This is a genomic window from Pseudomonas sp. WT-JTC (assembly GCF_056711565.1).
The window spans coordinates 3552011-3609681 of the sequence record NZ_CM160042.1 but is presented as its reverse complement, the minus strand read 5'-3'; the positions used below and the strand labels follow the sequence as shown (position 1 = coordinate 3609681).

The 57671-nt window shown below is 58.5% G+C and carries 52 protein-coding genes (1 of these 52 cut by a window edge); 35 read left to right on the top strand and 17 right to left on the bottom strand.

The window, feature by feature from the left end; all coding sequences use genetic code 11:
- Positions 1–477, bottom strand: partial view of a shikimate dehydrogenase family protein gene (locus tag AC06G5_RS16480; protein WP_480457608.1) — the 5' portion only. The gene continues 342 nt to the left of window position 1, outside the view; 477 of the gene's 819 nt are visible here — the first part of the coding sequence; the start codon lies at positions 475–477; its stop codon lies off the left edge, out of view.
- 146 nt (positions 478–623) lie between these two features.
- Between AC06G5_RS16480 and AC06G5_RS16475 the strand changes: the two genes are divergently transcribed.
- A complete protein-coding gene (locus AC06G5_RS16475; protein WP_480457606.1) occupies positions 624–1397 on the top strand; it encodes an IclR family transcriptional regulator domain-containing protein in 774 nt (257 codons plus the stop codon).
- A 257-nt stretch (positions 1398–1654) separates the two neighbouring features.
- Here AC06G5_RS16475 and AC06G5_RS16470 read toward each other — a convergent pair whose 3' ends face one another.
- The 3 genes from AC06G5_RS16470 to AC06G5_RS16460 all read right to left on the bottom strand — a co-directional run bounded on the left by AC06G5_RS16470 (position 1655) and on the right by AC06G5_RS16460 (position 5291).
- Positions 1655–3028 (bottom strand): transposase, encoded by a 1374-nt coding sequence (locus AC06G5_RS16470; RefSeq protein WP_480459901.1) that lies wholly within the window; start codon positions 3026–3028, stop codon positions 1655–1657.
- A 203-nt stretch (positions 3029–3231) separates the two neighbouring features.
- Positions 3232–4284: an AraC family transcriptional regulator gene (locus AC06G5_RS16465; protein WP_480457604.1), complete on the bottom strand. Its 1053-nt coding sequence runs from the start codon at positions 4282–4284 to the stop codon at positions 3232–3234.
- 5 nt (positions 4285–4289) lie between these two features.
- Positions 4290–5291 carry an AraC family transcriptional regulator gene (locus AC06G5_RS16460; RefSeq protein ID WP_480457602.1) on the bottom strand — a complete coding sequence of 334 codons (1002 nt, stop codon included), beginning with the start codon at positions 5289–5291 and terminating at the stop codon, positions 4290–4292.
- A 167-nt stretch (positions 5292–5458) separates the two neighbouring features.
- Between AC06G5_RS16460 and AC06G5_RS16455 the strand changes: the two genes are divergently transcribed.
- Positions 5459–5605 (top strand): hypothetical protein, encoded by a 147-nt coding sequence (locus AC06G5_RS16455; protein ID WP_457265862.1) that lies wholly within the window; start codon positions 5459–5461, stop codon positions 5603–5605.
- 3 nt (positions 5606–5608) lie between these two features.
- On the opposite strand, the gene AC06G5_RS16450 is transcribed toward AC06G5_RS16455, so the two are convergent.
- On the bottom strand, positions 5609–6205 hold the full coding sequence (locus tag AC06G5_RS16450) for a TetR/AcrR family transcriptional regulator (RefSeq protein ID WP_480459900.1): 597 nt from the start codon (positions 6203–6205) through the stop codon (positions 5609–5611).
- A 119-nt stretch (positions 6206–6324) separates the two neighbouring features.
- Here AC06G5_RS16450 and AC06G5_RS16445 point away from each other — a divergent pair, with 119 nt between their 5' ends.
- From AC06G5_RS16445 to AC06G5_RS16435, 3 genes are read left to right on the top strand one after another with little or no spacing between them, the layout of a single operon-like run.
- Positions 6325–7488, top strand: coding sequence for a MexC family multidrug efflux RND transporter periplasmic adaptor subunit (locus AC06G5_RS16445; protein WP_480457600.1), 1164 nt, complete (start codon positions 6325–6327; stop codon positions 7486–7488).
- A gap of 27 nt (positions 7489–7515) precedes the next feature.
- The gene (locus tag AC06G5_RS16440; RefSeq protein WP_480457598.1) at positions 7516–10647 is read left to right on the top strand and encodes a multidrug efflux RND transporter permease subunit; all 3132 of its coding nucleotides are present in this window, start codon (positions 7516–7518) and stop codon (positions 10645–10647) included.
- 3 nt (positions 10648–10650) lie between these two features.
- Positions 10651–12060 (top strand): efflux transporter outer membrane subunit, encoded by a 1410-nt coding sequence (locus AC06G5_RS16435; protein WP_480457596.1) that lies wholly within the window; start codon positions 10651–10653, stop codon positions 12058–12060.
- Between the two features lie 99 nt (positions 12061–12159).
- On the opposite strand, the gene AC06G5_RS16430 is transcribed toward AC06G5_RS16435, so the two are convergent.
- A complete protein-coding gene (locus AC06G5_RS16430; protein ID WP_480457593.1) occupies positions 12160–12726 on the bottom strand; it encodes a TetR/AcrR family transcriptional regulator in 567 nt (188 codons plus the stop codon).
- Positions 12727–13238: 512 nt separating this feature from the next.
- On the opposite strand from AC06G5_RS16430, the gene AC06G5_RS16425 reads away from it, so the two are divergent.
- The 3 genes from AC06G5_RS16425 to AC06G5_RS16415 all read left to right on the top strand — a co-directional run bounded on the left by AC06G5_RS16425 (position 13239) and on the right by AC06G5_RS16415 (position 16385).
- Positions 13239–15350, top strand: a complete 2112-nt coding sequence (locus AC06G5_RS16425) for a 3-hydroxyacyl-CoA dehydrogenase NAD-binding domain-containing protein (RefSeq protein ID WP_480457591.1) — start codon at positions 13239–13241, stop codon at positions 15348–15350.
- 112 nt (positions 15351–15462) lie between these two features.
- A complete protein-coding gene (locus AC06G5_RS16420) occupies positions 15463–15603 on the top strand; it encodes a hypothetical protein (RefSeq protein ID WP_480457589.1) in 141 nt (46 codons plus the stop codon).
- Positions 15603–16385 (top strand): SDR family NAD(P)-dependent oxidoreductase, encoded by a 783-nt coding sequence (locus tag AC06G5_RS16415; RefSeq protein ID WP_480457587.1) that lies wholly within the window; start codon positions 15603–15605, stop codon positions 16383–16385. The genes AC06G5_RS16420 and AC06G5_RS16415 overlap by 1 nt, the downstream gene beginning before the upstream one ends.
- Before the next feature lie 194 nt (positions 16386–16579).
- On the opposite strand, the gene AC06G5_RS16410 is transcribed toward AC06G5_RS16415, so the two are convergent.
- Complete coding sequence (locus tag AC06G5_RS16410) at positions 16580–17161, bottom strand: TetR/AcrR family transcriptional regulator (RefSeq protein ID WP_414873012.1); 582 nt, start codon at positions 17159–17161, stop codon at positions 16580–16582.
- Between the two features lie 449 nt (positions 17162–17610).
- On the opposite strand from AC06G5_RS16410, the gene AC06G5_RS16405 reads away from it, so the two are divergent.
- The 14 genes from AC06G5_RS16405 (at position 17611) to AC06G5_RS16340 (ending at position 35351) form a co-directional block, all read left to right on the top strand.
- The gene (locus AC06G5_RS16405) at positions 17611–19035 is read left to right on the top strand and encodes a DUF1329 domain-containing protein (RefSeq protein ID WP_480457585.1); all 1425 of its coding nucleotides are present in this window, start codon (positions 17611–17613) and stop codon (positions 19033–19035) included.
- Between the two features lie 23 nt (positions 19036–19058).
- A complete protein-coding gene (locus tag AC06G5_RS16400) occupies positions 19059–20705 on the top strand; it encodes a DUF1302 domain-containing protein (RefSeq protein WP_480457584.1) in 1647 nt (548 codons plus the stop codon).
- An 8-nt stretch (positions 20706–20713) separates the two neighbouring features.
- Positions 20714–23128: an efflux RND transporter permease subunit gene (locus tag AC06G5_RS16395; RefSeq protein ID WP_480457581.1), complete on the top strand. Its 2415-nt coding sequence runs from the start codon at positions 20714–20716 to the stop codon at positions 23126–23128.
- A 13-nt stretch (positions 23129–23141) separates the two neighbouring features.
- Positions 23142–24107, top strand: coding sequence for a WD40/YVTN/BNR-like repeat-containing protein (locus AC06G5_RS16390; protein ID WP_480457579.1), 966 nt, complete (start codon positions 23142–23144; stop codon positions 24105–24107).
- A 165-nt stretch (positions 24108–24272) separates the two neighbouring features.
- A complete protein-coding gene (locus AC06G5_RS16385) occupies positions 24273–25256 on the top strand; it encodes a methyl-accepting chemotaxis protein (RefSeq protein ID WP_480457577.1) in 984 nt (327 codons plus the stop codon).
- A 307-nt stretch (positions 25257–25563) separates the two neighbouring features.
- Complete coding sequence (locus tag AC06G5_RS16380; RefSeq protein WP_480457575.1) at positions 25564–25722, top strand: hypothetical protein; 159 nt, start codon at positions 25564–25566, stop codon at positions 25720–25722.
- Entirely contained in the window at positions 25722–27005 is a 1284-nt protein-coding gene (locus AC06G5_RS16375; RefSeq protein ID WP_480457573.1) for an acyl-CoA dehydrogenase family protein, read from the top strand. Before AC06G5_RS16380 ends, AC06G5_RS16375 begins: the two co-directional genes overlap by 1 nt.
- Before the next feature lie 53 nt (positions 27006–27058).
- On the top strand, positions 27059–28192 hold the full coding sequence (locus AC06G5_RS16370) for a saccharopine dehydrogenase family protein (RefSeq protein ID WP_480457571.1): 1134 nt from the start codon (positions 27059–27061) through the stop codon (positions 28190–28192).
- Between the two features lie 10 nt (positions 28193–28202).
- On the top strand, positions 28203–29762 hold the full coding sequence (locus AC06G5_RS16365; protein ID WP_480457569.1) for a class I adenylate-forming enzyme family protein: 1560 nt from the start codon (positions 28203–28205) through the stop codon (positions 29760–29762).
- Positions 29763–29779: 17 nt separating this feature from the next.
- Positions 29780–31018, top strand: a complete 1239-nt coding sequence (locus tag AC06G5_RS16360) for a thiolase family protein (RefSeq protein ID WP_480457567.1) — start codon at positions 29780–29782, stop codon at positions 31016–31018.
- Positions 31019–31029: 11 nt separating this feature from the next.
- Positions 31030–32394, top strand: a complete 1365-nt coding sequence (locus AC06G5_RS16355) for an NAD(P)/FAD-dependent oxidoreductase (protein ID WP_480457565.1) — start codon at positions 31030–31032, stop codon at positions 32392–32394.
- A gap of 114 nt (positions 32395–32508) precedes the next feature.
- Positions 32509–33987 (top strand): flavin monoamine oxidase family protein, encoded by a 1479-nt coding sequence (locus AC06G5_RS16350; RefSeq protein WP_480457563.1) that lies wholly within the window; start codon positions 32509–32511, stop codon positions 33985–33987.
- A 9-nt stretch (positions 33988–33996) separates the two neighbouring features.
- Positions 33997–34653: a c-type cytochrome gene (locus tag AC06G5_RS16345; RefSeq protein ID WP_480457561.1), complete on the top strand. Its 657-nt coding sequence runs from the start codon at positions 33997–33999 to the stop codon at positions 34651–34653.
- 35 nt (positions 34654–34688) lie between these two features.
- Complete coding sequence (locus AC06G5_RS16340; RefSeq protein WP_480457559.1) at positions 34689–35351, top strand: hypothetical protein; 663 nt, start codon at positions 34689–34691, stop codon at positions 35349–35351.
- A gap of 147 nt (positions 35352–35498) precedes the next feature.
- Here AC06G5_RS16340 and AC06G5_RS16335 read toward each other — a convergent pair whose 3' ends face one another.
- The 9 genes from AC06G5_RS16335 to AC06G5_RS16295 all read right to left on the bottom strand — a co-directional run bounded on the left by AC06G5_RS16335 (position 35499) and on the right by AC06G5_RS16295 (position 43239).
- Complete coding sequence (locus tag AC06G5_RS16335; RefSeq protein ID WP_480457557.1) at positions 35499–36176, bottom strand: c-type cytochrome; 678 nt, start codon at positions 36174–36176, stop codon at positions 35499–35501.
- Positions 36176–37663 (bottom strand): flavin monoamine oxidase family protein, encoded by a 1488-nt coding sequence (locus AC06G5_RS16330; protein ID WP_480457555.1) that lies wholly within the window; start codon positions 37661–37663, stop codon positions 36176–36178. Before AC06G5_RS16330 ends, AC06G5_RS16335 begins: the two co-directional genes overlap by 1 nt.
- A gap of 315 nt (positions 37664–37978) precedes the next feature.
- The gene (locus tag AC06G5_RS16325) at positions 37979–38659 is read right to left on the bottom strand and encodes a TetR/AcrR family transcriptional regulator (RefSeq protein WP_480457553.1); all 681 of its coding nucleotides are present in this window, start codon (positions 38657–38659) and stop codon (positions 37979–37981) included.
- A gap of 226 nt (positions 38660–38885) precedes the next feature.
- Positions 38886–39182: an EthD family reductase gene (locus tag AC06G5_RS16320; protein ID WP_457265887.1), complete on the bottom strand. Its 297-nt coding sequence runs from the start codon at positions 39180–39182 to the stop codon at positions 38886–38888.
- Positions 39183–39265: 83 nt separating this feature from the next.
- Positions 39266–39682 carry a RidA family protein gene (locus tag AC06G5_RS16315; RefSeq protein WP_457265888.1) on the bottom strand — a complete coding sequence of 139 codons (417 nt, stop codon included), beginning with the start codon at positions 39680–39682 and terminating at the stop codon, positions 39266–39268.
- A gap of 14 nt (positions 39683–39696) precedes the next feature.
- Positions 39697–40530, bottom strand: a complete 834-nt coding sequence (locus AC06G5_RS16310; RefSeq protein WP_480457550.1) for a phytanoyl-CoA dioxygenase family protein — start codon at positions 40528–40530, stop codon at positions 39697–39699.
- A gap of 376 nt (positions 40531–40906) precedes the next feature.
- Positions 40907–41974: a maleylacetate reductase gene (locus AC06G5_RS16305; protein ID WP_480457548.1), complete on the bottom strand. Its 1068-nt coding sequence runs from the start codon at positions 41972–41974 to the stop codon at positions 40907–40909.
- Between the two features lie 21 nt (positions 41975–41995).
- The gene (locus AC06G5_RS16300; protein WP_480457546.1) at positions 41996–42391 is read right to left on the bottom strand and encodes a nuclear transport factor 2 family protein; all 396 of its coding nucleotides are present in this window, start codon (positions 42389–42391) and stop codon (positions 41996–41998) included.
- Between the two features lie 14 nt (positions 42392–42405).
- On the bottom strand, positions 42406–43239 hold the full coding sequence (locus AC06G5_RS16295; protein WP_480457544.1) for a dioxygenase: 834 nt from the start codon (positions 43237–43239) through the stop codon (positions 42406–42408).
- A gap of 172 nt (positions 43240–43411) precedes the next feature.
- On the opposite strand from AC06G5_RS16295, the gene AC06G5_RS16290 reads away from it, so the two are divergent.
- From AC06G5_RS16290 to AC06G5_RS16230, 13 genes are all read left to right on the top strand, one after another.
- Positions 43412–44326 carry a LysR family transcriptional regulator gene (locus AC06G5_RS16290; RefSeq protein ID WP_480457542.1) on the top strand — a complete coding sequence of 305 codons (915 nt, stop codon included), beginning with the start codon at positions 43412–43414 and terminating at the stop codon, positions 44324–44326.
- Between the two features lie 138 nt (positions 44327–44464).
- Entirely contained in the window at positions 44465–45931 is a 1467-nt protein-coding gene (locus AC06G5_RS16285; protein WP_480459898.1) for a sugar porter family MFS transporter, read from the top strand.
- A 79-nt stretch (positions 45932–46010) separates the two neighbouring features.
- Positions 46011–46907, top strand: coding sequence for an intradiol ring-cleavage dioxygenase (locus tag AC06G5_RS16280; RefSeq protein WP_480457540.1), 897 nt, complete (start codon positions 46011–46013; stop codon positions 46905–46907).
- A gap of 55 nt (positions 46908–46962) precedes the next feature.
- Positions 46963–47835, top strand: a complete 873-nt coding sequence (locus tag AC06G5_RS16275; RefSeq protein ID WP_480457538.1) for a sugar phosphate isomerase/epimerase family protein — start codon at positions 46963–46965, stop codon at positions 47833–47835.
- 70 nt (positions 47836–47905) lie between these two features.
- Complete coding sequence (gene iolG / locus AC06G5_RS16270; protein ID WP_160385840.1) at positions 47906–48901, top strand: inositol 2-dehydrogenase; 996 nt, start codon at positions 47906–47908, stop codon at positions 48899–48901.
- Positions 48902–48949: 48 nt separating this feature from the next.
- Positions 48950–50041, top strand: a complete 1092-nt coding sequence (locus AC06G5_RS16265) for a Gfo/Idh/MocA family protein (RefSeq protein ID WP_160385839.1) — start codon at positions 48950–48952, stop codon at positions 50039–50041.
- Between the two features lie 107 nt (positions 50042–50148).
- Positions 50149–51219 carry a multiple monosaccharide ABC transporter substrate-binding protein gene (gene chvE, locus AC06G5_RS16260; protein WP_160385838.1) on the top strand — a complete coding sequence of 357 codons (1071 nt, stop codon included), beginning with the start codon at positions 50149–50151 and terminating at the stop codon, positions 51217–51219.
- A gap of 36 nt (positions 51220–51255) precedes the next feature.
- A complete protein-coding gene (gene mmsA / locus AC06G5_RS16255) occupies positions 51256–52791 on the top strand; it encodes a multiple monosaccharide ABC transporter ATP-binding protein (protein WP_480457534.1) in 1536 nt (511 codons plus the stop codon).
- A complete protein-coding gene (gene mmsB, locus AC06G5_RS16250) occupies positions 52788–53978 on the top strand; it encodes a multiple monosaccharide ABC transporter permease (protein WP_480457532.1) in 1191 nt (396 codons plus the stop codon). The genes mmsA and mmsB overlap by 4 nt, the downstream gene beginning before the upstream one ends.
- A 37-nt stretch (positions 53979–54015) precedes the next feature.
- A complete protein-coding gene (locus AC06G5_RS16245; RefSeq protein WP_109788124.1) occupies positions 54016–54318 on the top strand; it encodes a Dabb family protein in 303 nt (100 codons plus the stop codon).
- A gap of 250 nt (positions 54319–54568) precedes the next feature.
- Positions 54569–54787, top strand: a complete 219-nt coding sequence (locus AC06G5_RS16240; protein ID WP_160109237.1) for a hypothetical protein — start codon at positions 54569–54571, stop codon at positions 54785–54787.
- 115 nt (positions 54788–54902) lie between these two features.
- The gene (locus tag AC06G5_RS16235; protein ID WP_480457529.1) at positions 54903–55523 is read left to right on the top strand and encodes a tyrosine-type recombinase/integrase; all 621 of its coding nucleotides are present in this window, start codon (positions 54903–54905) and stop codon (positions 55521–55523) included.
- Between the two features lie 434 nt (positions 55524–55957).
- Entirely contained in the window at positions 55958–56413 is a 456-nt protein-coding gene (locus AC06G5_RS16230; protein ID WP_008020769.1) for an Hsp20 family protein, read from the top strand.
- Positions 56414–56721: 308 nt separating this feature from the next.
- Here AC06G5_RS16230 and AC06G5_RS16225 read toward each other — a convergent pair whose 3' ends face one another.
- Complete coding sequence (locus tag AC06G5_RS16225) at positions 56722–57399, bottom strand: DUF3313 domain-containing protein (RefSeq protein WP_480457526.1); 678 nt, start codon at positions 57397–57399, stop codon at positions 56722–56724.
- Positions 57400–57671: the final 272 nt, after the last annotated feature.

The following is a 57671-nucleotide window of genomic DNA, read 5'->3' as shown; positions in this document are numbered from 1 at the left end:
CGCGCTCAAATCACTGATGACCAGATGGCTGATCCCGGCCTGGCACAGCGAATAAGCAATCGCACTGCCGACACCACCGGTACCGATGACCAGCGCCTGTTTGTCTTGCGGGTTGAAACCCTGCTGACGCGCAGCACTGAGAAAGCCTTCGCCATCGACGATATCGCCCACCAGTCGACCATCGGTTTCGCGTCGAATGACGTTGACCGAGCCCAGCACCGCCGAGCGCTCACTGACGCTGTCGAGGCGGCCGGCCAGCAGCTGTTTGTAGGGGACGGTGACCACACAGCCGCGCAGGTTTTGCCAGCCACGCAGGGTCTCGATGAAGTTCTGCAGAGCGGCCGGCGCAAGGTCGATGGCCAGCATGGCCACGTTTTTCTGGTGCTCGGCGAACCAGCGGTTAAAGTTTTCTGGCGATTTCACCTGGGTAACAGGTGAACCGACGATGGCGACCAGTTCAGTCGAACCCTGAATCATGTGATGCTCCCGCTTATTGGCTGTGTTGTAGAGCCGATACTGCTGGCGGGTCGGGTCCTTAACAATCAGGTGCCAAGGCAAATACGTTGATAAACGCATCGCGACTGCGATAATCGCACTATACGTACAACAAAGAATTCCAACCGATGAAGCAGCCCACCATCCATCAACGGGATTTGATTGTCGGCCTGCAAAAGGGCCTGGCGCTGTTGCAGCTGTTTTCCCAGGAGCATCCACGTCTGAGCGTGCCCGATGCGGCGCGCATGACTGGTATGACCCAGAGCGCCGCCCGACGGTTCTTGCTGACGCTGGTGCATGACGATTTCGCGCAGACCGATGGTCGCGAATATTGGCTGACCGCCAAGACCTTGCGTATCGGCCAGGCCTATGTCGATTCGGCAGTATTGCCACGCATGCTGCGGCCGATCGTCGAGCAGGTGGCTCGAACAACTCAAGAGCACGTATCGGTAGGCGTTCGCGATGGTGATGACATCGTGCATATAGTGCGCAGCCGCTACAGCCATATAACGTCGATGTCGATCCGCCCCGGCTCCCGGGTCCCAATGTATTGCACGGGCAGCGGCCGCCTCTGGCTGGCGAGCCTCTCGGCGGATGCGCTCGACACCTATTTCGCCCGCAACCCACCACGGTCCATTACGCCTTACACGCTCACCGATGAAACACAGATCCGCAGCGAAATCGCCTTGACGGCGCAGCGTGGCTACGTGCTGGTGGATCAGGAATACGAAGTGGGTATGCGAGTCTTGAGTGTGCCGCTGATTGATCGGGCAGGGCAGTTGCAGGCGGCCTTGACGCTGACGACGCATGCATCGCGCATGACCATCGAGCAAATGCGCGAGCGTTATCTGTCCGCATTGTACGAAGGTCAGGCATTGCTACGGCCAATCATGACACTCTAAGCACTGGGTCTCAGCATTACCTGCCGACGTTTGTTTGACATTTCCAGAGAGCAATTTTGCGTTGGATTTCTACCATTCATGAAGGGCCGCAATTGGCCGATTCTGTTGAAAAAGTCGGATTTTCAGTTGGCCTGAACTCAGGCACGACCAGCACTGGAGAACCTACTCACCACATTGAGTGGTTTTTCGGCCCTTCGTTGAGCTTTGCCGCTCGGTTATTGGGTTGGTTTTAGGGTTTTTGTTTCGTGCAGACGCACCTATCCCGTGACCGGTGGCCCTTGAGAGGTAAATTTGGCCAGCCGTCGCAGGTTCTGCACCGCAGCGGCCAGAGTGAACTCATCGGTTGCGCCACTCATGCCACGTAGGCGCAGGCGATCCAATTTCAGGATGCGCTTGAGGTGGGCAAACAACATTTCGACCTTTTTACGTTCGTGGCGAGAGCGCACATACGCAGGTGTCGTTGCGATTTGCCGAGCCACATCACGCGCGGCTTCATGGACGCTGCGAGCGATCTTGCGGAACGCAGTGTTCGGGCAGCATTGGGCTTTCATCAGACATTCAACGCAGTCGGCCTGCCGGGATCGGAAGATGATGGTGTTGGCCTTGGTGACGTGTGAACGCTTATTCTTGAAGGCTCGCCATTCGCTGCGCAATGCGTTGCCGGCCGGACAGCGGTATTCCTCAGTCTCTTCATTCCAGTGGAAATCGTTGTTCGAGAAACTGTCGTTCTTGCGCTCGGTTTTGTCCCACACCGGCACATGCGGCTCGATGTCTTTCTCCTCCACCATCCAGGCCAGCATCGGCGCAGTGCCGTACGCGGTATCGCCAATAAGGCGTTCCGGCTTGATGTCGAACTGCGCCTCGACCCGGTCAATCATGATCTTGGTGCTCTCTACCTCGGCCGTGCGATGAGCCGGTGTAGGTTCCACATCCACGATGACACCGTGCTCGGTATCGATCAGATAATTCGTCGAGTAAGCGTAGAACGCTGGGCCGCCTGGAGCAGCGGTCCAGCGAGCCTGAGGATCAGTCAGTGATAAACGCTTCGGTAGCGTTTCGGCCAAAGCCTCTTCATCGAGGGCTTCAAGGTACTCACGCAGGGCGCGGGTGCACAGGGCCGGATCGCTCCAGTTGACCTGTTCATCACCCGGTACGCCGCGCTGCCGACTGGCATCCGCTTTGATGATGCTGGCGTCCACGGCGAAGCCTTCGCCCTTGACCAACCCCGCCTCCATGCAGCGGCGCAGCACCTCATTGAACAACCAGCGAAACAGATCACTGCCCCGAAAGCGGCCGTGTCGGTTCTTGGAAAAGGTCGAGTGATTAGGGACTTCATCTTCAAGGCTCAACCGGCAGAACCAGCGATACGCCAGGTTCAAATGGGCCTCTTCGCACAACCGCCGCTCGGAGCGAATGCCATAGCAATAGCCCACGATCAGCATGCGAATCATCAGTTCAGGATCAATCGACGGACCTCCAATCGGACTATAGAAATCGGCAAGATAATGGCGAAGGTCGCTCAGATCGAGGCACTGATCAATGCTGCGCAGAAGATGATTGGCGGGGATGTGATCTTCAAGGTTGAACGAGTAAAACAGCCGTTCCTGCCCACTTGATAACTGTCCCATCATGCTGCGTGCTTCCCTGCTGGCCGATGCAGTAATTTTGCCGCAGGCCAAATAGGGGAGCTACTTTTTCAACAGAATCGGCCGATAGCTGCCTTTCGCACAAGGCGGCTACACAACTGAAGGCAGGCGCTCGCTGCAAATCCGATTGATGCAAAAAAGCTACTTTCACCACAGGTTGCTCAATCGCAGGGTTTTACGTTTACGATTCACAATCGACCTTTCATTCGATTCTGAAGCAATAAAGGCTGCCTGCTTAACCCCGACTGCTTACACCACTCCAGCGCAGACAGACCAAACCAGCGATGAAACGCACGCGAGAACGTGCTGACATCGGCGTAACCCAGCAGCTGTGCCACTTGAGTCAGGCTAATCGTCGGGACTTGCAGGTAATTGCGTACCAATTGCTGGCGTGTGTCATCCAGCAACCGCTGAAAAGACGTACCTTCTTGAGCCAAGTGGCGTTGCAAGGTCCGCGGGTTGACGGCCATACAGTCGGCCACTCTTTCGATCGTCGCACGACCGCTAGGCAATAGATTGCGCAGCAATTGCCTGACATAGCCAGGCGTCTCGTCAGCTGACAAGCGTTCCATGCCCGACAGATGTTGAGCGATGAGTTGATGCAGGGTTTCGCTGGCGCAATCCAGCGGCTGCGCCAGCACGCAAGCGTCAAACAGTAGTCCGGTGTGCGCTGCAGAGAAGGTCGGCGTGATACCCAACACCTGCCGATAGACGAACTCGTCTGCAAGGGGTGCATGACGGAGCATTACTGCATCGGGCTGCCATTGATCCCCGGCCAAGGTTCGCATCAGTTGCATACCGACACCACACGCCAGTTCTTCTGCTTGAGGCAATCCGTCAATCACCACCCCATCGGTCCGGTAACCAAGCAACGCGACGCCGTCGACCACGTCCAGGTCGATATGCGCCGCGCCGTTGTAGTACGCGAAATTGGCGCGCAGCTCGAGCAAGGCATCACCGATGGTTCGGGTGTTGTGAATCAGGAAAAAAATATCACCGAAGACGTCGATCCCTTGATAGAGCCCAAATTCCAGGCCGAACAACGGGTTATTCGAACGCTGTTGGCACAGCTCCAGCAAGCCGCAATAGTGCTGGAAGGACAGGATATCTTCCGGGCGCTGCAGCGAAGACACAGGCAGAGAAGCCCTACGTAGCATCTGGCTCGGGTCCAGGCCCTGATGGCGGGCGAATTGATCGAATCTCGCCAGGCTGAGTGCACGAATGAACGGATTGGGAGCCATGTCATTTACCGAAGAGTTAGCTGCATTCGCCGTTTCCACTTTTGCGGGCTGATGCCATTCCAGCGAGTGAAAGCCCGGGAAAATGTGCTCAGGTCGGCGTAACCCAACAGGCTTGCCAGTTGCGTCAGGCTGATCGACGAATCGCAGAGGTAACGCGCAGCCATTGCCTGGCGGGTGTCGTCCAGCAGTTCCTGAAATCTTGTGCCTTGTGCCCGAAGATAGCGTTGCAAGGAGCGCGGGCTGATCATCATGTGCTCGGCCATCTGGCTAAGCGTGACCGGGCCATTGGCAAGCTGGTTGCGCAGCAGTTTTTGTACGTAAGACGGCAATTCCTGCAACGTCACGCGGGCCAGCTCATTGATGTGTTGCTGGGCCAATTGCTGACACCTGACGTCAATCGCTCCCAGAGGTATCGCCAGCAGTGACTCATCAAATACCCATGCGTTGACGGGGCAGTCAAAGCGCGGAGGTACACCCAACAGCGCGCGATAGGTACGGCGGTTTTCCGGGGCACAATGGCGCAACATCAGACCTCGCGGCTTCCAGGCCTGCCCCAACAGTTCCCGGAGCAGACAAGCAGCAATTGCCATCGCCAACTCCACCGTCTGGCGTACCGAGATCACCGCTCCCTCGGTGATTTCATACAGGAGCAGGGCGTTGCCAGCCTGACGTTCAAGGCGCACTTGCGCGCCGTCGCTATGAACATGGAAATAGCGAGTTAGTAGATTCAGCGCTTCGCCCACGTTGCCGGAACAGCGCATGGCGTAGAGCAGGGTGTCGAGACTTTGCGTGCCCTGGCGTAAGCCGAACTGCAAGCCGAACAAGGGATTGTTCGAACGCATCGCACACAACTCGATCAAGGCATTGAACTGGGCGCCGGAAAGTTGCGCATCCAGCAGGTCTACAGGCAGATGAACCTCAGCCAGCGCCGAATCCGGATCGATGCCCTGACTGACAGCGAACTCCTTGAACCCTAACAGAGCAGTACCACGGACAGTGGACATCATCTCGATCCCCCGAATGAAGCACAGCCTGTGGCCAAGGGAGCACTGGCACGATTTGCAAAATCTCTGGCGCGATCTGCAAAGCTTTCACCCTGGTCCCGAGACCAGACTTGAACCACCAATAACAAAAGACCTGCGTTCGGCTCAAGGCTGGACGATGGAGGTATTCGATGCGTCGGTTCCTGTTCGCTTTCCTGGTGGTCGCGCTGATTTCGGGTGCGCTTTATTTTCAGACTCGGCCCGCTAACCACACTGTTGTTTATCATTCCAATCACCCACCGGTTGCCAGCATCAGCGATGCCTTCACGCATTTCTGAGGACTAAAGCGTTCTTTCCTGTACAGACGTGTGCTTGCGGAGCTCGCCGCCAGACAGGGCTCCATACAGGAACATCTGCTCAAGCGTTCGTGCCGAATCAGCATTGGCGGCACGCCCGCGCTGTTCGGCATCCACCAGGCCGTAGACCAGAGTGATGAACAGCTCGGTAAAAATGGCCGCGGTGATGTCGATGCGAAACAACCCTTTTTGCTGGCCTCGCAGGAAGAATCCATCCAGCGCCTCCAGGTAAAACTGCCAGCGTGTGTCACCCCGCTCGAAGTCAAGGAAATCAGGGCGGTATTGCGCCATCAGAAAGGCCAGCAACTCGCGATGGGCGAGGTGTTCCCGGATCAGTCGACGCAGTGCGTCCAGTGGTTCCAGATGCTGTAGGCCGGCGCTCTTGATAATCAAATTGAGCGTGCCCTCGGCGTATTCCTCCAGTCGTTGCCCCAGGTTTTCCCGTGTTCCGCAGTAGCGGTGCAGGGTCGCCTTGCTCACGCCTGCCAATTGCGCCAGCTCCTTCATCGTCGCTCGCGGCCGGCTGACGACGGCCACGGTAAGCGTCTTGAGCAGGTGTTCATCATGGGAAATCGGGTTCATCACCAAGCCTCAAGCGACGTTCATAGAAGGTTCATTATCTTCTCAAATGAGACTTATTTGACTCATTAGGGTTTCGAAAGTAGCATTCGCACCAAATTCAATCAAGCCTCGGGTGAGTTATGGGCAATTTGCGTGCAGTAGGGATGGCGGGCTCGCTGGCGGCAGCCATTGTGCTGGCCGGATGTGGGCCGGCGAATGAACAAGCGAGCATGGCCGAAGTGGCGCGCCCGGTAGAAGTTTTGGCGGTGAAGACTGAGCCTTTGGCGCTGACTACGGAGCTGCCGGGAAGGGTCGAACCGATGCGGGTCGCAGAGGTGCGCGCACGGGTACCCGGCATCGTGATGCAAAAACGCTTTGAAGAAGGTGCTGACGTTAAAGCCGGCGACCTGCTGTTTCAGATCGACCCAGCACCGCTCAAAGCTGCTTTATCGCGCGCCGAAGGTGAGTTGGCCCGCACCCAGTCCGTCGTGCTTGAGGCTCAGGCGAGGGTCAAACGCTATGAGCCGCTGGTGAAGATCGAGGCGGTCAGCCAACAGGATTTCGACAGTGCCACGGCAGACCTGCGCAGCGCTCAGGCGGCAACCCGTTCGGCCCAGGCCGATCTGCAAAGCGCCCGGCTGAACCTCGATTATGCCTCGGTGACTGCGCCGATTTCCGGCCGCGTCGGCCGTGCGCTGGTAACCGAAGGCGCGCTGGTCGGCCAGGGTGAAGCGACGTTGATGGCGCGAATTCAGCAACTTGATCCGGTCTATGTCGATTTCACCCAGTCGGCCGCTGATGCACTGCGTCTGCGCGAATCGCTCAAGGGAGGAAAACTCTCCGCCGACGACAACAAGGCGCTGTCGATTCAGGTCGACGGCACCGCTTACGAGCGCCAGGGCGCGCTGATGTTTACCGATGTCGCGGTAGATCGTGGCACTGGCCAGGTGTCGTTGCGCGGCAAGTTTGCCAATACCGACGGTGTCCTGTTACCGGGCATGTTTGTGCGTGTACGCACACCACAAGGCACTGACAACCAGGCCATTCTCGTACCGCAACGCTCGGTGCAACGCGGCAGCGATGGCGCCGCCCAGGTGATGGTGGTCGGCGCAGACGACCGGGTCGAATCACGCAATGTAGTCACCGGTGGCATGCAGGGTTCGCGCTGGCAGATCAGTGAGGGATTGAAGGCGGGCGATCAGGTGATTGTCGGCGGATTTGCCGGCCTGCAACCTGGAGTCAAGGTCGCACCTGGTCAGACCCACGCCCACGCCCAGGCTCAGTCGCCTGAGTCGAAACAGTAAGGGCGCAGTCGCCGCGAGGATTTTCCGATGTCTCAGTTTTTCATCAAACGCCCGAACTTTGCTTGGGTGGTGGCGTTGTTCATCTCCCTGGCCGGCCTGCTGGTCATCCCAATGCTGCCGGTGGCGCAGTATCCCAACGTTGCGCCGCCGCAGATCAAGGTGACGGCGACCTATCCCGGCGCCTCGGCGAAAGTGCTGGTGGACTCGGTCACCAGTGTGATCGAGGAGTCGCTCAATGGTGCCAAGGACCTGCTCTATTTCGAGTCGACCAACAACTCCAACGGCATTGCCGAGATTGTGGTCACCTTCCAGCCCGGCACTGATCCGCAGCTCGCCCAGGTTGACGTGCAAAACCGCCTGAAAAAGGCTGAAGCACGCATGCCACCAGCCGTGCTCACCCAAGGGCTGGAGGTGGAGCAGACCAGCGCCGGTTTCCTGCTGATCTATGCGCTCAACTACAAGGAAGGCACCCAGCACAGTGATACGACCGCTCTGGGTGACTATGCCGCGCGCAACATCAACAACGAACTGCGCCGGGTGCCGGGCGTCGGCAAGCTGCAATTCTTCTCCTCTGAAGCGGCCATGCGCGTCTGGATCGACCCGCAGAAACTGGTGGGTTACGGGCTGTCCATCGACGACGTGAGCACAGCCATCCGCGGGCAGAACGTGCAGGTGCCGGCCGGCAGCTTCGGCAGTACACCGACCAGCAGCCAGCAGGAGCTGACTGCCACGCTGGCGGTGAAAGGTACTCTGGATAATCCGGACGAATTCGCACGCATCGTTCTGCGCGCCAACGAGGACGGCTCGACGGTCAAACTGGCGGATGTCGCCCGCGTGGAAGTCGGCCAAGAGAGTTACAACTTCAACTCGCGTCTGAACGGCAGACCGGCGGTAGCGGCGGCGATCCAGTTATCCCCCGGTGCCAACGCGATCCAGACCGCGACGGCAGTCAAGGAGCGCCTGGCCGAACTGTCGGCGTACTTCCCGGACGATGTGGAATATTCCGTGCCCTACGACACTTCGCGTTTCGTCGATGTCGCTATCGAGAAGGTGATCCATACCTTGATCGAGGCGATGGTGCTGGTATTCCTAGTGATGTTCCTGTTCCTGCAGAACATCCGCTACACGTTGATCCCGTCGATTGTGGTACCGGTGTGTCTGCTGGGCACGCTGCTGCTGATGTACCTGCTGGGCTTCTCGGTGAACATGATGACAATGTTCGGCATGGTGCTCGCGATCGGCATTCTGGTGGATGACGCCATCGTAGTGGTGGAGAACGTTGAACGGATCATGGCTGAGGAGGGGCTGTCACCGGTTGACGCCACAGTCAAAGCGATGGGGCAGGTTTCGGGAGCGATCATCGGTATCACCCTGGTGCTGTCGGCGGTGTTCATGCCATTGGCGTTTATGTCCGGCTCGGTGGGTGTGATCTACCAGCAGTTCTCGGTGTCGCTGGCGGTGTCGATTCTGTTCTCGGGCTTCCTGGCGCTGACGTTCACTCCGGCGCTGTGCGCCACACTGCTCAAGCCGATTCCACAAGGACACCATGAGAAACGCGGGTTCTTTGGCGCCTTCAACCATGGCTTCGCCCGGCTCACCGAGCGTTACTCGATTCTGAACAAGGGGCTGGTATCGCGTGCCGGCCGGATGATGTTGGTGTACGTGGGCATTATCGCGATGCTCGGTTACTTCTATCTGCGCTTGCCGGAGTCGTTTGTGCCCGTGGAGGACCAGGGGTACATGATCGTCGACGTCCAGTTGCCACCGGGCGCGACCCGTACCCGTACCGAAGCCACCGGTGAACAACTGGAGCGGTTTCTCGCCTCCCGTGACGCGGTCCAGTCGACGTTCCTGGTATCGGGCTTCAGCTTTTCCGGGATGGGCGATAACGCGGCGCTGGCATTTCCGGTGTTCAAGGACTGGTCGCTGCGTGGCGAAGATCAATCGGCCATGGCGGAAGTCACGGCGCTGAACGAGCAATTTGCCGTGACCAATGACGGCGCAGTGATGGCTGTGCCTCCGCCACCGATTGATGGCCTGGGCAACTCCGGTGGTTTTGCACTGCGCCTGCAGGATCGCGCCGGCCTGGGCCGGGAAGCATTGATCGCAGCCCGCGACCAGTTGCTCGGGCAGGCCAACGGCAACCCGAAAATCCTCTACGCAATGATGGAAGGCCTGGCCGAGTCGCCGCAATTGCGGGTGGAGATCGACCGTGACAAGGCCCGTACCCTGGGCGTGAGTTTCGAGTCGATCAGCAGTGCATTGTCAGCCGCGTTCGGATCGGAGGTGATCAACGACTTCACCAACGCGGGCCGTCAGCAGCGTGTGGTAGTGCAGGCCGAGCAGGGCGACCGGATGACCCCGGAAAGTGTGCTCAAACTGTACGTGCACAACAGCGCGGGCAATCTGGTGCCGTTCAGCGCCTTCGTCACCACCCATTGGGAAGAAGGCCCGGTGCAACTGGTGCGCTACAACGGTTATCCGTCGATCCGGATCGTCGGTGACGCCGGGCCGGGATACAGCACCGGTGAAGCCATGGCGGAAATCGAGCGAATCGCAGCGCAATTGCCGGCGGGTTTCAGCTACGAGTGGAGCGGCCTGTCGTATCAGGAAAAGGTCTCCAGCGGTCAGGCGACGCAACTGTTCGCACTCGCGATCCTCGTGGTGTTCCTGTTGCTGGTCGCGCTTTATGAGAGCTGGGCAATTCCCCTGACCGTGATGCTGATCGTGCCGATCGGTGCCATCGGTGCGGTACTCGCGGTAATGGTCGCCGGCATGCCCAACGACGTGTATTTCAAGGTGGGGCTGATCACCATCATCGGTCTGGCGGCGAAGAACGCGATCCTCATCGTCGAGTTCGCCAAAGAGCTATGGGAGAAAGGTTATAGCCTGCGCGACGCAGCCATCGAGGCCGCACGCCTGCGCTTTCGGCCGATTGTCATGACTTCCATGGCTTTCATCCTCGGCGTCGTGCCGCTGGCGATGGCAACTGGGGCAGGGGCTGCGAGTCAGCGTGCAATCGGTACCGGGGTGATCGGCGGCATGCTCAGCGCAACTTTGCTGGGTGTGCTGTTCGTACCGATCTGTTTTGTCTGGGTGCTGTCGATGCTGCGCAGTAAACCGGCATCCATTGAACAACCCGCTTTGACTCAGGAGTGACTCATGCGTATTTCAGCTTTTTCTACGCTGGTGATCGCCATGTTGCTGGGCGGTTGCTCGTTGGCGCCCACTTATGAGCGGCCGTTTGCCCCGGTTGCGGATAACTGGGCGGGTGAGCAGACGAAGCAAGGCAGTCCGATCAACCAACTGGTGTGGCAGACGTTTATCGTCGATCCCGACCTGCGCCGCCTGGTGGGGATCGCTCTGGACAACAACCGCTCACTGCGCCAGACGCTTCTGGATATCGAGCAGGCCCGGGCGCAATACCGCATCCAGCGAGCCGACCGGGTACCGGGGTTGAATGCCAACGCAGCGGGCAATCGCCAGCGCTTGCCGGCGGATCTGGCCGACAACGGCCGGCCGGGCGTTACCAGCGACTATCAGGTCGGCCTGTCGCTGCCTGAATACGAGCTGGATCTGTTCGGCCGGGTGAAGAGCCTCAGTGACTCCGCGTTGCAAGAATACTTGGCCACCGAAGAAGCCGCCCGCGCCGCGCAGATCGCCCTGATCGCCGAAGTCAGCCAGGCCTATCTGGTTCACGATGGCGCCCAGCGTCGTCTGGATCTGACCCAGCAGACCCTGATCAGCCGCGAGTACTCGTTCGCGCTGATCAGCCAGCGCCGTTCAAACGGCACGGCGACTGCACTGGACTACCAGGAAGCGTTGGGGTTAGTGGAGCAATCGCGAGCAGAACAGGAAAACAATCTGCGTCAGAAACAGCAGGCCTTTAACGCGCTGGTACTGTTGCTCGGCACCAAAGACGCGGCGAAGTCGATTCCCGAACGGCTGCAGAAGGAACCGATGCTGGTTCAGGACATCGCACCCGACACCACGTCGACGCTGATCGAGCGCCGACCGGACATTCTTGCCGCTGAGCATCGACTGCAGGCGCGCAATGCCGACATTGGCGCTGCACGTGCGGCGTTCTTTCCGCGTATCAGTCTGACGGGCAGCTTCGGCACTTCCAGCGCGCAAATGTCCGGCTTGTTCGACGGTGGCTCTCGGTCCTGGAGTTTTGTGCCGAACCTGTCGCTGCCGTTGTTCGATGCCGGCCGCAACAGTGCAGGGCTGAGTCTGGCCGAAGCCCGCAAGGACTCTGCGGTGGCGGCGTATGAGGGCACGATTCAGAAGGCGTTTCGCGAGGTCGCCGATGCACTGGCCGCTACCGACACCTTGCGCCGGGAAGAAGCCGCCCGACGCGCGCTGGCCAATACCAGCAGCGAGACGCTGAAGCTGGCCAAGGCCCGTTATGAAGGTGGCATTGACAGTCACCTGCGTTACCTCGATGCCCAGCGCACCAGCTTCGTCAACGAGACAGCATTCATTGAGGTCAGCACTCAGCGACAGATTGCCTTGGTCGATCTGTTCCGCTCGCTGGGCGGGGGATGGTCATCGCAAGTAAAGGCCAGATAGGAACCTGGCAGCGCTCCTTGGGTTGGTGCATCCAACCTGTTTTTTAGCCCCGTGGACCGTCAGGTTGCGGGGCTCTTTTTTGGGAGGAGCGAGGGGGGATTATTGGGGACGTACTACGCTGGCAGCGCCATGCAAGAACATCTGCTCCATTACATTGGCTGAGTTGGCACTGGCCGCGCGCCCACGGCGCTCCGCATCGACCATGCCGAAGATCATGGTCAGGAACAGTTCCGTGAAGACTGCTGCGGTGACATCGATGCGGAAGGCACCCAATTGTTGGCCGCGCAGAAAGAAAGCATCAAGGGCATCGGCATAAGACTGCCAACGGTCCCCCTCACCATTTACGGGGAAGGTGTCGGGGCGATATTGAAAGAGCAGGAAAACCAGCATTTCACGATGCGCCAAATGCTCATTGATCAGACTACGCAGCGCCTGCACCGGCTCGCTGTGCAACAGGTCGGTCGTGGTGGTGATCTGGTTCAGCACCGTCTCACCGTGGCTTTCCATCATCTGCACCAGGTTGTCACGGGTGCCGCAAAAGCGATGCAGCGTAGCCTTGCTCACGCCAGCAGCTTCAGCCAGTTCCTTGAGCGTCGCCCGCGGGCGATCAACGATCGCCAGGGCCAGCGCCTTGATGAGTCTTTCGTCTTGCGGAGTCAGGGACATCAGTCGGTCTCGGATCGAATTTCAACGCCGGGAATTGTGCAGGAAAAGCTCATCACTGCAACGAAAAACACAGAGCATGAGCAAATTACTTCATCTGAGACATTATTTGCTCAGGTCTCGGCTTTCAAATTTGGCCAGGTTCTGAGGCGTTTGAATGTCATGAACTGCAAAATACATGGCGTGATCTGCCAAGCTTTTGCATCGGCCGTTATCCAGAATCGAAACCCTCAATAACAAAAGACACTGCATTTGGCTCCCGCCAAATGACGGAGGTTTCCGATGCGCCGATTCCTGCTCTCCTGCCTGACTGTAACCATGACCGCGATACTGGTTTCGGGGGCTATCTACGCCGTTGGATCAGCGGTTTCGAGTCGCGTCTCCAACGCTCACCCGAATTATCCAATCATCAGCATCGAAGAAGTCTTCAGGCATTTTTGACGAACCGCGGCCAACGAGCGTACTCCCGCGCGCCCGGCGTAAAAGCAGTCGTGCAGCAACATAAGGATCCCCCAATGAGCGACCTCATCCACTATCGTCTCGAAGACGGTCTGGCCCTGATAGGCCTGGCCTGTCCACCGGTAAATGCACTCGGCCAGCCTCTGCGCGCCGCTATTATCAACGCTTGCGAGCGCGCAGCCGCGGACGATAGGGTGGAGGCCATCATTCTCTACGGCGAGCACGGGATGTTTAGTGCAGGCGCCGATATCACCGAATTCGGCACCGATGCCTCCTTCGCCGAGCCGGACTTGCCCAGCACGCTGGTTCGCTTGACCCAGATCCACAAACCTCTGGTTGCCGCTATAGGCAAGCTGGCCCTGGGGGGCGGCCTGGAGCTGGCTCTGGCCTGTGGATACCGGATTGGTGAGCCAGGCACTCGAGTGGGCTTATCGGAAATAAACCTGGGCCTGTTGCCAGGCGCTGGCGGGACCCAACGCCTGCCAAGGCTGATCGGCGCTGAATCGGCGCTGAATCTGATTCTTTCAGGTCAACAGATCGACTCCGAACGCGCTCGCATGCTGGGCATCCTCGACCGCATAGCTACCGGCGCCGAGCAACTGCTGGATGAGGCGCGCGCTTATGCTGACGAACTGATCGACTGCTGCGCCCCGGCGCGGCCGGCAGAGGCTTGGCCGGAACCGGCCGAAGACCTGCCGGGTGATTTCCTCGCCCGCTACCGCGCCGAGCATGAACCTCGCTGGAAAAGCCGTTTGGCCCCGCGCCTGGTGCTTTCTGCGCTGGAAGCGGCCTGCCTGCTGCCGCTGGAGGAGGGGCTCGCCCGAGAACTGGCGTTGTTCAAGCAGGCCGAAGCTTCCCGCCAGTCCGAGGCGCTGCGCCATGTGTTCTTCGCTGAGCGCGAGGCCGGACGCATTCCAGGTATTGGGGCGGACATTGCGCTGCGCAAGATCGATAAGGTCGCGGTAATCGGAGCCGGCACCATGGGCGGTGGTATCGCCATGAACTTCGCCAATGCCGGTATCCCTGTAGCGCTGCTTGAGCTCAAGGGGGAGGCGCTGGACAACGGCCTGATGCAGATCCGCAAAAACTACGAGATCAGCGTCAAGCGCGGAAAGATGACCGCCGAACAACTGGAGCAGCGCATGGACCTGCTATTCGGCACCCTTGACTACAACGATTTGGCCGATGCCGACTTGGTGATCGAAGCGGTGTTCGAGCAGATGGAAATCAAGCAGCAGGTATTCCGCACCCTTGAAAAGGTGTGTAAGCCAGGTGCCATCCTCGCCACCAACACCTCGTCACTCGATGTCGACGCCATTGCGGCCACCGTCTCCCGCCCGCAGGACGTGATCGGTCTGCACTTCTTCAGTCCAGCCAATGTCATGCGCCTGCTGGAAGTAGTACGCGGCAAGGCCACCGCACCGGATGTACTGGCAACCACCATGAAGATCGCCAAGCATATCGGTAAGCTCCCGGTGCTCTCCGGCGTCTGCTTTGGCTTCATCGGCAACCGCATGCTCGAGCCTTATTCCCGCGAAGCCCATCGCCTGGTGTTGGAGGGGGCGACACCGGCACAGGTAGACGGTGTGCTCACCGGCCTGGACCTGAATATGGGCATATTCAGCATGCTGGACCTTGCCGGTATCGATGTGAGTTTCCTGATACGCGATTCGAATCGGGCCGCCATTGCCCATGACGAAAGTTACTGCCGTCTTGGAGAGGAACTCTATGCCCTGGGGCGATACGGCCAGAAAACCGGGCGAGGCTTCTACCTTTATGAGGGCCGCAACTGTAAGGAGGACGACGAGGTGTTGGTGCTGGCGGAGCGCCTTGCCGACGAGCTGGAAGTCCCCCGACGCTCCATCGACGATCAGGAAATCCATGATCGTTGCATGTTCATGCTGATCAACGAAGGTATCCAGTTGCTGGACGAAGGCATCGCTCTGCGCGCCAGCGACATCGATCTGGTCTGGATCAACGGCTACGGATTTCCGGCTCATCTCGGCGGCCCGATGCATTATGCCGAGCAGTTGGGACTGGACAAGGTGCTGGCTGGTATTGAGCACTATCGTCACGTACTCGGCGAGTACGGTGAGATGTGGTTCCAGCCGGCACCGTTGCTGGAGCGCCTGGTCGCTGCTGGCAATACCCGCATCGAAATCATCTGAAATTCCCTCTCGCTCCGGGAGCAGGACGAGTCATGAGGGCGACCACGCATCTCCCTTATCCTGGCCCTCTCTCAGAGGGAGAGGGAACCCAATATGCATACAAGGCACCACCATGAAAAAAACCGTAATTCACTCCACTGCCCACACACTGATTACCCAGGCCGCTTGTGGCGCGGTCAATGGTGCCATGTCACAGCGTTGGGCCAGCCAGTTTACTCTGTACGTCATCTGCATCGCAGTCGAGGTGTATTGATGGATCGCGACTTCGCCCAGCGCTTCTCCTTAGCCGGCCGAACGGTGTTGATCACTGGCGCCTCCAGCGGCATTGGCGCGCACTTGTCGCGGATCGCCGCTCGCGCTGGCGCCCGCGTCGTGCTCGCTGCGCGGCGCGTCGAGCGGCTCGAACAAATTGCCAAGGACATCGAGTGGGAGAGTGGCCAGGCGCTGACGGTCGCTCTCGACGTCACAGACCGGGCCAGCGTCGAGTCGGCCTTCGACACCGCCGAAGCGCACTTCGGGGTAGTCGACGTTGTGCTCAACAATGCCGGCATCGGCAATGGCCAGCGGCCGCTGGAAATCGGTGAGGAAGATTGGCGTGCAATGCTGGCGACCAACCTCGACGGTGTCTGGCGCGTTGCTCAGGTCGCAGCGCAGCGGCTGGTTAAAGCAGGACGTAGCGGCAGCATCGTCAATATTGCCTCGATACTGGGGCTACGAGTCGGCACCGGCTATAGCCATTACTGCGCCGCCAAAGCAGGCGTGGTGCAACTGACCAAGTCGCTGGCGCTGGAGCTCGCGCGCCACAAGATTCGCGTCAATGCCATAGCCCCGGGCTACTTCAAGACGGAAATGAATGAAGCTTTTTTCGATAGTGACAAGGGCATCAACTACATACATGAGCTGATTCCCATGCGCCGATTAGGCGAACTCCACGAGCTGGAAGGGCCGTTTCTTCTACTCGCCAGCGATGCCGGTGCGTTCATGAACGGTAGCGTTCTGGCAGTGGATGGAGGTCAATTGGTCAGTAGCTTGTAAGCAAGTTCGATGACAAGGCTTGTGCTCAGACAGAGTCGCCAGATGCAACCATGATCTGGTGAGCACTGACTTGCCATACTTCACCGGTATCTCCAACAGCTATATCCGCCACAGCTCAACAAATCACTCAGGCCCCGGCGATCACCCACCGGGGTACAGCTTGATGATCGTCAGGTAGATACGGATTGAAATGTTCAGCGGCTGGCCACTAATAGCGCCACAGCTTCGCAGGCCGTTTCAGTTTCTGCCTCCAGCCGTGCCAAGTCTCCATGAGCGGACCAGGCGATGATCAGACCATCTACAAGGTGAACCAACAGTCGACTTGTGGCCTTCAAGAAGGTCTTGTCGAATTGTGCACCGATGGCTTTTTCCATGGCCTGTTCCGTTGCTTCTATTGCTACCGCGTAGATCCTGGTCGCCATCTCGGGGTTGTTGCGCATGGCCCAGAAGAAAAGCTCGGTTTGTGCCTTGGCTATGTCGGGGTTGGTGGAGAACCACGTGACTAATTGACGAAGCATTTCCGCTGTCGTTTCGGCTGCGGTAGTCCCCGCAGGAACGTTCGTCAGGGCCTGGTGTGGCAAGTTGAAAAGAGACTCATAGACCGCATAGAGGAGGTCGTCTTTTGTATGAAACACGTAGTGCAGCGACGCGAGAGGGCAGCCTGCGGCAGCGGCGATACGTCGAGTCGTTGCATTGGCAACCCCATGTTCAGCAATCACTTTGACAGTGGCTTCCACGAAGTCCTGTCTACGTAATTCAGCGCCCACTCTGGCCATAGTCAAGCAATCTCCATTGTTCCTGCTGTAGCGCCTGCCTGGGCTTCGGCGTCAACGCCGGCGGATGCTACAGCATGACTGGTCTGCGAGTCATGAGCCGATGTGGATCGGCGCATGGGTTTTTATTGCCAATGGCATACATGAATAGCTCATTCCAATGCGGGGATAATACGTAACGATTGTTTCGTAAATTCCCAGATTGGTGCGGCCTGCTGACACAAGCTGGTGCGCACGTGAGTGAGCAGCTGTTGCCTGGCAGATTGATATAACTTCTAACACATTGATAACTAAGCTAATTAACTTCATTTCCATGATTTGGCATGTGGTTTGCTATGTGGTCAATTGACTTGGTCAAGTGATCAAGTCAGTTGATTAGAGAGTGTGGCACAGCCCGAGTCTTCCCTCCAGGAAGGCCGCGCCGCCGGTTACAGCCCCATGAGGATCTTCCAATGAATGAAGTTATTGCGCGTCCATGCGCCGGCATCTCCACCAGAAGTGGAGTCAGGCATCTGATCGCGGCATTGGCAGCATTGGCTGCTATTGGCACGGTTCAAGCTGCACAGAAGGATCCTGCGCTACTCGGTACGAAGCTAACGCCGCTGGGAGGGGAGGTCGCGGCAAGTGCCGATGGGGTCATCCCGGCCTGGACTCCGCCCGGTCCGCAGGGCGGTGGCTGGACTTACGGCCAGGTGCGTGGTCAATCCTGGAAATTCAAGAACGACAAGCCGCTTTTCAGTATCGACTCCAACAATGTCTCGCAATATGCGAACAAGCTTTCACCCGGCCAGGTGGAACTGTTCAAGAAAATCCCGGGCTATCGCATGGATGTGTATCCGACCCGTCGTAGCTGCGGTGTGCCCGACTTCGTCGCTGATAACACCAGGAAGAACGTCGGATTCGCCACATTGGATGCCGATGGTCTGGCCCTGAAAGAAGCTTACGTACCCGGTATTCCATTCCCTATGCCGAGCACCGGTGCCGAGGTGATGTGGAACATGAAAATGCGCTACCGCGGCGTTGGTTTCGATATGTCCAAGACCGTTTCCGGGATATCGCCGCGCAAGGGGGGGAACGACTGGCTGCGCACTTCGACGGACTGGTTCATGTATACCCCATGGGGAGAAAAGGGCAGTGCGTTGTTCTCTTCCTTCGATCGCCTGGAGGTCGCCACTTATTTCTCCTATTTGGATCCTGCTGCCCTTGCCGGGCAGGCCGGTGTGGTGACTACCAAGGCTGGCGAACAGGCGACCACGTTCTATTACTTCCCCGGCCAGCGTCGTGTGCGTCGCATGCCCGCCTACTCCTACGACTCTCCGCAAATTGGTCTCGATAATCAGTACACCATCGATGAGTCGAACGTGTTCTTCGGGCCGATGGACCGCTTCGACTGGAAGCTGGTCGGCAAGCAGGAGTTGTTGGTGCCCTACAACGCCTTCGGGGCCTATGACGCCTCTGCCAACATTGAGAATGTGGCCAAGCATGATTACATCGCGCCCGAATCACGCCGCTATGAATTGCATCGTGTCTGGGTTGTCGAGGCCACGGTTCGCCAGGGCATGCGCCACCAGGCTCCGAAGCGACTCTTCTACATCGATGAAGATAGCTGGAACGCTCTGATGGCTGTCGACTACGACAAGCAAGGGCAAATCTGGAAGGTTCGCGAAGGCTATACGATCCCTGTCTACGAGACAGGCACCTGCGATATGGAGGCACAAGCGCAGTACAACCTGGTTGACGGTCGCTACCTGTACGACATGACGTCTGTCGGAGTGGGCAAGAACGATCACCGCTGGCTCACCGAGAGTACCGGCAACCCCCGCCTGAAGCGTGACTTCTACACCTCCGACAACTTGCGTGCCATCAGTGAACGCTGAAAAGCGATCGATCGAGAGCCATCATGAAAAAAATAATCACAAAAACATCAGGCCTTGTCATCGCGTGTGCAACCCCTTTGGCAATGGCGTTCACGTTTGAAACCGAGAACATCCACGGTTCGTTCGATTCCACCATCGCCGTGGGCATGGGCCTGCGCACCGAATCGCAATCTTGCAATCTGATCAACACCGGCGCTACCGGACACAACCCGCCCAGTGGTTGCCTGGCACAAACCTCAGGCATTGGTGATCAGGGCGACTTGAACTACGACAAGGGTGACCTGTTCACCAACTACATCAAGGGCTCCCATGAGTTGCTGCTGAAGTTACCGGAGGACTTCGCCTTCATGGCGCGTGGGAGCTGGATCCGTGACTTCGCCGCCACCGATACCACCGGCGCCCTGTCTTTCAACACACCTCCGGGCGTTGGCAGCGACGGTCTTACCAATGATGCGCGTGACGACCTCGAATTCAAGGCTCGCCTGCTCGACCTGTGGGTGAGCAAGAGCTTCGATGTCGGCGATCAGCGCGTCCGGGCTCGCTTGGGTAACCAGGTGATCAACTGGGGCGAAAGCCTGTTCGTGGTAGGTGGCATCAACAACACCAACGCTTACGATTACCAGGCCCTCGCGCGTCCTGGTGTCCAGCTCAAGGAAGCCGTGCTGCCGGCCCCGATGCTAAGCCTCGCTTCGGGTCTGGGTTCGGGCCTGAACATTGAGGCCTACTATCAGTTCGGCTGGAACAAGAGCGAGTTGCCACCCGTTGGCAGTTACTGGTCGACTACTCACGGGCTCGGTGAGGGCATGCAGTCCTACGGCTTCGACGATAAGCATGCGCGGGATAGCGGACAGTGGGGCATCTCGCTGCGTTGGCAACCGGATGACACCGATCTCAATCTCGGCCTTTACGTGATGCGCTATCACGAAAAACTCCCGTCGCTGACGGTGCAGGTGCTCGATCCGGAGACCTTCGCCCTTTCGCAAAAGTGGGTATATCCGGAAGACCGTATGCTCTATGGCATCAGCGCCAACATGCCGATTGGCGACTGGGCTGTCGGCACGGAGTTGTCCTACCGCCCCAAGGATGCGGTGCCACTCAACCCTGTTCTCGATCTCTGTGCGAACAATGGTGGCAAATGCTGGGACGACCAGAAAAAATTCCAGTGGCACCTGACCGGCCTATACAGCCTGACACCTTCCAACTCCCCCAGATTGCTTGACTTCACCGGCGCCAGCACGGGCACCCTGCTGTCTGAATTGGTGGTCGTGAAGTATCCCGATCTGCATGACAGCGTCAACGGTGAGCTGATTTCCGCGGGTTTGAACACCTGGCAGCTGGATCCATCGACGCCGCCGACGGCCAAGGGCGACAAAACCTCATCGGGCGTCAATGTGGATTTCAGTCTCACCTATGACGGGACGTTACTTCCGGGTTGGCAGGTCACGCCAGGGATCTTCTATTCGCGCTCGCTGGGCGGACGGACACCCAATCTGTCTGCAACCTTTACCGAAGGTGCCAGCAGCATGAACCTGTATCTGAACTTCGTGCGTAACCCCGCGAGTTGGCAGGTCTCTTTCAACTACGCGAAATTCATGGGGGGCGATACCCCCTACGATCAATTGTTGGGTGATCGCGACTATGTCGGTTTCGTGATTTCGCGCACTCTGTGAGGCATGTCGTGAATACTTCTGTAAAAGTGCCCGTCAAACGGGGGCGTGGCGTGCTGCCTCGCATCGAAAACTGGCTGTTTGGGCATCGCCGGCTAGTACTGGCGAGTCTGGTCATCTTCACTCTGATCATGGCCTGGTTTGCTGTTCAGTTGCGTATGGATGCCGGCTTTGAAAAGCAGCTGCCCATCGGCCATGAATATGTAGAAACGTTCGAGGCGTACCGCAATGACCTGTTGGGGGCGAATCGCCTAACCATCGTGGTCAAGGCTCGCGCAGGCAAGATCTGGAGCGAGACGGCTCTCAAGCGTCTATATGACGTCACTCAGGCAGTCATCTTTCTACCCAATGTTTCGCGTAGCAGCGTGCGTTCGTTGTGGACGCCGAACGCTTTCGTCAACGAGATAACCGAGGAGGGCTTCCGTGCAGATCCACTTGTACCGGGTACGGTAACCCCCGAACGCCTCGATGATGAAACCATTGCCAGGATCGCCGATTCGACGGCTCAGGGGGGCTTTATCGGCACGTTGGTCTCGCGGGATCAGAGCAGCGCGATGATCACCGTCGAACTCAATGAGTTTGACGCCACTGGCGCGCGCCTGGACTATGTGGCTTACAACCAGGTCCTGGAAAAACAAATTCGTCAGCAGTTCGAGGACGGTGATTTCGAAATTCAGATCATCGGCTTTGCGAAGCAGATCGGCGATATTGCCGATGGCGCGTCTGCAGTATTGGAGTTTTGCCTGCTGGCATTGCTGCTGACGGCCGCTGCGGTGTACTGGTACTGCCACTCCGTACGTTTCACTCTGCTGGCACTGGGGTGTTCATTGGCTTCGTTGGTCTGGCAGTTTGGCAGTCTAAGGCTGCTTGGCTATGGCCTCGACCCGCTTGCCGTGTTGGTGCCCTTTCTGGTGTTCGCCATCGGCGTGTCCCATGGCGTGCAGCAGATAAATTTCATCGTGCGGGAAATCGCCCATGGAAAGTGCGTTGAGGAGGCGGCGCGTTCCAGCTTCAGCGGTTTGCTGATCCCCGGCACGCTGGCACTGGTGACCGCTTTTGTTTCCTTCGTAACGTTGGTGCTGATCCCGATTCCGATGGTACGTGAGTTGGCCATCACCGCGTCGCTCGGTGTGTCCTTCAAGATCATCACCAATCTGGTGATGTTGCCGTTGGTGGCGTCGATGCTGCGGGTCGACGGTGACTACGCCGCGACCGAGGAGATCTCCCGTCAGCGCCGTGCCCGTTGGTTGCATGGACTGGCCAGGCTTGCCGAGTGGCGTAATGCCAAACGGGTGCTTTGCATTGCTTTGCTCGTCTTCCTCGCGGCGGTCTGGCAAAGCCATGACCGAGTCGTTGGTTCCCTGCAGGCAGGTGCACCGGAATTGCGTGAGGATTCTCGCTTCAACCGAGATGCAGTTGCCATCGCCAGCAGCTACGACATTGGCCTGGATTGGCTAAGCGTCGTCTTCGAGGTCAATCCAGGCAAGTCTGGTGACGGCGCTTCAGTTGCCTGCGAAGAGGTCGCCTTGGGTCAGTACCAGGATCGCTTTGTGTGGGCAATGGAAGGCGTACCCGGGGTGGTATCGGTTGCCGCATTTTCCACCAGCATGCGCCAGTTCAATGAGGGCTATAACGAGGGCAATCCGAAAATGAATGCGGTGCCCATTGATCCGGCGAACTACTCCTCGTTGGCTACCGAAGTGGCCCGCATTCCGGGAATCATGCGCTCCGATTGCAGCATGGCTGCCGTTCACCTATATCTGGCGGACCACAAGGCCGCGACTATCAACAAGGTGATCGAAGCCGCCAAGGCCTTTCGTACCGAATTCCCAATGCCCGGGGTGACGGTGCGACTGGCCTCGGGCAATGCAGGGGTGATTGCAGCCATCAATGAGGAGGTTGAAAAGAGCGAGACGCCAATGATGCTGTATGTCTATGCCGCAATCGCGCTGCTGGTGTTTGTCGTCTACCGGGATCTGCGCGCTGTGCTGGTGTGCTGTCTTCCGCTGACCATTGGCACCTTTATCGGCTACTGGTTCATGAAGGAGCTACAGATCGGCCTGACCATCGCGACGCTACCGGTGATGGTATTGGCAGTGGGTATCGGTGTTGATTACGCCTTCTACATCTATAACCGCCTGCAACTGCATCAGGCCCAGGGCCAGCCGATCGTCAAGGCTGTCGAACATGCCTTGCTCGAAGTCGGTGTGGCAACCATTTTCACCGCGATTACCCTGGCAGTGGGCGTCGCCACCTGGGCGTTCTCGGAGCTCAAGTTTCAGGCCGATATGGGCAAGCTGCTCGCGTTCATGTTCATGGTCAACATGGTCATGGCCATGACGGTGTTACCGGCTTTCGCAGTCTGGCTCGAGCGGGTGTTCCCGCGTAAGCGCGCTGTGCGCATGGTCGGCGCACTGGCGCACTGAGGAGAAAAGCAACATGCGATACATGATTTTATTCATGGGGACTTTACTCGCTGCAGTGCTGCCACTGGTCACACTTCAGGCGTCTGCATTGGAAGCTGTGCCGGCAGTCCCTTCGAGCAACGCCACGCAGGCCACCTTTCTGGATGCTGCATGGGCAAAGGGGCGTGTGGTCGCCGTTGGCGATCATGGCATGGTGTTGCTTTCCGATGATCAAGGGAAAAGCTTCCATCAGGCAAGCTCGGTACCGTTGTCCACGCCATTGACCGGTGTTTCATTCGTCGATTCCAGGCAAGGTTGGGCGGTTGGTCACTGGGGGGCGATTCTGGCCAGCAACGACGGCGGTGACTCCTGGCAGATTCAACGACTGTCCAGCAATGAGGATCGGCCACTGTTCGCTGTGCATTTTTTCAACGCCGAACAAGGTGTCGCCGTCGGCCTTTGGTCACTAGTGTTGACGACCGATGACGGCGGAAAAACCTGGGATGAGCAGAAGCTTAAAGCCCCACCGGGATCTAGCCGTGCCGATCTCAACTTGATGGGGCTTTTCGTCGACACTCGCGGCAGCGTGTATGCCGCTGCCGAACGAGGCCAGGTGTTGCGTTCCGATGACTTTGGGAAAAGCTGGAGCTATCTGGATACCGGCTATGAGGGCACGCTTTGGTCGGGAGCCGTGTTGGCCGATGGCACCCTGCTGGTCGGTGGCCAACGCGGCACACTGCTGCATGGCACCGCGGACGGACAGGTTTGGCAACGCGTGCCCCTGGAGAGCAAGAGTTCGATCACGGCCATCGCCGTGTCAGGAAAGCAGGTAGTCGTGGTCGGTCTGGATGGGCTGATGGTACGCAGCAGCGATGGAGGAGGGAGTTTCCAGGAGCAGAGGACGCCCGATGGCGTTTCGCTGACGGCTGCATTACTCAGCGGCAATGACTATCCCGTTCTGTTTTCTCGACGTGGTGTGGTGCCGGTACAAATCAAGTAAAGGCATCTCTCGAGACGTCGCTAGAACGGCGAGTTGTTGACTCTGTTCTTTGACCCCATAGCTGATTTTGATTCCTCCCTTTGAGGGGCCTCGTCGGATCCGACGTCCGGTCCCTTTTTTTTGAAATCAGCCAATCATGAATTCGACTGTTTTTAAGGAGGGCCCATGTTTTCCGGAAGAAAGCTCAAGCGTCTGGCTGAAGAGGTCAGCTCGCGAATATCGTCGCTGTTGAGTGGACAGCCAGCCCCCGATTTCCAAGGGGGGTTGATCAACAAATATCCATGGTTGGCTGACAGCTTCGATGGGCTGGAGCGGCGGCTCAACCATCAGGAGCGTAACAGTGCTAGTCAGAGATCAGATGACTCTGAAAGTGCCCTGGTCAGTGATCTGAAAAATTCTCTGCAAGCCGCTCGGGATGAAATGCACGAGCTTCAATGTGAGATCAAGGAGAGCAACCTGAAGCTGTCCGATCTGAATGAGCAGTTGGTTTCATACAGGGAGAAGGAACAGGTCTGGGAAGTGACCAAGAATGCGCTCACAGAGGTTTGCTGGGAGCTGTTTATTGTTGACGGAAATCCGGATCACCCTGAAAACCAGCTTCGCTGGTCGAAGCAGTTCCGAGAACTCGTGGGCTACTCGGAACAGGATTTCAAGGATGATTGGGAGGGGTACTTCTCAATCGTCCATCCGGATGATCTGAAGCATGTCGTGAAGGTGGTGACGGAATACCTTAATGCCGCAGACCCTTCCTCAGTCTATACGGTCGAGTACCGAATGAGGCATAAATTCAAAGGCGAGATCTGGTACCGCGAAAGGGGGCAGGGCGTGATGGATCGTAATGGCAGGCTCCGCCGCATCATCGGTGCCGTACGTGATATCTCGGACGAAAAGCTTGCGCAAACGATCCGCACGCGAGAGTTGGCTGGCATACAGGCGACTTACGAACAGATTTCGCAGGTCGTGAACGTGATCAAGAGCATCACTGACCAGACCAATATGCTTGCCCTCAATGCGGCGATCGAGGCGGCGCGAGCCGGTGATGTGGGGCGCGGATTTTCTGTAGTGGCCGATGAAGTGAAGAAGCTCGCGGGCAGAACTCGAGAAGCCACTCAGACGATTCAGGAAATGCTCTCTTCAAAGGCGCTTTAGCCACCGGAGAGGGCGTCCTTTCGGGGCGCCCTGAATGGCGGATTTATCTGCGCGCAAGTGTCCGTTGCTCCCACAACCTACATGTCAGGAACTCGCTCGAAGAGCAGGGCACTTCGTATTTTTGGCCAGTTGTCAGGTGGTGCCTACGCTACGCCTTCCATCTCCCGGTTGAACGACTGGCGAACCATTAGGGCTCGCTTTCAGGGAAAGTCTTGTGCGCGATTATTATTAACATAACAGTCGTTGCGTAAAATCAAACTCCTTGTTAAAGTCGACAAAACAACAAAAGGCCCCCAGGAGGTCGAACATGAAAGATTCCAAGGCTGATTCCTGTCCGAACGACGGCTTGGCCGTCGCCAGAGGCTTTCTGGGCGAAACGCCAAAGGCCCCATCCGCTATCGAACTCAACTGCCTGGGCGGTCGCCAGCCAATGACTTGCGGGCCGGTTCCGGCGAGGGTGCTCTGATGATTACGCTCAAATCCACTATGACGTTGCCGGCTGCCGGGTTGTCCGGTTTCGAGCCCCCCCTGAGCGAAGAAGAAGCAGCGATCCAGGCCTCGGTACACCGTTTCTCCAAGGAAGTGCTGCGGCCGCTGGGTCGTGAACTGGACCGGATGAGCGCCGAAGAAGTCATCGCTCCTGGCTCGCCCTATTACTCACTCTTCAGCGAGTTCGCCAAGCTGGGGCTGGATCCGACGCTGCTGGCGGAGCTGCCGCCGGAAATGGCGGTGCGGATCGAATCCCTGATCGGTGAAGAGCTTGGCTGGGGCGATGCAGGCCTGGCGGTTTCTCTGGGCTGTGCCGGTTTCCCGCTTCAAATGGCGGCCGCTGCCGGCAATGCTGAACTGGTGGAGCTTTGCCAGGGCCGGATCGGTTGCTGGATGGCCACCCAGCCTGATCGCGGGAGCGACAATCAACTCTTCGATATAGCGCGTGATTGGCCCGCGGGGCAGCAGGCTAACATCGGCAACCTGACCGCAAAGGTCGTCGGCGACGAGGTCATCATCAATGGACAGAGCTCGGCCTGGGTGTCCAATGGCGCAGTAGCGCAGGTCGCCTTTGGCCTGATGTGCGCCGACTACGGTGACGGCTTTTTCGATAGCAACGGACTGCCCCATGGCATCGCCGTGATCATCCCGCTGGACCTCAAGGGGGTTTCCAAGGGCAAACCACTGGACAAGATCGGGCAGCGTTCCTTGCCTCAGGGTGAGATCTATTTTGACAGTGTGCGGGTACCTCGGCGCTTTGCCATCGCCGAGCGGGATGCCTACTACGGCGCCGTCAGCTCGTCCTGGTCCTATGCCGGCACTCACATGAGCCAAGTCTTTACTGGCGTCGCTCGGGCAGCCTTCGAGTATGCGCTGCAATACTGCCATGAGCGTCGCCAGGGCGGTCGGATGTTGATTGACCACCAAATGACGCGCCTGCGTCTGGGCGAAATGCTGCGACGCGTAGAGATCGCCCGCGCCGTGGCTCGTCGTTCGCTGAGTTTTGCTCGCCTGTCTCCGCAAACCCACCCTTACGCCACTGCCTCAGCAAAGGTCACGGTGACTGAAGAGGCGTTGGCAGTTGTCGAGGAAGCCTTCCGCCTGTTCGGGGGTAACGGGACCACGCGCGAATACCCAATCGAAAAGCTATTGCGAGACACACAGGCTGCTTTGATCGAGGACGGGGAAAACCGTGTCCTGACCATGCGCCTGGGGTTGCTGGCCCAGCAGCTCTATGCCGAAGGCTGGGCCCAGGGCTGAGCCGACCAAAACACCCAACAAAAATCATCCAATAAGAAAGCGAGGAACACGAGATGGCCAAATATCCTGTCGTTGTCTATGGCGCCAGTGGTTACACCGGCATGCTGACCATGGACTGGCTGATCGACCAGAACATTCCTTTCACTGCTGTGGCGCGCAATGCCGGTCGTGCCCAGGAAATGATGGCGCAACGCGTCGTCGGCCTGGAGTCGGCAAAATATGAAATCATCGAGTGCCCACACGAGGTCGAAGCGCTTGTAAAGGTGTTCAAGGGCGCGCGCGTGGTCTGCAACACCGTCGGCCCGTTCGTCAATTTCGGCAAAGTGGCGGTCGAGGCTGCGCTCAAGGCTGGCTGTCACTACCTGGACCCTGCCGGTGAGCAGGAGCACATTCGTGCACTGCGTGATGAGTTCGGCGAGTTGTTCCGCCAGGCCGGCTTGCTGCTGTCGCCGTCGCTATCCTACATGTACACCTACGCCGAGATCGCTGCCGAGCTGGCCCTGGAAACCCCCGGTGTCGACTCCCTGGAAACCGCCACCCTGACCCGTGGCCCGCGCGTCGGTGCCGCCGGTGTGACCGTGGGTTCCACCGCCACCATCTTCGAAGGCTTCCGCCACCCGGGCGCCTACCTCTGGGAGAAAGAACTGGTTCCGTACGCGCCCAATACCAGCTTCAACGTGGTCTCGCCGGACCTCTTGGAGTCGGTGTTCTGCCTGCCCTGGGGCGGCACTTCGCTGCCAATCTACTTCCAGAACGATGGTCGCGTGCGCAGCTGCATGTCCTGTGTCGGCTTCTACGACAACCCGGTGATGAAAATGGTCCACGGGCTGGGCCAGAAGTGGGAGGCTGAATACAAGCACCTGCCGAAGGAGCAGCAGGATGAGGTGATCCAGAGTCTGGTGGATTCGACCACGCCGAGCATGCCGCCTCGTGAGCGCAGCACCCTGCAGCGCACAGTGGACTTCGCGATCGGTCGCGGTCAACTGACGGCAGTCCGTGCGACCGTGCACGGCATCACCCCCTACATCGCCACCGGCGCCCTGCAAGCCGCGGCAGTGGTCAAGCTGCTGGACAACGACACCGCCAAGGTGGGCTTCGCCTCGTCTTCGAAGGCCTTCGGTCACCGCTACATGCTCGGCTTCCTCGAGCAGCGCGGCCTGGCTCGCGCCACCATTACCCAACTGTGAAGTGACGAAGATGGCGATTATTGATTTCTTCGACCGTGGTTGGCGGATCAATCCGCATGGCGCGGCCTACATCCAGGACGGCAAGGTCACGACCTTTACCGAAGCGGGGGAACTGTCCTGCCGCATCGCCAACGCGCTCCTGGCGCAGGGGTTCGCGTCCGGAGTCAAGGGCGCGGTCTGGGCGGCCAACGATGTGACGGCCTGGCTCTGTGCGCTGGGCCTCTGGCGCGCCAATCTGTGCTGGATTCCGGTGGGCGCGCGCAACGCGCCCGAGGAAAACCGTTACGTGCTGGACGCCTTCGACTGCGAGATCCTGTTCTTTCAGCGCGAGTTTACCGAAGTGATTGCGGCCCTGCGGCCGCAGCTGCCCAAAATCCGCCGGTGGATCTGCATCGACGGCGAGGTGGAAGGTGCCGAGTCGCTTCAGCACTTCGTCGCGCAGCAGCCGGCGACCGACCCGCAGGTGGACGTTGATCCGGACGACGTAATCTGGGTTGGTCCCACGGGTGGTACGACGGGCTTGCCCAAGGGCGTCATGAACACGCATCGCAGCGTGCAAACCAGCTTTGCGCACTTCATGATCAATACCCCTTATCCGGCCAATGCCAGGCCGGTAAATCTGGCGGCGGCGCCGATGACCCACACCGCCGGCATGCTGTCCATGCCCTGCACGGCCAGGGGTGGCGCGGTGGTCGTGATCACCAAGCCGGAACCGCAACTGCTGCTCGCGGCGATCCCGCAGTACAAGGTGACGGAATTCTTCCTGCCGCCAACCGTCATCTATCGGCTGCTCGACATTCCCGATCTGAACAAGAAGGTCGACTTCTCGTCACTACGCTACTTCCTCTACGGTGCGGCGCCGATGTCGGTCGAGAAGCTGCGTCAAGCGATCGAGGTCTTCGGGCCGGTAATGATGGAAGGCTACGGGCAGACCGAAGCACCAGGCGCCATCGCGCATCTGACGCCGGGCGAGCACTTTGTAGATGGACAGGTTGCGGGTGATGAGCGGCTGTCCTCCGTCGGCCGACCCAACCCCCTGGTTCGCGTCGAGATCATGAACGACGAAAACGAGATTCTGCCGCAGGGAGAAACCGGCGAGATCTGTGTGCGCGGCGATCTCATCATGAAGGGCTATTACAAGGACCCGCAGAAGACAGCCGAAACCATCATCGATGGCTGGCTGCACACCGGCGATATCGGTCATCTCGACGCCGATGGCTATCTGCATATCACCGACCGTAAGAAGGACATGATCATTTCGGGTGGCTTCAACGTCTATCCGAGCGAGGTCGAGCAGGTGATCTGGGGGCATCCCGCTGTGCGCGACTGTGCGGTGATCGGTGTGCCGGACGAGACGTGGGGCGAGGCGGTCAAGGCGGTCATCGAGTTGAACGAGGGTCAAACCGTCGACGCGCAAGCGCTGATTGCCCTGTGCAAGGAACAGTTGGGCTCGGTGAAGGCACCCAAGACGGTGGACATAGTGCTGTCGCTCCCGCGCAGCCCGGTCGGCAAGGTGCTGAAGAAAGACCTGCGTGCCCGTTATTGGCAAGACGCTAAACGGCAAATCTGAAGTCCAGGAGTCCTCTGATGGAACCAATCTATATTGCCGGCATCGCCATGACCGAGTTCGGGCGCCATCCGGATCGCAGCCTCCAGGACATGGCCCTGGAGGCACTCAATGGTGCGCTGGCGGATGCCCGCGCCCAGCGCTCCGATATCGGTGCCGTCTTCTACGCTGGCATTACCAACGGCCAATTGCAGGGGCAACTGTCGATCCCCGGGCAGGTGGTGTGCAGCAAGATCGGCATCGAAGGGGTGCCGATCTACAACGTCGAAAACGCTTGCGCCTCGGGCAGTACCGCCGTTCATCTGGCGGTGCAGAGCCTGCGCGCCGGCGCCACCGACGTGGCGCTGGCCCTGGGCGCCGAGAAGATGGTCGTACCCGACAAGATGAAAACCCTTTCCCTGTTCGAGGCTGGCTGGGACGTCTCCACCGCCGAGGAGAACTACGCGACGCTAGTGAGGATGGGGGAGGGCATCGTCGTTCCGGCGGGCTCCGAGTCCGATCGGCCGTACAGCAAGTTCATGGCCATCTACGCTGCCATGTGCCGTTGGCACATGAAGACCTACGGCACCACCCAGCGCCAGATCGCCGCGGTGTGCGCCAAGAACCACAATCACTCGGTACACAATCCCTATTCGCAGTTTCGCAAGCCATTCACCATCGAAGAGGTGCTGGCGGCGCCGCCCATCACCTATCCGATCACCCTGCCGATGTGCGCGCCGATGACCGACGGCGCTGCAGCCGCGATTATCTGTACGGAAGCCGGCTTGAAGCGTATAGGTGCCGACCCCAAACGTTGCGTGCGGATCGCCGCCAGCGTGATTCGCAGTTTCACCCTGCGCGACCTGGCCGAACCTGAGAAGCATGTCAGTCACCTGGCCGCGCTTCAGGCCTACGAGATCGCCGGGCTAGGTCCGCAGGACATGCATGTCGCCGAGGTCCATGACGCCTCCGCGATGGGCGAGATCATTCAATCGGAAAATCTCGGCTTGGCGCCCCTGGGGCAAGGCGGGATCTGTGCCGAGCGCGGTGATTTCACCGTGGGCGGTCGGATACCGATCAATCCCTCTGGCGGCCTGGAATCCAAAGGTCACCCGCTTGGCGCAACGGGCATTGGCCAGTTGTTCGAGCTGACCACCCAACTGCGGGGCGAGGCAGGGGCTCGCCAGGTCCAGGGCGCACGCCATGCGATCCAGGAAAACGGAGGGGGACTGATCGGCATCGAGGAAGGCGCTGTGGCTGTCCATATTCTGAGTCGCTAGGAGACCCCGCCATGTCTACTCACCATCGCAACGAAAACCTCATAACCCTCACCGATCCGGGGCAGTTTCGACGCTTCGGTGGGTGGATGGATAAGCCGGACGATCTGCAACCGGAACTACAGGACGATGTCAGCGCCGACGTGATAGTGGTCGGTGCCGGCTTCGCTGGCCTGTCCACCGCACTGGAGCTGACGGCTCGCGGGGCCAAAGTCATCGTCCTCGAGCAAGAATTTGCCGGCTTTGGCGCCAGTGGTCGTAATGCGGGCTACCTTGCCGGCAGCATGGGGCTTGAGTTTGAATTGTTCGTCAGTCGAGTGGGGCGCGAGCGGGCGAAGCAGATCGTCCGTTTCTACGATGCAGGCGTCCCCTATGTGGAAAAGCGGTTGATCGAACTGGGCATCGACTGCGACTACAACCCTTCCGGGCTCATCCGCGCCGCCGTTCATCCCTCGCAGGAAAAGCGACTGCGCAAGAGCATGGAAGTTGGGCTCGATCTGGGTTCGGTCACGCGCTTCGTAGATCAGGCCGAGATGCGTACACGCGGGATTCCGCCAGCCTTCCTGTTCGGTTGCACCCAGCACGGCGGCACGCTGGATCCGGGCAAATACGTGCTGGGACTGCGCCGTGCAGCGATTCAGGCGGGCGTGAAGCTGTACGAGCAAACTCCGCTGCTGTCCTATAGCGAAGGGCGAACCATCACTTGCAAGACCTCGCACGGCAGCGCGAGTGCGCCAATCATGGTGCTGGCCACCAACGCCTTTACTCCACAACTGGGCCTGCTGCGCAATAAGGTCGCGCCGTTCCGGGTTTCTGCGATCGAAACCCGGCCGCTGTCCGCGAAGCAGTTGTCATCGCTCGGCTGGCAAGGGCGCGAAGGCATTGTGACGCCGCATATAACCATGGAGAGTCACCGACTGACAGCACGTAACACGCTGGTGCTGACCACCAAGCAGCTCAGTTACGTCTATGGCTCGAAGACACCCAACGTGCCGGACGCCAGCGCCTATCGCGCATTGGGGCGGGCGCTGCACGAGCGCTTCCCGACCCTGCGTGGCCTTGCCATCCAATCTTGCTGGAGCGGTTACGTCAGCATGGCGTACGACGCTCTGCCGGTGGTGGGCGCAACCGGGGCACAGCAAAACATCCTCTACACGGCTGGGTGTGCGGGGCACGGTGTTGCTACCCAATCGCTCATGGGGCAGCTACTCGCCGAGCGAATCGGTGGCGTCGAGAATCCGTTAATGGAGGCGTTGCACCACAAGACGCCTTCAATGCTTCCCGAGCCCCTGCAGTGGTGCGCCATGAATGTTGGCCTTGTGGCAGCCAAAGCTCTTGATGAGTGGACGAACTGGAGGGCCCTACAGCGGCGCAGCTGATCATCGTTGTTCTGATGTTTCCCATGTGACTGATCATGTTCGCTTCGCCAATGTTGCGGAGCGAAATACCTGTTGGTCAGTGATCTCAATTAACCGCTGCGTGAGGCATTAGCCATGGCCAAGAGGCCTACCTCCGATACCGGACTCGATTCAAAACGTAGACAATTTCTGAAACTCGCCGGTGCCTCCGTGGCCGTAGGCGGTTTCGGCCTGAAAGTCGGGCTGGCGCATGCCGGTGCAGCCACTGGCGAGGCGGGCGATGTTCTGGATGTCGCCATCATAGGCGCTGGACTGGCTGGATTGACTGCCGCCCGGGACCTGCAGCTGGCCGGCAGCCAGTCCTTCGTGGTCCTCGAGGCGCGGGACCGCGTGGGAGGTCGAACCCTCAATTTCGACATGGGCAACGGCCATGTTTCCGAGGTCGGTGGCCAGTGGATCGGGCCGGGCCAGACCGCTGTCGAGGATCTCGCGCGGCAGCTGGGGGTGGGAACCTTCCCGAGCTTCTACGAAGGCAGCACGGTCATTCTCGGCGGCGATGGCCGCCTTGAGGTCGATCTCAAGGGAACCTTCGGCACTGATATGACCGTCGCTGGAAAGCTCAGCGAGCTTTCGCGCGATGTGCCCTCGGGGGCGCCCTGGAATTCGCCGAAGGCAGCGGAGCTGGACAAGCTTTCGGTTGGCGATTGGCTGGCCCAGCAAAACATCAAACCCGAGGATCAGCCAGGTTGGGATGCCAGCATGACGCTGAGCGGTGGTGTAACCCCGGCCAAAATGGGACTGCTGCATTTTCTGTCCATGGTCAATTCGGCCAGTTGCGACTACGAAAAGCTCGACTCGATCAAGGACAGCGCCCAGGGTACTCGCTTTGTCGGCGGCTCGCAGATTCTCAGCACCAGAATGGCCGGGCAACTTGGGGACAAGGTGCGCTTGCAGTGCCCGGTCCGCAGGATTGCCGACTGGGATCGCGAGGTCGTCACGCTACACACGGACCAGGGGCTGGTGCGTGCGCGCAAGGTTATCGTGGCCATCCATCCTGCCCTCTGCAACCAGGTGCAGTTCGATCCGCCCCTGCCGCAAGCGCGTGCCGCTCTGCAGCGTGCCTGGCCAGCGCACTCCCCGGCGCGCAAGACGGCCATGGTGTACCCCCGACCGTTCTGGCGCGACAAGGGCCTGAATGGGCACATCATCATGCTCAACGGTCCCATTATCTGGGCCTGGGATAACTCGCCACCCAATGGGGACGTGGGCGTCATCAACGCCTTCATATCCAACGCCAATCTGCCCTCGGACCCTGCAACGGCGAAGCACATCCTGACGGAACTCTACGCGCGCGCCTGGGGAGACAAAGCGCTGCAGCCCGTGGCCTATCACGATCAGGATTGGGGGCGTGACGATCCTTGGTCGATCACCTGCATTTCGGCCATACCTCCGGGATTCTGGACCACCCACGGCGAGGCGCTGCGGCCGGCCTGCGGAAATCTGATCTGGTCCGGTACCGAGACCGCCGATATCTGGGCCGGTTACATGGATGGCGCCGTGCGCTCGGGCCACCAGAGTGTCCTGCAGGCCCTTAACGCCCTGCGTCGGGCATAGGAGGTGAATATGAAGAAGTGGATTTTGCTGGGATTTGTTACGGTCGCTGCCGGCCTGCTGACTGTTTACGGTAGGGACCTGCTCGATCTTTATCGCCTGGTGACTCACATCAGCACGTCCAGCGAGGTACGGCAGGCTGATGGTGGGCCGTGGCCACGCCTGACCGATGCATGTATCGGTTGTCATGGCGCCCAGGGCAACTCGCTGCATCAGGGTTACCCGAGTCTCGCGGGCCAGCCGGCTCCCTACCTGGCGGCTCAGTTGCGCCACTTCGCCAGCGGCGAGCGAGCCAACCCGAACATGGGCCCGCTGGCATTGAGCCTGAGTGAGGCTGACATTCAGCTTCTGTCGGAGTACTTCGCCAAGCACCCTGCTGCTGAAAACGGGTCGTTCAAGCCTGATCCCGCTCTGCAGGAGAAGGGCAAGAAGCTGGTGGCGAGCGGGGGCTGCGCCGCTTGTCATGGGGAAGGTCTGATGGGGCACGACCAATTCCCGCGGTTGGCCGGGCAGGGGCATGACTACCTGCTGGCGCAGCTGAATGCTTTTGCGCTGGGTCGCCGCAAGGATCCGTCAGGCGCGATGACCGCCATTGTCACGACGTTGTCCGCGGATGATCGCAAAGCACTTACCCATTATCTCGCGGCACTCGCTCCTGTAGCGAAGTGATGTATTGAGTTCAGTATTTAATAGAGGCTATTGCTATGGAAATCAGGGATACCTTTGCGTTGCTTTCTTGCGTTCTGTTGGTGCTTTGCGGAGTGACTTACGGGATCAAGTTTCTTAAAAAACAGAATTATCTGCTCGGTTTCGAGTGGCTAATCGTTGCCTTCTCCGGGTCGAATCTTCTGATATACCTCCTCACTGAGTGGAAGATTAACTACAGCATCTCATTCTTTCTCGATGCCTTTTCCCGCGGGTTCGGTGTACCAATTGTTGCCACTCTTGGCCTGATGGCGGTCACCCATAATTACAAACCATCGGTCTCCAAGGATGTCTTGATATTCGCGGCTTCGTTCGCTGCCACATTCGTGCTCGTCCTGGCTGACTTCGTTCGCGAGCCGCTTCCGTACTTCTATGTGATCATGTGGTCGGGCTACACGATTTATCTCACCTATTTCACCTGGCAACTGGTTTGTGCCGGAGAGAACTTGCACGCCCTGGCCACGGCGGTGGGTGCTGCGGTCGCCTTGGGCGTGGCTCTCGTCTATGACTTCTACCCGATCCCGGGAGACGACAACAAAATGGTGTTCATGACCTTCGCCTTGACCACTTGGTCTTACACCATGATCCAACTGTATTACGCCTATGGCGCGCTGGGGCGCGCGATGGAAGTTGCGTCTCGGTCGCTTGTACGAGCCCGTTAACCGATTTGCGAGCTCCATGGAGTGAGCCGCCATTTTCTGGCGGCTCGTTCGTTGACTCCCGCCTCTCTGTAGGTCCGGGGGAGTTCTGTCTCTCGAACGGAAATGTGGGGCAGATGGGCGTCCATGCCCACCTTCATGAACAACGGGCTATTTGGCTCTTGGGGTCGAAGCTGGCGTCTGGTTGGCCAGGAAGTGGGCCGTGGCCCTGATCTCCTCCTCCGAGAGTGTGCTGGTCATGGCATTCATGGCATGGTTGGGGTCCTTGCGTTGCCCCTGCTTGAAGGCGATGAGCTGGTCTATCAAGTAGTGTTCGCCCTGGCCCGCAATGCGGGGAGCGAGCGGGCCACCCGACAGGCCCTCGCCATGGCAGGCGGCGCATCCCCTGGTTGCGACTGTGGCTTGTCCACGTTGTTCCAGCGCTTCATCGCGGCTGGGGGCCTCTGTCCTTTCCGGCTGCTGATGCGCGAAATAGTCCGCCAGGGACTTGATTTGATCTGTAGTCAGATTTGCTGCGAGCGGGCTCATTTGCGGGCTGTGTCGACGCCCTTCGGCGAATGCGTGCAACTGGGCTTCGATGTACGGCGCGGGTAGACCGGCCAGAGAAGCGTACTGTGCGTCCCGGGGCTGGCCATTGGCACCGTGGCAAAGTGCGCAGGAATCCTGGATCTGTGGCCAAGCGCCGCCATTGGCCTCGTAGTTGGCATAATGCTGGTCGAGGGCGTCCATGAAGCGATAGCCCGCCACCATTTCCGGGCCATATATCGCGCTCGATACCGCCAAGGCCGCAACTGTCCCGACCGCACCAATCACAAATGCTCGCTTCATTACACGCTCCTCCGGCGTTGAACCAGCGCCTGGAGCGCTTCGAGTGCTGCCCGGTGGCCGGCACGGATAGCACCATCCATCGAGCTGGCCCAGAGATCGGCCGTTTCAGTGCCGGACCAGATCAGGCGGCCGACCGACGGTTTCAGGTATTGACCCCATTTGGTCAGAAAACCAGGGGGTATTGACGCGACGCAGGTGAGGGTCCAGGGATCGACCTTGCCCCAGTCGTGGTCGTGGAACTGGATGGGGTGCAACGCTTCATTTCCCATTGCTTGTGCATAGATGGCTGACAGGGCGCTTTGGGCGGCGTTGGCATCGTGGGGCAATTGGCCGCTTCTGACGAAGGCGCTGAGGACACCGACGCTGCCATCCGGAGGCGAATTGTCATAGGACAGGATTAGCGGTCCGTCGGCTTGCGTGATCTGGCCGTTCAGGCCCTTGTCCCGCCAGAACGGACGCTCGTAGACATGTACGGTCTTGCGCATGGGGGCATGGGACGGCCAGAGACGCTGTAACTGTGCGCGCCCGCTGGGGAGGGGGGGATCGAAGCTGATCTGATTGCACAGGGCCGGGTGCAGCGCAGCGATGACCTGCCTGGCGCGAATGACGCCCTGGTCGGTATGCAGTTCGACCACATCTCGGTCCCAGCCGACGATCTTGCGTACCGGGCAGGACAATTTGACCTTGTCACCCAGTGCCTCTGCCATCTTGATACTGAGGATCTGCGAGCCACCGACGAAGCGAGTTTCCTGGGCGCCTCCCTTGAACCCCTCAAGTTTTTCCATGCGGCAATCGGCGGAATTGATGAGGGACAGGTAGTGCAACAGCGCCAGTACTGAGGGAGGGGTTCCAGTTGTCAGGCCTATGGAGGTATCGAAGCCGAGCTTGCTCTCATTGCTGACCCCCTGCTGCGTCAGCCACTCGCCGACCGACAGTTTGTCAAGGGCAGCCGCATTCGTCGCGGTCCATGGCTCCTTGCTGGGTACTCCCCGCGCAAGTTCATTCAGCTTCTCGACTATCGACGCATTGGAGTTCTGGCCTTTAGTCAGGTCCTGTTCGAATTTGGCGTCACCCACCAGGTAGACGTTTTTGCCCTGGTACCAGGTCGGGAAGGTGTCGATCTCGAGTTCACGGGCCAGGTCGAAAATGGCCGTCTGGCCGGGGCCGATCCACTCGCCACCGGCTTCCGACACAACGCCTTTGCCCAGGTCGTGGTTGTAGGTGCGCCCACCGACACGGTCCCGGGCCTCGAGTACGACGAAGGACTCGCAGCCAGCGCGGCGCAGGTCCCGCGCCGAAGTCAGGCCGGCGAGTCCTGCCCCGATGATGGCTACGTCAAGGACGTCGTCCTGGCCAGCATGTAGCTCCTGAGCCGTGGCCCGCCCGCTCAGTGCGATCCCTCCGATCAAGGTGACGCTTCCAATCGCCTGAAGCAGCAAGCGTCGCTGGCGCGCTGGCAGCGACAATTCATCGTTATCTGAATCCATCTTCGCCTCTGTCATATTTATTGTATTTTTACATAACAATCGTTATGTAAAAATACAGCACATTTGAAACCGTGCAAAGCAGAATAGAAGGGCGTTTGGTGTTGAGGAGGATGGAGGACGACACAGGCCTTGCCGCCGGTGGAGTGGGCCGCGGCATGATAAGGGCAGGTGTCCTGCTGGATAGGGCGGTCAGAACAAGGCAGCCGGTGCCATTTAATAGCCATTGCAAGAAAGCACGGTGCGCAGCCCCGATCTAATGATCCTGGAGAAGTGCGCTGCCCGTGAAGGCCAACTCAGCATCGTGCGTCAACTGCTTTACTTGGCGACTGCCTTTCTCTTGGAAGGTGGTTTTTGCGGTTGGGGTGGAGTGATCAAGGTCATGAGGGCATCGAGAAGGGATTGACCTCGGCTCGAACCGAACCGTTCAGGTTCGATCGGCAACATCATCATCCATCCATCGCTGATCGCGCTGAGCTGATCGGCGAGCAACTCGGCGGGGATATCGTCGCGAATTATGCCTTGGCTTTGCCCTCTCTCCAGTACCGATGTAAACACCTGGCGGAACCGGGCATATCGTTGCTTGATGACGCCGGCGAAAGCCGGTTCGTGCCTTGCGTAGCCAAGCAATTGGAGCCATGCGAGCCATGCGTCCGGCTCATCGGTGTTCGTCCAATCGAGCCATTGTTCGATGAGAGCCTTGATATCGATCCGCTCCTGGTTGTTCTCCAGCAAAGTGTCGATCTGGTCGAACAGGCTTTGTGCGACAGCGGTGATCATCTCCTCCTTGTTTGCGAAGTAGTAGGTCACCGCTCCCGTCGTACACCCGGCGTGCTGCGCCACTTTGCGCATCGAAGCTCCGGCATAGCCCTCGCGTGCGATCACCGCGATCGCCGCCGCCAGCAACTCGGCCCGTTTCGCCTTGTGGTCGCCTACGGGCCGACCCCGGCGGGAGACCGGTTCGGATTCGCTATCACTCGCTTGAGAGCTGTTGTTCATGGGTGTCTGGGGGCGTGAATCAGGCATAGGAAAGGGATAATTTTCGCTGGCTCAATTGATCGGAGTAACAGTTGCAGTGAAAAAGCTGCAACTTGCTATTTGCGGCTCAGCATATGGAATTTATTTGAAGAAAGCACCCTTGCAAGACTCGACGCAGAAGCTGGTCCGCTATGCCAGGGCTATCCCGAAGGGCACATCAGCGGCCTTCGGGCAGCCGTGCGATGCATCAGTCGTCCGCGCGGAAGATCACCGGAGCGATATTGGTGAAGTTCGCCACGTCGCCGATAACCTCAGCCGTCTTGGGGGAGGTGAGCACGGCATCGATTCCGGCTTGATTGTTGAAGCGCAGAATCACCAGGCCCGCGAGGGGCTGCGGACCGACGGCCGGGAACAGGGCCTCCGCCGATTGCAGTCCAAACTCACCCCATGCGGAGCGCGCGAGCGGGATGTGAGTGGAAAGGTAGTACTCCCGGTCGAATCTCGCACCTTCGGTTAAGGGGTAGCTCACGATAAGGGTAGCCATGGGTAGTCCTTGCTCTTGTTGTGATGGGGCAGTGAGGGCATCACGCGCGGGTCGGCAACCTGAAGCGCGATGTCTTTGTGAAATCAGGCTTCGCCGCAACCCACGACCGCAACGGCGCGAATTTCCACGCGAAGCCCGGGAAGGGCCAGTTCCGAGATGCCGATGGCGGTCCAGGACGGGTAGCGGTCGGGGAAGTACTGGTGCTTGACCTGCATGAATGCGTGCGTGTCAGCTTGAAGCTCAGTATGAAATGTCATCAGCTCGACAACATCCGCCAGGGTCGCGCCCGCCGCCTCAAGGGCGATTTTCAAGCCTTGGAAGGCTAGGTGCGCCTGCTCTTCGATACCATTGCCCGGTGTCATTGTGGCGTCGATTCCGACCTGGCCGGAAACCCAGATCATGTCCCCGACACGCGTCGCTTGCGGAAAGTGATAGTTATCGTAGAACACTTGGGATTGGGGAGGGGTGATGGTTTGCCGTTTCAGGTTTTGGGTACTCATTGCTTGATCTCCGATCATACGAGCTGGCGGAAGGTGGGGTGACGGAAGGGTTCTCCCGGCTTCAAGGTCATCAATTCTTCGGTGAACAGAACGCCTTCCTTCGGATAACCCGCATCGCTGTGCTCCGGCAGGGGGTTGAAGGTTGCATCGTCACCAAAGAAGCGGAAAACAAAGGTGTGGCGATCCGGGAAGGCTTCGTCGACCGGCGCGCCGCCGTGAAGCGAGCCGGGATGGAGCACGACCACATCCCCGGGCTCCGTTGCCCACGACAGAATTTCGTATGCATCGGGCGCCTGCTCGCGCTCAGCCTCGATATCGGGAAGGCGAGGCAGCATGCCGCCTCCATGCAAGGGTTGGGTTGGGTCGTTCGGGTCGAGGAAGGTGGTTCCATCAAAACGCGTTCCGCGGTGTGAGCCGCGAATGATCTCCAATGCATTCTGCTTGGGAACGGATTCGAAGCTGATCCACGCATTGCCCCAATGCATGCCGGCCCAGGGCAAATAAGAAGTGTCCTGATGCCAGAGTGTGCGCGAACCGCGTCCGCCAGCCTTGAGGAATACTTCCTCGGCGAAATACCAGACGTTTTCGGAACCCCAGAGGTGTGCGAACAACTGGCCAAAGGGGAGGGAAGAGACCAATTCCTCCAGGCGCTCCTTGGCGAGCGGATTGGCATTGTCGACATGCGACTGTTGCAAGGTCCCATCGAACATTCGAAACGCGTTGGGGCCGTGGTTCTCGACTGCCCAGTCATAGGCAGTCCGACACCGAGCTAGTTGCTCCTCGTTCAGAAGCCCTTTGATCAGGACTGCCCCATCTTCCAGGAATGCCTTGCGCAGAGAGTCTTGCATAGCGGCTTTCTCCTACGAGATTTCACTAAGGTGAGATTGATCGTAGCAGCGAGATTTAATTAACGCAACACATGTTACGTTAAATCGACGTGACGCCGAAGATGCCGCCCTCTCGGCGTGGTGATGTCGGATATGGACAGCTTTTTCCCTTCAAAAAGCGGCCAGCCGCTGCCGAATCAATCAGGCCACTTGAACGTATATACGTGGCCTTTCGAGTCAGGCGAGTGGCCGCTTGTGGCCGTTTTCTGCCGGTCGCGAAAGGCAGAAAACGACCCGCTGGTACCATTCATTCATCCCTGAGCCTGTCTCGTGCCATACGCAATATCTCTGCGTAGTTGAAAGCACTCGATCTGACTTTGTGTGTTATTTATTCGGTCTACTGTGGGCGAACGCCGTCATAGGCGTCCTGAAGCAACTGGCGGATGGCCTGCGCTTCGATGGGTCTCGGATTCCAGTAAGGGTTGGACAGTGCGATGTCGGTGGCGCGATCCAGGTCCGCCTCGGTCAGGCCAAGATCCTTGAGCCGGGTTGGCGCACCCAGCGAACTGGAAAGATCGAACAATGCCGCGGCGGGGCTGCAATGGACGATGCCCAGCGCTCGGTTGATCCGTGACAGTGCAGGCGCGGCGGGCAGATTGTAGGCGATGGCGTGGGGCAGCACGATGGTGTGGGTTTGCGCATGGGGCAGATTGAAGCTACCGCCCAAGGTGTGGCATAGCTTGTGATGCAGTGCCATACCCACGTTGCCCAATACCGTGCCGCATAGCCAGGCACCATAGAGGCAATCGCCCCGCGCGTCGAGATCAGCCGGGTTTTGGCTGATTTTTTTCATACCTTCGGCTAAAGCGCGAATCCCTTCTTCGGCCATCAACGACATCACCGGGTTGCCATCCTGGGCATACAGGCCTTCCGCCGCGTGGGCGATGGCGTTCATGCCGCTGGTGATGGACATCTCCAAGGGCAGGCTGACACTGAGTTCAGGATCATAAATGACGGTTTTTGGCAGGACGCGCGGGTCCTTGCCAGTGCGCTTGAGACCGTTTTCAGTCAGACCGTAAACCGGTGTCATTTCGGACCCGGCGTAAGTGGTCGGGATTGCCAGAATCGGCAGGCCCGAATCCATGGCAATCGCCTTACCCAGGCCAGTGGTCGAGCCACCGCCGATGGCGATGGCGCAATCGGCACCCAGTTTGTTCGCCACTTCACGGGCTTGGCGGGCAGTTTCGATGGGCACATGCATGACGGCCTTGTCGAAAATATCGGCGGCGCGATTGCCCAGCATTTGCGCGATGTGCTCAGCCTGGGAGCGTTGTTCCGGGGTGCAGAGCACCAGTGCCCGTTTGGCGCCCAACCGATCGATTTCCGCTTCCAGTTGTTGCAGCGAGCCCTTGCCGAAAATGACGCGCGACGGCTGACCGTTATAGATGAAGGGTAGGGTGGACATGGGGCGATTCTCCGGGGGCGGTTAGAGCGCTGAAGGCTTTGCCATAGGCGTGGGTTGATAGGCAAACAATTGCCATTGCAGGCCGGTCTTGAGCCAGACCGTCAACGTGCGGTTGTGAATGGTTTTGTCGATGCCGTGGGACGTGATGTCGGCTGACATTTCACCAAAGGCGAGGGCGGCATTGCCTGACATACGAACTTCATCAAGCCTGTGATCAATACGGTGATAAACGTAGAGACCTTCACGGCATTTGTTCAGATAGCTGTCCAGACTGTCCTTGACCCCATTTGAATGGACATAGGTCAACTCGGGATGCGACAGGCGTTCGAAGGTTTGCAAGTCACCTTGGCGCATGGACAGGTAACGTTCTTCTTCAAGTGCACTGATGGCCGCGGTAATGGACGGTTCGTCGAGCATGATTTCCTCGCGATTCAACGTTTGGTCAGGACAAAATCGAACGCGAGGGTCTGGAACGCTTCGCGGCTCAAAGTGCCGTCGGGTGCCTGTCCGGGTTCGTGGGTAATCCACTCGGCAATCAGGGAGGAACGCACGCCGAATACCGCATCGGAATCCAGATATGGGTCGCCTTCGCGAAAAACCTGGGTAGTCAGGCGTTGATAGCCGGGCGCACTGATGGTGAATTGCAGGTGCGCGGGGCGCCATGCGTGGCGGTTGAGCGACGTGAGCATTTGGCCGACAGGACCGTCGTCGAGGATGGGCTGGCAGTCAGGCACGACGGTCCAGAAATGGTACTCGCCGGCCTGATTGGCTTGAATCAGCGCCGGGTTGCAGTCATCGGCACCGCTGCCGCCGGCCGTACAGATCTGCAGGGTGGCACCTGGAATGATGTTGCCTTTGGCATCGTAAATCACGCCGCGCACATGACACTTGGGCCCGGCAAGGCCGGCGCTAATGTCAGCGCCCAAATCGAAGATCCTGGCGTTCTGCGCCTGCGACACATCAAAGGTTGTCGGCTCGGTGCAACCCTTGGGGCTCTTGTGGTTTTGTGCCAGCACCAATGTCGATAGCCCCAGCGTGTGGGAAAGCAACACGAACTCCTGTCGATCCGCTGAACTCAACCGGCCCGCCTGGGCGAGGAAATCCATGCCACGCTGCCATTCCTGCTCGGTCAGTTTGGTGTCGCGGGCAAACGCATGCAGGTGCTGCACGAGGCTGGTCATGATTTCGCAAAGGCGCGCATCCGTGGTGCCACTGTTACGCGCCAGTACGGCTTGAGTGATGGAGGCTTCGTCCAGATTACGCATCGTGACTCCGAGATTTTTTTGGTTTTTTGTGCCCTGTCTGCCTGCCGCAGGTCGGCCGCCAACGGCTCTGTTCAGGCTATAGCGCTGCACGTTATAGTTCCGCACGGCGCAAAAAAAGGCTGATAAAGAAAATCTTTATTTCATATATGAAAAAGTAAAAGCGGAGCACGCAATGGATCGGTTAACCGAACTGGAGCTTTTCGTCACGACGGCGGAAGTGGGGACCTTGAGCAAAGCGGCAGAACTGCTCGGGTTATCGAACGCCGCCGCGAGTCGACACCTAGTTGCTCTGGAGCAACGACTCAACGTGCGGTTGATCGATCGCAATACCCGCCGTCTGGCGCTGACTCATTCCGGCCATCAGTTCTATACCAGCTGCAAAAGCCTGCTCGGCGAGTTAAAGGAGGCCGAGGCTTCATTGACCGAATCACTGGTACAGCCAGTTGGCACCCTGACCATCACCTCGTCCATTTCGTTTTGCATGCTGCATATCGCGCCGCTGATCCCGGCGTTTCGCAAGAAGTACCCGCACATCAACGTCAAGGTCTTGGGCGAGAACCGCTATTTCGACATCATCGACAGCGAAATAGACTTGGCGATCAGGACCAAGGAATACGAGCCTGACTCCAACATCACCATTCGCCGCTTGGCTGAGACGCGCAGGGTGCTTGCCGCTTCACCGGGTTATCTGCAACGCATGGGCACGCCCAAGACCATCGAAGACCTGGCTAAACATGACGTGCTGATTTACAGCCACGCCAACCAGCCCCGGGTCATGCGTTTCACCAAAGGCGAAGAAGAGGTCGCGATCAAGGTTGATCCCATGCTGGAGACCAACGATGGGCAGATCGTACGGGCAGCGGCCTTAGCCGGTGGAGGCATCCTGGTGCAGCCCAAATACATCATCAACGCCGACCTGGTGGCGGGGCGCCTGATCCCGGTTCTGGATGACTGGGACCTGCCGCGACTGACGATCAACATGGCGTTTCAGAGCCGACGCTATATGCCTACCAAGCTGCGTGTATTCATCGACTTTCTGCTCGCGGACTTTGCCGAGCATGAATATGAGCGTTACTGGACGCGCTGATACCGCGTTCCGCTTCATCCCCCAAGTCGCGCGTTCGCGCGACTTAACTGCCGGATTTCTCAGTTTTCCATCTAGTGGAAAACACATTTGCCGTTAGGGCGTTTGTTTTCCGTTTCAATGGCAGTAGTCTCGATTCCACTGAGTGCACACATAACTTCAATAAAGGTTGACCTCATGTCTAACAGTCGAACTGTAGGTGCTTCGTCGAAAATTCTCTGGCGAATTGCAGCCATCACCACCATGGGGTCATTGGGATTCGGGTATGACACAGGTGTCATCTCCGGAGCGCTGCCCTTCATGTCACTGGATGCCAGCCAGGGCGGCCTCGGTCTGACCCCGGTCTCGGAAGGTCTGGTGGCGTCCTCACTGATTTTTGGCGGCGCCGTCGGCGCGCTGTTCGCCGGGCAACTGTCCGACCGTTATGGTCGTCTCGGCGTACTCAAGGCGCTGGCCCTGCTGTTTGCATTGGGGGCCCTGGGTACCGCACTTGCGCCTGACATGTGGTCCATGGTTGTCACCCGCTTCATCCTTGGCATCGCCGTTGGCGGTGCATCTTCCACCGTTCCCGTATTGATTGCAGAACTGGCGGCCCCCAAGCATCGCGGCCGGCTGGTGTGCCAGAGCGAGCTGATGATCGTCTCCGGGCAATGTCTGGCCTATGTCGCCAGTGCAGGACTGGCGCATCTTTTCGACAGCCCGACGATCTGGCGCTACATGCTGGCCATCGCCTTGATCCCGGCGGCGCTGCTCTATGTCGGCATGCATTTCGTCCCCACCTCGCCGCGCTGGCTGGTCAGCAAAGGCCGCGTTGCAGAAGCCAAGACGGTACTGGTCGGTATCCGTGATACGCAGCACGAAGCGGACCGCGAGCTGAAGGAGATCATCTCCCAGTGCAAAGTCGAAGCTCGCCAGACCAGTGTGCTCGCGACGCTCAATGAGCCCTGGCTGCTCAAGCTACTGGCCATTGGTATCGGTCTGGGCTTCGTGATCCAGTTCACCGGCGTCAATGCGTTCATGTACTACACGCCTATGATTCTCAAAGAGACCGGCATGGGCATCAACGCTGCCCTGATCGCGACCATCGGCAATGGTGTGGTCTCGGTGATCGCCACGTTGATTGGCATGTGGGTGATCAACCGCATGGGCCGTCGCTCGATGCTGTTGCTGGGGCTGACCGTCGTCGTACTGGCGCAGATCTTCCTCGGTGTGGTGCTCAACTTCATGCCGCACTCGCTGGTGCAAAGCTACCTGGCGCTGTCCGGCGTGCTGGTGTTCCTGTTCTTCATGCAGATGTGCATCGGCCCGGTTTACTGGCTGCTGATGTCGGAGCTTTTCCCGACCCATGCACGCGGTCTGATGAATGGCATTTCAGTGAGCGTGTTCTGGATTTTCAATGCGATCGTCGCCTTCGTCTTCCCGGTGTTGCTGAGTGTGATGGGCGGTATGACCTTCTTTTTGTTCGCCGTGGTGAACATCGGCTCGATCGTCTTCTGCACATTGTGGTTGCCGGAAACCAAGGGCCTGACCCTGGAAGAAATCGAACAGCAGATGAAGCAACGCTTCAATGGCCGCAAGTGGCGTGCTGTCGACGCTCAAGCTTATTGAGAACGACCAGCGTCTGCCGGCAGTCCAAATATCAAGAGCCTGCTGGCCTTCAAGAACAATGAAACAAGGATCAAAAGTCATGACTGCTCATCTGGATACCGACATCGCCATCGGCGGTCTTTTCGAAGAGGAACACTCCGCCGAAATTGTCAATGCCCGCAACTCTGCCGATGCCAACCCACGGCTGGTTGAAGTCATGGCAGTACTGACTCGGCACCTACATGCAGCCATCAAGGAGATCGAACCGACCCATGATGAGTGGTTCAAGGCCATCGAGTTCCTGACCCAGACCGGGCAGATGTGCACTGACTGGCGCCAGGAATACATCCTTTTGTCGGACGTGCTGGGCGCGACCATGCTGGTGGATGCGATTAATCATCGGCGGCCGAAGGGCGCCACCCCGAACACGATCCTCGGGCCTTTCTACGTGGCCGATGCGCCGCGCTACGAAAGCGGCGCGAACATCTGCCTGGACGGCAAGGGCGAGCCAACGCTGGTTAGCGGCCGGGTACTCGATATCGCGGGCAACCCGATCGCCGGCGCGACCCTGGACATCTGGCAGACCAACGACGACGGCTTCTACGACGTGCAGCAAAAAGGCGTACAACCGGATTACAACCTGCGCGGCCTGTTTACCACCGATGCCGATGGTTATTACGCATTCCGTACCGTCAAGCCGCGTCACTACCCGATTCCCGCCGACGGTCCGGTAGGCAAGTTGCTGGGTGATCTGGGGCGGCATCCCAACCGCGCCGCGCATTTGCATTTCATTGTGACCGCCGAAGGTTACGACCAGGTCATCACCCACATCTTCACCCCCGATTGCCCGTACTTGCACGAGGACACGGTGTTCGGCGTGAAGAAGGAATTGATTGCCGAGTTCACCACCCAAACCGATCCGCTACTGGCGAGTCGTTATGACTTGCAGGTGCCGTTCCTGGCGGTGAATTGGGACTTTGTCCTGACCCAGGCCTGAATCATCAACATCTGTTAGCGACCGTCCTGAAACCACTCACTCATAAGTGATCGTCATGCCAAACAAAAACATTGAACTGCTTGCTGCCTACTGGACCCTCGCTGGCGACACCTATCCCGGGGCTCCCAGCGAGATCAGCCCGTTTTCCCTGCAAGCACGTGCAGAGGCGGCGTCGAAAGCCGGCTGGCGCGGCATGGGGCTGGTGCATGCCGACATCCTGCACAACGTTGAAAAGCTGGGTATTTCCACCGTACGCAATATCTTTCAGGACAACGGCATCAAGCACCTAGAAGTCGAGTTCCTGACCGACTGGCACCTGGATGGCGAACGCCGCGCGGCGTCGGACAAGGTCCGCGACGAACTGCTGGAAGTCGCTGGCGAGCTCGGCGCGCGCAGCCTCAAGGTAGCTGCCGGTTTGTTCGAAGACGGGCCGCCCGACATCGCCCGCATGCGTGACACCTTCGCGGTGTTGTGCGATCGGGCCCAACCTTTCGGCACCAATGTGGTGATCGAGTTCCTGCCGTTTTCCAGCGTGAATACCATCGATCTTGCCATCGCGGTGGCCGAAGGCGTGCGCCCCAACGGCGGCCTTCTGGTGGATACCTGGCACGTGGCGCGTGGCGGCATGAGCTTCGATGAAATCGCCAAGATCCCACTGGAGTTGATCAAGTCCATCGAACTGGATGACGCCAATCACGCCATCGTCGAAACCCTGTTCAACGATTCCACGCACTACCGCAAATGCTGTGGTGAAGGCCAGCTGGACGTGCCGGAGTTCATCCAGCAAGTCGTGAACGTCGGCTACGACGGGCCTTGGGGCGTGGAGCTGATCTCCGCTGAACTGCGCAAGCTGCCGCTGGATGTGGTGGCCAAGAGAACCTTTGAAACAACCATCGCGCAATTCGAAGGGATCAAGTTCCCGAATTGATGCATCGGTCTGACACGTCAATTTTTGCTCGTAAAAAACAACGAACAACAGATTTTTCAGGAGAAAGACAATGGTAGGTATCGCAGTTCTCGGCGCCGGCCGCATCGGCAAGATTCACGCAGCCAACGTTGCGGCCAGCCCGTTCGCGAAACTGGTGGTGGTGGCTGACCCATTCGGCAGTGCTGCTGAGCAATTGGCCGGTGCACTCGGCGCTGACGCTATGACTGACTGCGAAGCAGCGATCGATCGCGACGACGTCCAGGCCATCGTCATCGGCACCCCGACCCACACTCATATCAGCCTGATGCTGCGTGCCGTGCGCCAGGGCAAAGCGGTGCTGTGCGAGAAGCCCATCGATCTGGACATGGCCAAGAGCCTGGCCGCGGTGGAAGAAGTGGAGCGCCTCAACGGCCGGGTGATGCTGGCGTTCAACCGCCGCTTCGAGACCACCTTCGCCGAAATGCGCGCGGCGATTGAAGCCGGTGATATCGGCGAAGTGCGCCAGGTGATCATCAGCAGCCGTGACCCGGGCCTGGCACCGGAAGACTATATTGAACATTCGGGCGGCATCTTCCGCGACATGACCATCCATGACCTGGACATCGGCCGCTGGCTGCTGGGTGAGGAGCCGGTAGAACTGACCGCCATCGGCAGCCGTCTGATCGATCCGCAAATGATGGAAAAGTACGACGACTACGACACGGCGATGGTGCAGATGCAGACCGCGTCGGGTAAACAGTGCCACATCAACAATTGCCGCCAGGCGGTCTATGGCTACGACCAGCGTATCGAGGTGTTCGGCTCCAAAGGCATGCTGCAAATGGACAACCTGCGCCCGACCACCATCCGTCGCTGGAGCCAGGACGTCACTGACGCTCGCGAGCCGTTGCTGAACTTCTTCCTTGAGCGCTATCAGCAAGCCTACAAGGCCGAACTGGATGCCTACATCGATGCACTGGTCAAAGGCAGCCCAATGCCGACCACCGTACAGGACGGCCTCAAGGCCCTGAAGCTGGCCGATGCCGCCGTCGAGTCGGTCAAGACCGGGCGCGCAGTCCGTCTCTGAGCTTGAACGGTCATTCGCCAATTCGGACAAGAACATCAGGAGAACAACATGTCCTACAAGCTTGAGAGTGGCGCCACCATCGGTGTGGCCTGCCTGGGGATCACTCACCCGCACACGTCGGGCCGCGTCAAGGCGTTCAAACGCATACCCGGAGCGCAGTTCCTCGGTGCCTTTGACGACAGTCCATTACTGGAACCGTTCTGCGATGCATTGGGCTTGCAGGCGCGCAGCAAGGAAGAAATCCTCGCCGACCCGAATGTGCACGTCGTACTGGTACACCCTAAAAGCTACCTGATGGCCGACTGGGCCATCGAAGCCCTGGAAGCTGGCAAGGCGGTGCTCTGCGAAAAACCGGCGGGTCGCGGCACCATCGATACCACGCGTATCGTCGAAGCGGTTGAGCGCACCGGCGGGTTGTTCCAGGTGGGCTACTGCTGGCGCTACGCGCCGTCGGTGGAAAAGATGCAGCAAGTGCTGCAAAGCGGAGAAATCGGCAAGGTCCTGCAAGTGCGCGCCCATGCCGGTTGCTCCCACGATGAAGCCGACACCAACCACATGAAGCAACCGGGCGACCGCGGTGGCGCCTTCTACGTGATTGGCTGCCACACCATCGATCGTTTGCTGCTGCACTTTGGCATGCCCAAATCGGTCAACGCGCGGATCACCAAATTCGCCGGGCAGATGAGCGATTCGGCGCGCGAAGACGCGGTGGGCGCAGTGCTCAACTACGATGACAAGTTAATCACCATCGACTTCATGTCCTGGGACCCGATGCCCTGGACCGAAAGCTGGGATATTACCGCCTACGGTACCCATGGCGTCATGCATTCCACGCCGATGCCAGCGTCGTACAAGCTGTACCACGATGGCAAGAACGGCCATCAGCAAGGCTGGACGCACTGGAACGAGAATAGCTTCCCGGAGATCTGGGCCGTGCGCAAAACGGTTTATTCCCCGGAGATCGCCGAGATCGGCAACCCGGTGTATTTCGACCGCGAGGCCGCAGCCTTCGTCCAGTCGTTGCGCACCGGCAGCCCTTCGACCGTGCCGGCCACCCAGGCACACAACATCAATGTGATTCTCGAAGCGCTGTTCGAGTCCGCTGAATTGAACGGCCAGGAAGTCATCCTGGCCAAGTAATCGGCTACACGCAGTCCCGTTAGCGAATACCCCGGCCGACTCTGTTTACAGGGTCGGAAGGGGACCTGCATCCCGAGAAATGCCAACAACAAAAAGAAGAGGTCACCATGCACACGATCATCAAGCTTGCCGGCGCATTACTGTTGGGATTGGCCGTCAGTGCCTGCGACAAGAGCGCTACCAGCACCAAAGGCACCATCGGCGTCGCCATGCCCTCGAAAACCGAGGCGCGTTGGGTGTCGGATGGCAGCAGTATCGTCGACTCGTTGAAGAAGCTCGGCTACGACACTGATTTGCAGTACGCCCAGTACGAAGCACCAACCCAGCTGTCGCAAATCGAAAATATGATGGTCAAGGGCATCAAGGGCCTGATCGTCGCGCCGATCGATGGCACGACCATGGCTGATGTGCTCAAGCAGGCCAAGGAAAAAGGCATCAAGGTCATTTCCTATGACCGCCTGATCCGCAACACCAAGGATTTCGATTACTACGTCACCTTCGACAACTACCGCACCGGTGTTCTGCAAGGTCAGTCCATCGTCGACAAGCTGCAACTTGCACAGGGCAAGGGGCCGTTCAACCTGGAAATCTTCGCCGGCTCCACAGACGACAACAATGCCCACGTGGTGTACGCGGGGGTGATGTCGCAGCTCAAGCCGTACATCGACAGCGGCAAGTTGGTGATTCGCAGCGGCCAACAAGCGATGGAGAAAGTAGCAACGCCGAACTGGGATGGCGCCCAGGCCCAGGCGCGCATGGATAACCTGCTCAGCGCCTTCTACGGCACCGCGCACCTAGACGCCGTGCTGGCGATGAACGACCAGATCGCAACCGGCGTGGTGTCTTCATTGCGCGGCGTGGGTTATGGCTCGGGCAAGGCGGCCATGCCGATTGTCACCGGACAGGATGCCGAGGTCGCCAGCATCAAGTCGATCATTCGCGGCGATCAGTCCTCGACCATCTTCAAGGACACCCGTGCACTGGCTGAAGCCGCTGCGCAGATGATGGACGCCACCTTGAGCGGCAAGACGGTGGTGGTCAATGACTCCACGTCCTACGACAACGGCGTGATGATCGTGCCGACCCAACTGCTTACGCCACAACTGGTCGACGGCAACAACTGGCAGAAAGTTCTGGTGGACGACACCAAGTTCTACACCTCGGAACAGTTGCGCTAAGGCGAGTGTACCGTGCGTGCGGGCAGGAGAGAGAACATGACAACAACAATTCTCGACATGCGTGATATCCAGAAGTGCTTCGGCCCGGTGAAGGCGCTCAGCCGGGTCAACCTCAAGGTTGGCGATGGCGAAATCCATGCGATCTGCGGTGAGAACGGTGCCGGCAAATCGACCCTGATGAAGATCCTCAGCGGGGTCTATCCCCATGGCAGCTTCACCGGCGAGATTGTCTTCGACGGCAAGCCAAGAATCTTCCAGGGATTGCGCGACAGCGAGGCGCTGGGCATCTGCATCATTCACCAGGAACTGGCGCTGGTGCCGATGCTGTCGATCACCGAGAACCTGTTTCTCGGCAACGAGATCGCCCGGCATGGCGTCATCGACTGGAACCAGGCGCACCGGCGAGCCCGTGATTTGCTTGCCCGTGTCGGCCTTGATGCAAGCCCCCAAACCCTGGTGGGCAAACTTGGCATCGGTCAGCAGCAGATGGTGGAAATCGCCAAGGCGCTGGCCAAGGACGTGCGCCTGCTGATTCTTGACGAGCCCACCGCCAGCCTCAATGAAAAAGACAGCGACACCTTGCTCAAGCTGATGCTGGAACTCAAGGGGCGTGGCATTACCTCGATCATCATCTCCCACAAGCTCAACGAGATTGGTCGGGTGGCTGACGAGATCACGGTGATTCGCGACGGCAGTACCGTCGACGTCATCGACTGCCGCGCCGAGCCTATCGACGAAGCTCGGGTGATTCGTTCCATGGTCGGGCGCGAGTTGTCGGATCGATATCCGTCGCGCGTCAGCGAGATCGGCGAAACGCTATTCGAGGTCGAAGATTGGTCGGTGGGCGATCCCGAGCGCCCGGGCCGCGACCGCATTCGCAATATCAATTTCCACGTGCGCCGTGGCGAAGTAGTGGGCATCGCCGGGCTGATGGGCTCTGGCCGTACCGAATTCGCCATGAGTGTGTTTGGCCGCACCTACGGCACCAACATTCGCGGCAAGGCTCGCCTGGAAGGACGTGAAGTTGACCTTGGCACCGTGCGCAAGGCCATCGATCAAGGCCTTGCCTATGCTACCGAAGACCGCAAGGGCGCCGGTCTGGTGTTGGGGGAGAGCATCACCCGCAACACCAGCATGGCCAACCTAGCCGCGGTGTCCAAACGCTGGGTGATGAACGAACTGGTCGAGACCAAAGTGGCCGTTGACTACCAGACACGCCTGCGCATTCGTACCCCCAACGTATTGCAGTCGGTGGACAAACTGTCGGGGGGCAACCAGCAGAAGGTGGTGCTGGGCAAGTGGCTGTTTTCCGATCCGAAGGTTTTGATCCTCGACGAGCCCACCCGTGGCATCGATGTGGGGGCCAAGTACGAGATTTATGGCGTGGTCAATCAGGTGGTTAGCGAGGGCAGGGGTGTCGTGATGATTTCCTCGGAGATGCCGGAGCTGCTTGGTACCTGTGACCGGATTTATGTGATGAACGAAGGGCGTTTTGTCGGCGAGTTTCCGATCGCAGAGGCATCGCAGGAAAAAATCATGCACGCAATCATGAAAAACGAGGTGATCCAGTGAACGAAGTCAGCGTACCTCTCGCATCCAAACCATCAGCGCTCACGTCATTCAAGCGCGGCGCGCGTGAGTATGGTCTTCTAGCATCGTTGATCGTCATCATGGTGTTCTTCCAGGTGGCCACCGGCGGGGCGCTGATGCAGCCGCTGAACCTGACCAACCTGTTGCTGCAAAACAGCTACATCGTGGTGATGGCGCTGGGCATGTTGATGGTAATCGTCTGCGGTCACATCGACCTTTCGGTCGGTTCTGTCGTCGGTGTGATCGGTTCGATTGCTGCCGTACTCATGGTTCAGTACCGGATGGATTTCTTCACCGTCACCATCATCTGCCTCGCCACTGGCGCGCTGATTGGCGCCGCACAGGGCTACTGGGTCGCGATTTGGGGCATGCCTTCATTCATTGTCACCCTGGCTGGCATGCTGATCTTTCGTGGCGCGACCATTGCGATCTCCCAGGGGCAGTCGATCGGGCCGTTCCCTCCGGCGTTTTCGGCGATCAGCTCGGGCTTCATTCCCGACATCTTTGCCAATGAACACTTGCGCATTACATCCTTGCTGGTGGGGATTGCCGTTGCGGCAGCGTTCTGGGTCGTCGAATACCGTAGTCGCAGACGTACGGTCAAGAGCGGTGGCAACGTCGCCCCAATGGCTTTGTTCGCGCTGAAAAACGGCGTGATCACGGCGCTCATCGTTTACTTCTGCTACCTGCTTTCTACGTATCGCGGCATACCTACGGTGCTGGTGATCATGAGCGTGTTGATCGGTGTGTACACCTTCATCATGAACCGCACCGTGATCGGCCGCTGGATCTATGCAGTGGGCGGCAATCTCAAAGCTGCGAAATTGTCGGGGATCAACACGTCGCGTGTGACCTTCTTTGCTTTCGTCAACATGGGCGTGCTGGCAGCGGTGGCAGGCCTGATTTTTGTAGCCCGGCTGAACAGCGCTACACCACGCGGGGGCTCCGGATTCGAACTGGATGTCATCGCGGCAGTGTTCATTGGCGGCGCTTCCGCTTCCGGTGGGGTAGGCAAGGTCGTCGGTGTGGTGATCGGTGCCTTCATCATGGGTGTGCTGAACAACGGCATGTCGATCATGGGCATCGGCATCGACTACCAGCAGATGATCAAGGGCGCCGTGTTGCTGGCGGCGGTATTCGTGGATGTTTACCAGAAGAGCAAGGTTTGAAATGGCTGGCATGACCGACACGATGGGGGAGTCCGCGATGATCAAGCACATCGTGATGTGGAAACTGGAAGGGGAAACGCCTGAAGCGCACAGGCAGGCGTGCCTGTTTCTAAAGGAGCGTTTCGAAGGACTGGCCGGGCTGATTCCCGGGCTTCTGAAAATCGAAGTTGGCGTCGACTTCAGCCGCATCGACTATGCGTGCGATGTGGTGCTCTACAGTGAATTCGAATCCCAGGAAGCCTTGGACGCCTACGCTTCCCATCCCGAACATTTACGGGTGAAAGGGGAGTTGGGTAATTCACGCATCGCGCGACATCAGGTCGACTATCGGTTGTCTTAAATATCTCTGGTGGGAGTGAGGTCGGGGAAGGGGAGCCTTAAAGGTTGCTCCTTCCATCCTGCTCGGTCGATTACTACCAGCCGTCGCCCTCTGAAAATAACTGGGGATCGGTGAGTGTCCGCCTCTGGCCGGAAACCGCCCATAAGCGACGTCTGCTTGTGCGCAATCTGTTCAATTGCCCGCCAGCATCAGCTCAGCCAACGACGGAGATGAACTAGACTTCCTACATCACTCCTCAAGGACGAGCGCCATGTCAGATAACTCAGACTGCAAGATCGCCACGGCGGACGCTCTGACATTGCTCCTGCACAATCAGCATGCCTTAGGCGCAGCGATAGAAGAAGTAACCAAGTGGCTCTCAGAAAATGGAGTGGGAAGTGTCGCTGCTAACGCAATGTCGGCCATGGAAACGCTGGACACAAATGCTCAAGCCATCACAGATTCCATTATGAGGTTACGCCAGTCATAGATATGAATTGCCCTGATTCTGTAGACACAAATGACTGGCAGTTATGGGGCAAATAACGACCACGATGCACTGTGACTGAACCACCCTTGTCCTCCCTCAACCTGGAGGACAAGCCATGAACTCAATTGCTACATATCGCCGTCAGCCTTGGAACAAGGGAAAGCTCGTCGGGCAAAAGGCGCCGCTCCGAGTCAGAGATATTTGGGCTATCCGCGTAAGACTTCAGCTTGCTGAGAGGACAAGGGATCTGGCGCTCTTCAACTTAGCTATCGACAGCAAATTGCGTGCCTGTGACTTAACCAAGCTGCGAGTCCGAGACATAGCCCATGGGGAACATGTGTCGTCACGGGCTATCGTGATGCAGCAGAAAACCCATCACCCAGTGCAATTTGAAATCACTGAGCAAACCCGAACGGTTCTGGAGGCCTGGATGCATCAAGCTCACCTCCACAGCGAGGATTTCTTGTTCCCGAGCCGTTTGCACGACTCAGACCATCTCTCCACCAGACAGTACGCTCGAATAGTCAAAGCGTGGGTGACCGCCATTGGTCTTGATCCAACCATGTACGGTACTCACACGCTACGGCGCACCAAGGCATCGTTGATCTATCGCAGGACAAAAAATCTGAGAGCAGTTCAAATCTTGCTGGGACATACGAAGCTTGAAAGCACCGTCAGGTACCTGGGCATCGAGGTCGATGACGCCCTGGAAATGGCAGAGCAGACAGAAGTCTGACCAACCACTGCGACGGTCTATGCTAGACCGTCGCTATCCGACCCATTGCTGCCAGTCATTTGCGTCTACAAAATCAGGGGCGATTCATCTTTTATGTAGGGGGTTCAGATTGGCAAACGTCAATAACTTTAACTGCGACTTTGGGGCTTCCGTTTCTCAGTAAGTTGTCTAGCTCTGTATTGGTTATTGAGGTCGTCCCGGTTGTAGTGTTTGCCCTTCCGGCAACCAGTCAGCTTTCGAAGCGATAAAGGGCGTGCCAAGCCGATGCCTTTGGCCAATATAAATGACCTCGTTGATGCCTTCGTCTTTTGAGAATAAAAAATTATTTTTGCTCCTCTTGAATCGTTTTTCTCACATCGCTATATATTTTTGTACGCGATGCCGAAACCGGGTCGCGCCATAAATCACTTGGAGAAAACTCAGGAGATTTAGCTATGGCTAGTACCGTTTCCTTGGCCCCACTGTTCCGTCAGTCGGTAGGCTTTGATCGTTTCAACGACCTTTTTGAATCCGCGCTACGCAGCGAGGCGGCCTCGACTACCTACCCACCTCATAACGTCGAGAAGCACGGTGACGATCATTATCGAATCGTCATAGCTGCTGCGGGTCTGAGTGAGGAGGATTTGGACATTCAAGTCGAGAAGGAGGTTTTGACCATCGCCGGTGGCAAGCGAGAAAGCGATCAGGAGACGATTTACCTTCATCAGGGAATCGCTCAACGTGCATTTCGACTGTCTTTCCGTTTAGCGGATCACATTGAGGTTCAAAATGCATCGTTGTCCAATGGGCTGTTGAGCATTGATCTGCTGCGGGTTGTACCAGAGGAAGCAAAGCCTCGGCGCATCAACATTGATGGCTCGGGGAAGTCTGATCTGAAACAAATCAACTGATAGCAGCAAACGAGGCGCTCTTCGGAGCGCCTTTCTTAACTGCAGAATCGGCCAATAAAAGACATTCTCTGGCCTCTCAAAAGATATCCCACGAATATCTCCTAATTGAACGATTCCACGAGCATAGTCTAGCTTTACGAACCACCAGATTGGAGTCGATGGCCTGGCAGATCAGGATGAATCGGTCCCGATATCGTAGAGCCCATATGAGAGGCAGCTTTTGGCCGATTGTTGCCTGCCACGACCGGTTGAATCCACTACCGACAGTTGCCCTTCGTGAGAGGCCGCAACTGATTCAAAGAGTCAGTTCAACTGTGGACGAACGTCCAGAGATCGGTATTCAATTTTTCGATAGCGGTTTTAAAGTCTTTGGTGGTGATTTGCTGATTCTCGTTCTCTAGCTGGCTGCCGAATACCTTGCGCACCACTTTGGCCATTGTCTGATGGGTTCTCGCGTCAATGAATTCGGCTTCGATGAACAGATTGGTGTCTTGATCCCGGTGACCGGTGGCTGCCTGTGTCGCTCCGACAACGGCTGCGATCGGCATCACTTCATACCACTTCATGCCCTCGTTCGAGGCGCTGACGCCGGTGATCGCCGCACGCAGGATCAGGGGGTGTGACCCGGCCGGTGCAGCGGCCGCGTTAGACACCCTCTGGTATTTGCGGCCCAGCACGAGTTTGGCCTTTCTGGACATGAAATCCTGCAAGTCGGCCAGCGTCTGCCGATTGACCTGCTCATTGGGTTTCGGCGCGGGATAAAACTCCAGCGTTCTGAACGCTATGGTGTCGTACGCATTCGGGTTCCACGACGGGCTTACCCAGCGCAGTGTCTTCTCACCGGTGGCAGTGGTCACTTCTTCCAGGTTGTTGTAGTTGGACAGGAAGCCGGAGTACTGCTCGCGCTCAGTGACCTGGGAGGTGCAGCCGCCGAGTAGCAGGCAGACTAGTGCGACGCCGACAAACACTTTATGGGCCAAGGTCATGTTGGGTTCACTCCAGGATCAAGTCGTGTTCCGTCAACAGAAAACCAGAAACGCAATGCCATGTTTCAAGCTTGAATCCAGGTGTTGTCGAACTGACCGGAGATTGGATTGCCTATTGTGGACCGGGAATGCTCCACCGGCATGTAACCGGGCAAGATCTTTGTCCAACTGATGTCGGTGTCCTGATCCAAAGCATAGGTGGCCCTGTGGCAATACGTCAGGTTTCATGACGCTGCGATTGCTGCCCGATACGGCGCTGCCAGGCAACGGCT

What these genes read in the sequence shown, in the direction of transcription:
- AC06G5_RS16475 (WP_480457606.1), top strand. Translation starts at nt 624, where the DNA reads ATGAAGCAGCCCACCATCCATCAACGGGATTTGATTGTCGGCCTGCAA.
- AC06G5_RS16470 (WP_480459901.1), bottom strand. Translation starts at nt 3,028, where the DNA reads ATGATGGGACAGTTATCAAGTGGGCAGGAACGGCTGTTTTACTCGTTC.
- AC06G5_RS16465 (WP_480457604.1), bottom strand. Translation starts at nt 4,284, where the DNA reads ATGGCTCCCAATCCGTTCATTCGTGCACTCAGCCTGGCGAGATTCGAT.
- AC06G5_RS16460 (WP_480457602.1), bottom strand. Translation starts at nt 5,291, where the DNA reads ATGATGTCCACTGTCCGTGGTACTGCTCTGTTAGGGTTCAAGGAGTTC.
- AC06G5_RS16455 (WP_457265862.1), top strand. Translation starts at nt 5,459, where the DNA reads ATGCGTCGGTTCCTGTTCGCTTTCCTGGTGGTCGCGCTGATTTCGGGT.
- AC06G5_RS16450 (WP_480459900.1), bottom strand. Translation starts at nt 6,205, where the DNA reads ATGAACCCGATTTCCCATGATGAACACCTGCTCAAGACGCTTACCGTG.
- AC06G5_RS16445 (WP_480457600.1), top strand. Translation starts at nt 6,325, where the DNA reads ATGGGCAATTTGCGTGCAGTAGGGATGGCGGGCTCGCTGGCGGCAGCC.
- AC06G5_RS16440 (WP_480457598.1), top strand. Translation starts at nt 7,516, where the DNA reads ATGTCTCAGTTTTTCATCAAACGCCCGAACTTTGCTTGGGTGGTGGCG.
- AC06G5_RS16435 (WP_480457596.1), top strand. Translation starts at nt 10,651, where the DNA reads ATGCGTATTTCAGCTTTTTCTACGCTGGTGATCGCCATGTTGCTGGGC.
- AC06G5_RS16430 (WP_480457593.1), bottom strand. Translation starts at nt 12,726, where the DNA reads ATGTCCCTGACTCCGCAAGACGAAAGACTCATCAAGGCGCTGGCCCTG.
- AC06G5_RS16425 (WP_480457591.1), top strand. Translation starts at nt 13,239, where the DNA reads ATGAGCGACCTCATCCACTATCGTCTCGAAGACGGTCTGGCCCTGATA.
- AC06G5_RS16420 (WP_480457589.1), top strand. Translation starts at nt 15,463, where the DNA reads ATGAAAAAAACCGTAATTCACTCCACTGCCCACACACTGATTACCCAG.
- AC06G5_RS16415 (WP_480457587.1), top strand. Translation starts at nt 15,603, where the DNA reads ATGGATCGCGACTTCGCCCAGCGCTTCTCCTTAGCCGGCCGAACGGTG.
- AC06G5_RS16410 (WP_414873012.1), bottom strand. Translation starts at nt 17,161, where the DNA reads ATGGCCAGAGTGGGCGCTGAATTACGTAGACAGGACTTCGTGGAAGCC.
- AC06G5_RS16405 (WP_480457585.1), top strand. Translation starts at nt 17,611, where the DNA reads ATGAATGAAGTTATTGCGCGTCCATGCGCCGGCATCTCCACCAGAAGT.
- AC06G5_RS16400 (WP_480457584.1), top strand. Translation starts at nt 19,059, where the DNA reads ATGAAAAAAATAATCACAAAAACATCAGGCCTTGTCATCGCGTGTGCA.
- AC06G5_RS16390 (WP_480457579.1), top strand. Translation starts at nt 23,142, where the DNA reads ATGCGATACATGATTTTATTCATGGGGACTTTACTCGCTGCAGTGCTG.
- AC06G5_RS16385 (WP_480457577.1), top strand. Translation starts at nt 24,273, where the DNA reads ATGTTTTCCGGAAGAAAGCTCAAGCGTCTGGCTGAAGAGGTCAGCTCG.
- AC06G5_RS16380 (WP_480457575.1), top strand. Translation starts at nt 25,564, where the DNA reads ATGAAAGATTCCAAGGCTGATTCCTGTCCGAACGACGGCTTGGCCGTC.
- AC06G5_RS16375 (WP_480457573.1), top strand. Translation starts at nt 25,722, where the DNA reads ATGATTACGCTCAAATCCACTATGACGTTGCCGGCTGCCGGGTTGTCC.
- AC06G5_RS16370 (WP_480457571.1), top strand. Translation starts at nt 27,059, where the DNA reads ATGGCCAAATATCCTGTCGTTGTCTATGGCGCCAGTGGTTACACCGGC.
- AC06G5_RS16365 (WP_480457569.1), top strand. Translation starts at nt 28,203, where the DNA reads ATGGCGATTATTGATTTCTTCGACCGTGGTTGGCGGATCAATCCGCAT.
- AC06G5_RS16360 (WP_480457567.1), top strand. Translation starts at nt 29,780, where the DNA reads ATGGAACCAATCTATATTGCCGGCATCGCCATGACCGAGTTCGGGCGC.
- AC06G5_RS16355 (WP_480457565.1), top strand. Translation starts at nt 31,030, where the DNA reads ATGTCTACTCACCATCGCAACGAAAACCTCATAACCCTCACCGATCCG.
- AC06G5_RS16350 (WP_480457563.1), top strand. Translation starts at nt 32,509, where the DNA reads ATGGCCAAGAGGCCTACCTCCGATACCGGACTCGATTCAAAACGTAGA.
- AC06G5_RS16345 (WP_480457561.1), top strand. Translation starts at nt 33,997, where the DNA reads ATGAAGAAGTGGATTTTGCTGGGATTTGTTACGGTCGCTGCCGGCCTG.
- AC06G5_RS16340 (WP_480457559.1), top strand. Translation starts at nt 34,689, where the DNA reads ATGGAAATCAGGGATACCTTTGCGTTGCTTTCTTGCGTTCTGTTGGTG.
- AC06G5_RS16335 (WP_480457557.1), bottom strand. Translation starts at nt 36,176, where the DNA reads ATGAAGCGAGCATTTGTGATTGGTGCGGTCGGGACAGTTGCGGCCTTG.
- AC06G5_RS16330 (WP_480457555.1), bottom strand. Translation starts at nt 37,663, where the DNA reads ATGGATTCAGATAACGATGAATTGTCGCTGCCAGCGCGCCAGCGACGC.
- AC06G5_RS16325 (WP_480457553.1), bottom strand. Translation starts at nt 38,659, where the DNA reads ATGAACAACAGCTCTCAAGCGAGTGATAGCGAATCCGAACCGGTCTCC.
- AC06G5_RS16320 (WP_457265887.1), bottom strand. Translation starts at nt 39,182, where the DNA reads ATGGCTACCCTTATCGTGAGCTACCCCTTAACCGAAGGTGCGAGATTC.
- AC06G5_RS16315 (WP_457265888.1), bottom strand. Translation starts at nt 39,682, where the DNA reads ATGAGTACCCAAAACCTGAAACGGCAAACCATCACCCCTCCCCAATCC.
- AC06G5_RS16310 (WP_480457550.1), bottom strand. Translation starts at nt 40,530, where the DNA reads ATGCAAGACTCTCTGCGCAAGGCATTCCTGGAAGATGGGGCAGTCCTG.
- AC06G5_RS16305 (WP_480457548.1), bottom strand. Translation starts at nt 41,974, where the DNA reads ATGTCCACCCTACCCTTCATCTATAACGGTCAGCCGTCGCGCGTCATT.
- AC06G5_RS16300 (WP_480457546.1), bottom strand. Translation starts at nt 42,391, where the DNA reads ATGCTCGACGAACCGTCCATTACCGCGGCCATCAGTGCACTTGAAGAA.
- AC06G5_RS16295 (WP_480457544.1), bottom strand. Translation starts at nt 43,239, where the DNA reads ATGCGTAATCTGGACGAAGCCTCCATCACTCAAGCCGTACTGGCGCGT.
- AC06G5_RS16290 (WP_480457542.1), top strand. Translation starts at nt 43,412, where the DNA reads ATGGATCGGTTAACCGAACTGGAGCTTTTCGTCACGACGGCGGAAGTG.
- AC06G5_RS16280 (WP_480457540.1), top strand. Translation starts at nt 46,011, where the DNA reads ATGACTGCTCATCTGGATACCGACATCGCCATCGGCGGTCTTTTCGAA.
- AC06G5_RS16275 (WP_480457538.1), top strand. Translation starts at nt 46,963, where the DNA reads ATGCCAAACAAAAACATTGAACTGCTTGCTGCCTACTGGACCCTCGCT.
- iolG (WP_160385840.1), top strand. Translation starts at nt 47,906, where the DNA reads ATGGTAGGTATCGCAGTTCTCGGCGCCGGCCGCATCGGCAAGATTCAC.
- AC06G5_RS16265 (WP_160385839.1), top strand. Translation starts at nt 48,950, where the DNA reads ATGTCCTACAAGCTTGAGAGTGGCGCCACCATCGGTGTGGCCTGCCTG.
- chvE (WP_160385838.1), top strand. Translation starts at nt 50,149, where the DNA reads ATGCACACGATCATCAAGCTTGCCGGCGCATTACTGTTGGGATTGGCC.
- mmsA (WP_480457534.1), top strand. Translation starts at nt 51,256, where the DNA reads ATGACAACAACAATTCTCGACATGCGTGATATCCAGAAGTGCTTCGGC.
- AC06G5_RS16245 (WP_109788124.1), top strand. Translation starts at nt 54,016, where the DNA reads ATGATCAAGCACATCGTGATGTGGAAACTGGAAGGGGAAACGCCTGAA.
- AC06G5_RS16240 (WP_160109237.1), top strand. Translation starts at nt 54,569, where the DNA reads ATGTCAGATAACTCAGACTGCAAGATCGCCACGGCGGACGCTCTGACA.
- AC06G5_RS16235 (WP_480457529.1), top strand. Translation starts at nt 54,903, where the DNA reads ATGAACTCAATTGCTACATATCGCCGTCAGCCTTGGAACAAGGGAAAG.
- AC06G5_RS16230 (WP_008020769.1), top strand. Translation starts at nt 55,958, where the DNA reads ATGGCTAGTACCGTTTCCTTGGCCCCACTGTTCCGTCAGTCGGTAGGC.
- AC06G5_RS16225 (WP_480457526.1), bottom strand. Translation starts at nt 57,399, where the DNA reads ATGACCTTGGCCCATAAAGTGTTTGTCGGCGTCGCACTAGTCTGCCTG.